The organism is Microbulbifer sp. 2205BS26-8 (assembly GCF_030731025.1).
In the GTDB taxonomy this organism is placed as follows: Bacteria; Pseudomonadota; Gammaproteobacteria; order Pseudomonadales; family Cellvibrionaceae; genus Microbulbifer; species Microbulbifer spongiae.
The window spans coordinates 1-55,408 of record NZ_JAVAMR010000026.1; the positions used below are offsets into that span (position 1 = coordinate 1).

The 55,408-nt window shown below is 56.1% G+C and carries 52 protein-coding genes, 1 tRNA gene and 7 pseudogenes; 31 read left to right on the forward strand and 29 right to left on the reverse strand.

All coding sequences use genetic code 11. From position 1 onward, the window contains the following. The 5 genes and pseudogenes from Q5Y71_RS10180 to Q5Y71_RS10200 all read left to right on the forward strand — a co-directional run. A partial coding sequence (locus tag Q5Y71_RS10180; protein ID WP_306042076.1) for an RHS repeat-associated core domain-containing protein occupies positions 1-1,153 on the forward strand: 1,153 nt, incomplete at its 5' end. A gap of 3 nt (positions 1,154-1,156) precedes the next feature. Further along, positions 1,157-1,627, forward strand: a complete 471-nt coding sequence (locus Q5Y71_RS10185; RefSeq protein ID WP_306042077.1) for a hypothetical protein — start codon at positions 1,157-1,159, stop codon at positions 1,625-1,627. Positions 1,628-1,728: 101 nt separating this feature from the next. After that, complete coding sequence (locus Q5Y71_RS10190) at positions 1,729-2,121, forward strand: hypothetical protein (RefSeq protein WP_306042078.1); 393 nt, start codon at positions 1,729-1,731, stop codon at positions 2,119-2,121. 434 nt (positions 2,122-2,555) lie between these two features. Next, positions 2,556-2,714: pseudogene (locus Q5Y71_RS10195) on the forward strand (transposase domain-containing protein); the annotation flags it as partial. An 80-nt stretch (positions 2,715-2,794) separates the two neighbouring features. Then, positions 2,795-3,208 carry a hypothetical protein gene (locus tag Q5Y71_RS10200; protein WP_306042079.1) on the forward strand — a complete coding sequence of 138 codons (414 nt, stop codon included), beginning with the start codon at positions 2,795-2,797 and terminating at the stop codon, positions 3,206-3,208. A 125-nt stretch (positions 3,209-3,333) separates the two neighbouring features. On the opposite strand, the gene Q5Y71_RS10205 is transcribed toward Q5Y71_RS10200, so the two are convergent. The 5 genes and pseudogenes from Q5Y71_RS10205 to Q5Y71_RS10225 all read right to left on the reverse strand — a co-directional run bounded on the left by Q5Y71_RS10205 (position 3,334) and on the right by Q5Y71_RS10225 (position 6,818). Then, positions 3,334-3,681, reverse strand: a complete 348-nt coding sequence (locus tag Q5Y71_RS10205) for a DUF5992 family protein (RefSeq protein WP_306042080.1) — start codon at positions 3,679-3,681, stop codon at positions 3,334-3,336. A gap of 337 nt (positions 3,682-4,018) precedes the next feature. After that, on the reverse strand, positions 4,019-4,213 hold the full coding sequence (locus Q5Y71_RS10210) for a transposase domain-containing protein (protein WP_371877024.1): 195 nt from the start codon (positions 4,211-4,213) through the stop codon (positions 4,019-4,021). Positions 4,214-4,264: 51 nt separating this feature from the next. Then, positions 4,265-4,744, reverse strand: a pseudogene (locus Q5Y71_RS10215) (transposase); the annotation flags it as partial. A gap of 628 nt (positions 4,745-5,372) precedes the next feature. Continuing rightward, positions 5,373-6,153: pseudogene (locus Q5Y71_RS10220) on the reverse strand (IS5 family transposase). A gap of 86 nt (positions 6,154-6,239) precedes the next feature. Continuing rightward, positions 6,240-6,818 (reverse strand): hypothetical protein, encoded by a 579-nt coding sequence (locus tag Q5Y71_RS10225; RefSeq protein ID WP_306042082.1) that lies wholly within the window; start codon positions 6,816-6,818, stop codon positions 6,240-6,242. 633 nt (positions 6,819-7,451) lie between these two features. On the opposite strand from Q5Y71_RS10225, the pseudogene Q5Y71_RS10230 reads away from it, so the two are divergent. From Q5Y71_RS10230 to Q5Y71_RS10240, 3 pseudogenes are all read left to right on the forward strand, one after another. Then, positions 7,452-7,759, forward strand: a pseudogene (locus Q5Y71_RS10230) (transposase); the annotation flags it as partial. Beyond that, positions 7,758-8,267, forward strand: a pseudogene (locus Q5Y71_RS10235) (group II intron maturase-specific domain-containing protein); the annotation flags it as partial. The pseudogenes Q5Y71_RS10230 and Q5Y71_RS10235, both read left to right, overlap by 2 nt. Positions 8,268-8,356: 89 nt before the next feature. Then, positions 8,357-8,633, forward strand: a pseudogene (locus Q5Y71_RS10240) (DDE-type integrase/transposase/recombinase); the annotation flags it as partial. 149 nt (positions 8,634-8,782) lie between these two features. On the opposite strand, the gene tatC reads toward Q5Y71_RS10240, so the two are convergent. The 8 genes from tatC to ubiE form a co-directional block, all read right to left on the reverse strand. Beyond that, entirely contained in the window at positions 8,783-9,538 is a 756-nt protein-coding gene (gene tatC, locus Q5Y71_RS10245) for a twin-arginine translocase subunit TatC (protein ID WP_301415467.1), read from the reverse strand. Next, entirely contained in the window at positions 9,535-10,107 is a 573-nt protein-coding gene (gene tatB, locus Q5Y71_RS10250; protein WP_306042083.1) for a Sec-independent protein translocase protein TatB, read from the reverse strand. The genes tatC and tatB overlap by 4 nt, the downstream gene beginning before the upstream one ends. Positions 10,108-10,135: 28 nt before the next feature. Beyond that, positions 10,136-10,417 carry a twin-arginine translocase TatA/TatE family subunit gene (gene tatA / locus Q5Y71_RS10255; RefSeq protein ID WP_306042084.1) on the reverse strand — a complete coding sequence of 94 codons (282 nt, stop codon included), beginning with the start codon at positions 10,415-10,417 and terminating at the stop codon, positions 10,136-10,138. A gap of 127 nt (positions 10,418-10,544) precedes the next feature. Then, on the reverse strand, positions 10,545-10,883 hold the full coding sequence (locus Q5Y71_RS10260; protein WP_301415470.1) for a phosphoribosyl-ATP diphosphatase: 339 nt from the start codon (positions 10,881-10,883) through the stop codon (positions 10,545-10,547). 8 nt (positions 10,884-10,891) lie between these two features. Further along, a complete protein-coding gene (gene hisI / locus Q5Y71_RS10265; RefSeq protein WP_306042085.1) occupies positions 10,892-11,293 on the reverse strand; it encodes a phosphoribosyl-AMP cyclohydrolase in 402 nt (133 codons plus the stop codon). 53 nt (positions 11,294-11,346) lie between these two features. After that, on the reverse strand, positions 11,347-12,957 hold the full coding sequence (gene ubiB, locus Q5Y71_RS10270) for a ubiquinone biosynthesis regulatory protein kinase UbiB (RefSeq protein WP_306042086.1): 1,611 nt from the start codon (positions 12,955-12,957) through the stop codon (positions 11,347-11,349). A 2-nt stretch (positions 12,958-12,959) separates the two neighbouring features. After that, positions 12,960-13,589 (reverse strand): SCP2 domain-containing protein, encoded by a 630-nt coding sequence (locus Q5Y71_RS10275; protein ID WP_306042087.1) that lies wholly within the window; start codon positions 13,587-13,589, stop codon positions 12,960-12,962. 49 nt (positions 13,590-13,638) lie between these two features. After that, a complete protein-coding gene (gene ubiE, locus Q5Y71_RS10280; protein ID WP_306042088.1) occupies positions 13,639-14,388 on the reverse strand; it encodes a bifunctional demethylmenaquinone methyltransferase/2-methoxy-6-polyprenyl-1,4-benzoquinol methylase UbiE in 750 nt (249 codons plus the stop codon). A 218-nt stretch (positions 14,389-14,606) separates the two neighbouring features. Here ubiE and Q5Y71_RS10285 point away from each other — a divergent pair, with 218 nt between their 5' ends. From Q5Y71_RS10285 to Q5Y71_RS10295, 3 genes are all read left to right on the forward strand, one after another. Then, positions 14,607-15,431, forward strand: coding sequence for a CHAD domain-containing protein (locus Q5Y71_RS10285; RefSeq protein ID WP_306042089.1), 825 nt, complete (start codon positions 14,607-14,609; stop codon positions 15,429-15,431). Positions 15,432-15,591: 160 nt separating this feature from the next. After that, positions 15,592-16,053, forward strand: a complete 462-nt coding sequence (locus Q5Y71_RS10290; RefSeq protein WP_306042090.1) for an NfeD family protein — start codon at positions 15,592-15,594, stop codon at positions 16,051-16,053. A 38-nt stretch (positions 16,054-16,091) separates the two neighbouring features. Further along, entirely contained in the window at positions 16,092-16,937 is an 846-nt protein-coding gene (locus Q5Y71_RS10295; RefSeq protein ID WP_299939701.1) for an SPFH domain-containing protein, read from the forward strand. 216 nt (positions 16,938-17,153) lie between these two features. Here Q5Y71_RS10295 and Q5Y71_RS10300 read toward each other — a convergent pair whose 3' ends face one another. From Q5Y71_RS10300 to Q5Y71_RS10330, 7 genes are all read right to left on the reverse strand, one after another. Continuing rightward, complete coding sequence (locus tag Q5Y71_RS10300; RefSeq protein ID WP_306042091.1) at positions 17,154-18,722, reverse strand: alkaline phosphatase; 1,569 nt, start codon at positions 18,720-18,722, stop codon at positions 17,154-17,156. Positions 18,723-18,739: 17 nt separating this feature from the next. Next, positions 18,740-20,287, reverse strand: a complete 1,548-nt coding sequence (locus Q5Y71_RS10305) for an alkaline phosphatase (RefSeq protein ID WP_306042092.1) — start codon at positions 20,285-20,287, stop codon at positions 18,740-18,742. Positions 20,288-20,473: 186 nt separating this feature from the next. Continuing rightward, a complete protein-coding gene (locus tag Q5Y71_RS10310; protein WP_306042093.1) occupies positions 20,474-20,848 on the reverse strand; it encodes a DUF971 domain-containing protein in 375 nt (124 codons plus the stop codon). Further along, entirely contained in the window at positions 20,849-22,168 is a 1,320-nt protein-coding gene (gene hslU / locus Q5Y71_RS10315) for an ATP-dependent protease ATPase subunit HslU (protein ID WP_301415480.1), read from the reverse strand. It lies immediately after the preceding gene. A gap of 55 nt (positions 22,169-22,223) precedes the next feature. Next, positions 22,224-22,763: an ATP-dependent protease subunit HslV gene (hslV, locus tag Q5Y71_RS10320; protein WP_306042094.1), complete on the reverse strand. Its 540-nt coding sequence runs from the start codon at positions 22,761-22,763 to the stop codon at positions 22,224-22,226. 156 nt (positions 22,764-22,919) lie between these two features. Continuing rightward, the gene (locus Q5Y71_RS10325) at positions 22,920-23,480 is read right to left on the reverse strand and encodes an SPOR domain-containing protein (RefSeq protein ID WP_306042095.1); all 561 of its coding nucleotides are present in this window, start codon (positions 23,478-23,480) and stop codon (positions 22,920-22,922) included. A gap of 82 nt (positions 23,481-23,562) precedes the next feature. Then, the gene (locus tag Q5Y71_RS10330; RefSeq protein WP_306042096.1) at positions 23,563-25,776 is read right to left on the reverse strand and encodes a primosomal protein N'; all 2,214 of its coding nucleotides are present in this window, start codon (positions 25,774-25,776) and stop codon (positions 23,563-23,565) included. Between the two features lie 120 nt (positions 25,777-25,896). Between Q5Y71_RS10330 and Q5Y71_RS10335 the strand changes: the two genes are divergently transcribed. The 12 genes and pseudogenes from Q5Y71_RS10335 to rsd all read left to right on the forward strand — a co-directional run bounded on the left by Q5Y71_RS10335 (position 25,897) and on the right by rsd (position 33,869). Continuing rightward, entirely contained in the window at positions 25,897-26,466 is a 570-nt protein-coding gene (locus Q5Y71_RS10335) for a hypothetical protein (RefSeq protein ID WP_306042097.1), read from the forward strand. Beyond that, positions 26,463-26,759: a transcriptional regulator gene (locus tag Q5Y71_RS10340; protein WP_301415485.1), complete on the forward strand. Its 297-nt coding sequence runs from the start codon at positions 26,463-26,465 to the stop codon at positions 26,757-26,759. The genes Q5Y71_RS10335 and Q5Y71_RS10340 overlap by 4 nt, the downstream gene beginning before the upstream one ends. 156 nt (positions 26,760-26,915) lie before the next feature. Continuing rightward, positions 26,916-27,128 (forward strand): 50S ribosomal protein L31, encoded by a 213-nt coding sequence (gene rpmE / locus Q5Y71_RS10345; RefSeq protein ID WP_301415486.1) that lies wholly within the window; start codon positions 26,916-26,918, stop codon positions 27,126-27,128. A 371-nt stretch (positions 27,129-27,499) separates the two neighbouring features. Further along, complete coding sequence (locus tag Q5Y71_RS10350; RefSeq protein ID WP_306042098.1) at positions 27,500-28,753, forward strand: malic enzyme-like NAD(P)-binding protein; 1,254 nt, start codon at positions 27,500-27,502, stop codon at positions 28,751-28,753. Positions 28,754-28,877: 124 nt separating this feature from the next. After that, on the forward strand, positions 28,878-29,327 hold the full coding sequence (locus tag Q5Y71_RS10355; protein WP_306042099.1) for a hypothetical protein: 450 nt from the start codon (positions 28,878-28,880) through the stop codon (positions 29,325-29,327). Between the two features lie 81 nt (positions 29,328-29,408). Continuing rightward, positions 29,409-30,992, forward strand: a complete 1,584-nt coding sequence (gene gshA / locus Q5Y71_RS10360; RefSeq protein ID WP_306042100.1) for a glutamate--cysteine ligase — start codon at positions 29,409-29,411, stop codon at positions 30,990-30,992. 50 nt (positions 30,993-31,042) lie between these two features. Beyond that, the gene (locus Q5Y71_RS10365; RefSeq protein ID WP_306042101.1) at positions 31,043-31,645 is read left to right on the forward strand and encodes an ACP phosphodiesterase; all 603 of its coding nucleotides are present in this window, start codon (positions 31,043-31,045) and stop codon (positions 31,643-31,645) included. After that, the gene (locus Q5Y71_RS10370) at positions 31,642-32,133 is read left to right on the forward strand and encodes a disulfide bond formation protein B (RefSeq protein ID WP_301415492.1); all 492 of its coding nucleotides are present in this window, start codon (positions 31,642-31,644) and stop codon (positions 32,131-32,133) included. The genes Q5Y71_RS10365 and Q5Y71_RS10370 overlap by 4 nt, the downstream gene beginning before the upstream one ends. A gap of 89 nt (positions 32,134-32,222) precedes the next feature. Continuing rightward, positions 32,223-32,561 (forward strand): CidA/LrgA family protein, encoded by a 339-nt coding sequence (locus tag Q5Y71_RS10375; protein WP_306042119.1) that lies wholly within the window; start codon positions 32,223-32,225, stop codon positions 32,559-32,561. An 85-nt stretch (positions 32,562-32,646) separates the two neighbouring features. Further along, a pseudogene (locus tag Q5Y71_RS17550) lies at positions 32,647-32,979 on the forward strand (LrgB family protein); the annotation flags it as partial. A 62-nt stretch (positions 32,980-33,041) separates the two neighbouring features. Next, the gene (locus Q5Y71_RS17555) at positions 33,042-33,245 is read left to right on the forward strand and encodes an LrgB family protein (protein ID WP_371877025.1); all 204 of its coding nucleotides are present in this window, start codon (positions 33,042-33,044) and stop codon (positions 33,243-33,245) included. Positions 33,246-33,410: 165 nt separating this feature from the next. Further along, positions 33,411-33,869, forward strand: coding sequence for a sigma D regulator (gene rsd / locus Q5Y71_RS10385; protein ID WP_301415495.1), 459 nt, complete (start codon positions 33,411-33,413; stop codon positions 33,867-33,869). 174 nt (positions 33,870-34,043) lie between these two features. On the opposite strand, the gene Q5Y71_RS10390 is transcribed toward rsd, so the two are convergent. Further along, a complete protein-coding gene (locus tag Q5Y71_RS10390; protein WP_306042103.1) occupies positions 34,044-34,841 on the reverse strand; it encodes an FKBP-type peptidyl-prolyl cis-trans isomerase in 798 nt (265 codons plus the stop codon). A gap of 455 nt (positions 34,842-35,296) precedes the next feature. Between Q5Y71_RS10390 and Q5Y71_RS10395 the strand changes: the two genes are divergently transcribed. Next, positions 35,297-36,199: a hypothetical protein gene (locus tag Q5Y71_RS10395; protein ID WP_306042104.1), complete on the forward strand. Its 903-nt coding sequence runs from the start codon at positions 35,297-35,299 to the stop codon at positions 36,197-36,199. 218 nt (positions 36,200-36,417) lie between these two features. Here Q5Y71_RS10395 and Q5Y71_RS10400 read toward each other — a convergent pair whose 3' ends face one another. Then, positions 36,418-36,918, reverse strand: a complete 501-nt coding sequence (locus tag Q5Y71_RS10400) for a TIGR02444 family protein (protein ID WP_306042105.1) — start codon at positions 36,916-36,918, stop codon at positions 36,418-36,420. Positions 36,919-37,019: 101 nt separating this feature from the next. Here Q5Y71_RS10400 and Q5Y71_RS10405 point away from each other — a divergent pair, with 101 nt between their 5' ends. Next, positions 37,020-38,939: an ATP-binding cassette domain-containing protein gene (locus tag Q5Y71_RS10405; protein ID WP_306042106.1), complete on the forward strand. Its 1,920-nt coding sequence runs from the start codon at positions 37,020-37,022 to the stop codon at positions 38,937-38,939. 130 nt (positions 38,940-39,069) lie between these two features. Here the strand turns inward: Q5Y71_RS10405 and Q5Y71_RS10410 are convergent, their stop codons facing one another. Next, positions 39,070-39,912: an outer membrane beta-barrel protein gene (locus Q5Y71_RS10410; RefSeq protein ID WP_306042107.1), complete on the reverse strand. Its 843-nt coding sequence runs from the start codon at positions 39,910-39,912 to the stop codon at positions 39,070-39,072. 1,239 nt (positions 39,913-41,151) lie between these two features. Beyond that, positions 41,152-41,228, reverse strand: a tRNA-Arg gene (locus tag Q5Y71_RS10415). Positions 41,229-41,508: 280 nt separating this feature from the next. Between Q5Y71_RS10415 and Q5Y71_RS10420 the strand changes: the two genes are divergently transcribed. Then, positions 41,509-41,937 carry a cytochrome c5 family protein gene (locus Q5Y71_RS10420; protein WP_306042108.1) on the forward strand — a complete coding sequence of 143 codons (429 nt, stop codon included), beginning with the start codon at positions 41,509-41,511 and terminating at the stop codon, positions 41,935-41,937. Between the two features lie 126 nt (positions 41,938-42,063). Here Q5Y71_RS10420 and rep read toward each other — a convergent pair whose 3' ends face one another. Next, positions 42,064-44,097, reverse strand: a complete 2,034-nt coding sequence (rep, locus tag Q5Y71_RS10425; RefSeq protein WP_306042109.1) for a DNA helicase Rep — start codon at positions 44,095-44,097, stop codon at positions 42,064-42,066. 153 nt (positions 44,098-44,250) lie between these two features. Between rep and Q5Y71_RS10430 the strand changes: the two genes are divergently transcribed. From Q5Y71_RS10430 to bla, 3 genes are all read left to right on the forward strand, one after another. Then, positions 44,251-44,469 carry a DUF3565 domain-containing protein gene (locus Q5Y71_RS10430; RefSeq protein WP_306042110.1) on the forward strand — a complete coding sequence of 73 codons (219 nt, stop codon included), beginning with the start codon at positions 44,251-44,253 and terminating at the stop codon, positions 44,467-44,469. A gap of 2 nt (positions 44,470-44,471) precedes the next feature. After that, on the forward strand, positions 44,472-44,924 hold the full coding sequence (locus tag Q5Y71_RS10435) for a YaiI/YqxD family protein (protein ID WP_306042111.1): 453 nt from the start codon (positions 44,472-44,474) through the stop codon (positions 44,922-44,924). Between the two features lie 777 nt (positions 44,925-45,701). Further along, the gene (gene bla / locus Q5Y71_RS10440; protein ID WP_306042112.1) at positions 45,702-46,583 is read left to right on the forward strand and encodes a subclass B3 metallo-beta-lactamase; all 882 of its coding nucleotides are present in this window, start codon (positions 45,702-45,704) and stop codon (positions 46,581-46,583) included. Positions 46,584-47,307: 724 nt separating this feature from the next. Here bla and metF read toward each other — a convergent pair. From metF to Q5Y71_RS10460, 4 genes are all read right to left on the reverse strand, one after another. Then, on the reverse strand, positions 47,308-48,144 hold the full coding sequence (gene metF / locus Q5Y71_RS10445) for a methylenetetrahydrofolate reductase [NAD(P)H] (RefSeq protein WP_306042113.1): 837 nt from the start codon (positions 48,142-48,144) through the stop codon (positions 47,308-47,310). A gap of 61 nt (positions 48,145-48,205) precedes the next feature. After that, positions 48,206-49,591, reverse strand: a complete 1,386-nt coding sequence (gene ahcY, locus Q5Y71_RS10450) for an adenosylhomocysteinase (protein ID WP_306042114.1) — start codon at positions 49,589-49,591, stop codon at positions 48,206-48,208. A 95-nt stretch (positions 49,592-49,686) separates the two neighbouring features. Then, positions 49,687-50,907, reverse strand: a complete 1,221-nt coding sequence (gene metK / locus Q5Y71_RS10455; protein WP_306042115.1) for a methionine adenosyltransferase — start codon at positions 50,905-50,907, stop codon at positions 49,687-49,689. Between the two features lie 72 nt (positions 50,908-50,979). Beyond that, on the reverse strand, positions 50,980-51,936 hold the full coding sequence (locus tag Q5Y71_RS10460; RefSeq protein WP_306042116.1) for a metalloregulator ArsR/SmtB family transcription factor: 957 nt from the start codon (positions 51,934-51,936) through the stop codon (positions 50,980-50,982). Positions 51,937-52,197: 261 nt separating this feature from the next. Between Q5Y71_RS10460 and tkt the strand changes: the two genes are divergently transcribed. Next, on the forward strand, positions 52,198-54,195 hold the full coding sequence (gene tkt, locus Q5Y71_RS10465; RefSeq protein WP_306042117.1) for a transketolase: 1,998 nt from the start codon (positions 52,198-52,200) through the stop codon (positions 54,193-54,195). Positions 54,196-54,311: 116 nt separating this feature from the next. Continuing rightward, on the forward strand, positions 54,312-55,319 hold the full coding sequence (locus Q5Y71_RS10470) for a glyceraldehyde 3-phosphate dehydrogenase NAD-binding domain-containing protein (protein ID WP_306042118.1): 1,008 nt from the start codon (positions 54,312-54,314) through the stop codon (positions 55,317-55,319). The last annotated feature ends 89 nt before the right edge of the window (positions 55,320-55,408 follow it).

Here is a 55,408-nt window from a genome sequence, read left to right on the forward strand (position 1 = left end):
GGGCCTGATCCATATGAATGGGCGGATTTATGATCCGCGTCTGGGTCGCTTTATGCAGGCGGACCCGTTCATTCAGGCCGCAGCGGATACCCAGATGTACAACCGCTATAGCTATGTGCGGAATAATCCGCTGAATGCAGCGGACCCCAGTGGGTATTTCCTCGATAAAATATTCAAAGGCCTGAATAAACTGCTCGGGGATTTTGCTCCCTTCGTTTCAATAGCACTTCTGGCGATACCGGGAGTTGGTGCTTGGGCTGCCGCTTCGTGGCAGAAAGCTTTTACATTCGGCTTTGTAACAGGAGGCATATCCAGCGGTAGTACGAGAGGTGCGATAATTGGCGGTGTGAGCGGGGCTGCTTTCCATGGGATTGGTAATAAATTCACCGCCAAATCAGGGTTCTTCGAATCTGATGGTTTAGGTCATATTGCTACTCATGCGACAACAGGTGGTGTGGTTTCTGTGCTACAGGGTGGTAAATTCGGCCACGGTTTCTTTAGTGCGGGCTTGACCAAGAGCTTGACGCCCCATATACAAGGTATAGGTGGAGATAGCTTTATTGTTGGAGGTTATAATATAGCTGAGGCGACTGCGGCAGCCATTATTGGTGGGACTGCATCAAAGCTTACCGGTGGGAAGTTTGCCAATGGTGCGACGACAGCAGCCTTGGCGAATATTTTGAATAATCAGTCAAGTAGGATCAGAGAGTCTGAGAAAGCTAAAAATGCACAAAAGACCAGCCTGTTTAACTATATGAATGTTTGGCTCGGCAGTGCAAACATGTCTTGGTTTAAGACAAATTACGCAGTAGAGCATCAGCTTTGGGAGTTATACTCTCGTGGGCTTAGCGATCAGTGGACTCCTGAAAAAGTTGTTAATGCTATCAATAATTTTGATGAATTTTATCATGATGAATTAATCTCAGCGATAGATAGAATTAATGACGGACTTTCTTCTCAACTTGGAGATATTCCGAAGGGTGCAGCACAAAGTGCGCTCCTTGGTGCAGTAGCCAATACTGCAGTAGTAAGTTCTGTGAAGTCATATGGTACGATTAAGGATGGAGCTAATTTGATGACTGCAGCAAAACAAATTGGGATGGCAATAGAGAATTCTGATGGTCCCTATGTTATGACGTATAAAGGTAATTAACTTATGAAATATTCTTTGTTTTTAATGGCAATATTAGTTTTGGCTAGGCCAGTTTTTGCAGAAGATAAAGAGTTTCGAGATTTGATAACCTCACATGAAACCAATCTCGCTTTTATGTACGACCTTCTTGAAAAAGGTATAGACCCAAATAGAGAGGCACAGCTATACACTAACTTACTGGTTGGTTGGGTTTCTTTTGCATCTGTTGCTGTTAAATACAACATTCAATCAGATATGCTAACACCTCGCAGAGTGTGCGAAATGACTCAGCTGATGGATGTGACGTATCCAAAGTTATTGAATTCCCCAAAAGGCGCATATCCGATACAAGTGGTTTCTTACGCACATAAATCCGCTATTTCTGCGATGAAGTCGATCGCTTCAGAATACCGAATCGATTGCGAGGAATACTTCAAAGTAAAAACAAATCTTAAAGGGCGATTGGGAGAGCTTAAAGAGCATGGAGATTCTTGATTGGGCTTTAATTAGAATAACGTGCACAAAAGGGGAATGAGCCGAGTATCTTAGGCTTTATCAAGGAAGAAGGCGTTAATGTTCTTCTTCGCACAGGCCAAGTGATCGGTGGTACTGGCCAAGTATTACTTGGCGGTGCAATTTGTACCGGCGGTATTACCTGTGCTGCTGGAGGCGTTCTCGCGTTAAAAGGAGCAGATAATATTCAAGTAGGTCTTCGCGGTACAGATAGTTTTTCTGAGCAGCTCTTGATCGATGTTACTGGCAGTGAGCAGGCCGGAACACTAATCAATGCAGGTCTTGATTTGGGTACTTCTGTAGGCGGCTTAGTGCGAAGTGTCCCTAAAATAAGTGCATACGGAACAGCGTACAATGCGGCATGGTATAAAGGTGTTCCGGGCTATTATGAGCCGGCCTTTAATCAGGCTACGAATACTGCCTTAACAGTTGAACTATTTTCGAGTGGGTCCACTATTTACAGTACTGTGGATTAAAGGTGGTAAGAGTGGATATTTTAATACTGGTGGCATACATATTGTTGCTTAGATTGGTTTTATTTTTATTTTTCAGGAGGTTTACTTCCGAAATCAGCACATACGGTTTGGTAATTTTTTTGTTGATAATGGCTTTTGCTGTGCCGTTACCGATTATGCTTGTCAAGAAAGAAGTTGTTGTTAATAGCGTTCCTAATATACTTTTATCTGGAGTATCTATTTTTTATTTTGCATTTGTAATTTCAAGAAAACTTAACCAGTGGAAGAGGAAATCGTAAGATAGGTGGCAAGCACGGGCGCCGCTTTCAGATTGCACCCAAAGCCAGCGATTAATAAATTGTTTCTATGCGCCACGTTCTCTCTTTTTAGCTGCTTGGCGCTGTAAAGACTGCTTGGCTTGATGCTTTAGTATCAAGCCCTCTAATACAGCTTGAGCGACTGCCAACCTATACAGTTTGATCGAGACCGCCAAGGTTAATGGACTGGAGCCATATCAATACCTCAGAAAGGTGTTTACGCAACTGCCCCAGGCAGAAACCGTGGAGCAGATTGAGGCATTGCTACCCTGGAATAGCAAGAGTGGGGTTGCTTAGGCGCTTACGAAAGTGCGAAGGAAGCAGTTCTAGATTTAGAGTATGAAATGAAGAGAAGTGTTGGTCTAGAGTAATTTAAAATGTCGATGAGTTTATTTGTTATTTTGGCCCTAGAGAGTGAGCCGGTGACAAACGATCTTAATAAAGCCTCAAAGGAGCTTGGTTACAATATTGAATACTCGGACAATATTGAACTTAAAGAGCAATCGGGTTTCTTGCCGGTTGTTTTAAATTCAGAGAAGACCGGTGTTGAAATCTACTCTTACCCAGATTCAGACCTTCCCGAAGCTCTGAATAATGTAACCGATATTTCATTTAGCAAACCGGTGGTGTACCAGTTGAGTTTTGGTGAAAATCCGATGGAAGGCGCTACGGCATTTACGACGGCTGCAATCCTTTGCGAGACATATGACTGCGTTGCTATTGAGGGTGAAGGTGGTCGGGTGTTGACTCTGGAGCAATTAAAACAGGGTGCAGAGATGTTTCAGGAATAATAAATCGGAGGGGCACCATGCGAAAAATAAATAGGGCATGCATGATAGAAACCCCGCTTTGCGGGGCTACTCGTTTTAGTCAGTAGTAAAAATCAATTGTTTGTTGTAGATCGCAAAAGAACACTTTATTTGAAAACTTCAATATAAGCAGCCCGATTACAAAAAGAAGCATCATCGTAACTAAATATAGAGACTAGCTTTCCTGTACTTAATGCCATTAAAGCCGCACTATAAGCCCGATTATGAATACCTTCATTATGTCCATCGTTACCCGACAAAGCGAGCGGAAAAGTAATTGTCTCTCCACTACATAGACCACTGCCATTAGCCGTTTTTACAGTAAAAGACTTGGCATTTGCTCCAGTATTGGCTACAGATGTTATTTCCACTTCTAGGGCAATATAACCTGATGATGCCAACGCTTTCATTGAGAATAAAGTACAAACCAATAATAATAGTTTTCTTTTCATCATATACATCATTTTCAAATAAATCTTCGGTTCATTTTAACTAAAAACAAGAGTTATTGCCAATTCTGACGTTCAACAAGCCTGATTAAGCAGCGCTTTGACCGGCTATTGTCGACTCCTCTCTATCCTTAAATTTCACTCCGGTGATGACCTGGACAAGGTAGTCGAAGCCCCGGAGCTTTTTGAGGACGTGGGCCGTCTTGTTTAAGCAATTTTACCAGATCCTAAGTGAGAATTCTATTAGGAGGTTCTCAAGATGGCCATTCAGCGAAGTTCAAAAAGGCGTGTCGCCAATTGAGAAATTTGAAAGTGTACAGAGCTCTCTGGCTGCGCTTCTAACTTACGCTGCTGCGGCAACCCCAACTCTCTCAAGTTGGATATTCCAGGGTAACAATACCTCATAATCTTCAACGGATTGGCAGTGAGGAATTTTCTCAAGCACCTTCACATAATACCTGCAGGGGTCAAGGCCATGGAGCTTGGCTGTGCGAATCAAACTGAAGTGTAGGCACAGCGCTTTAGCGCCATTGACCAAAGCGCTGCATGATCAAGCCTGTTGAACACCAGAATTGACAATAACTCTGGTTCGCCAGGTAGCGTATTCATTCTTCCACTGCCCCTTCAAGCGAGCCACCGTACTGGCTGATAAGCCCTTCGCTTCCGGACCAACCAGTATCGATAGGGCCTCTTCCATCTCGCCGGTTGAAACGCCCTTCAGGTATGACCACGGCAGCGCCGCCTCCAACGAGCGGGCCTTGCGCACATACGGCGGTACCAGGGCTGAGCGGAAGGTTACCGGCTCTCCATCCTTGCTGCGGGTCTTCGGTACCTTCACCTTTACGGGGCCAATCCCGGTCTGTATGTCGCGCTCAGGCAAGTGGCCATTGCGAACAACGGCAGCACGGTCATCGTCCAGGCGGCGATTCTTAAACCCCTCCATGAAAGTGGACAGCTCGGCCTCTATCGCCTGTTGTAGAAGCTCCCGTGCGCCCCGGCGCAGCAATTCAGTCAGCGGGTCTGCGGTTTCCTGTCGACCTGTAAACTCAACAACGGTATTCTTATTCATAGCGGCGTATTCCTGATTGGTTTCATTGTTTGGCGACAACAAATCAACCAGATACGTTGCTTTCTTTCAAACACTTAAACACCAGATTCGGTTATAACTCTTAAAAACACTTCTTTACTTAGGTGTGGCTCTTTTGGCAGGTGTAATCGCTTGGATTTGGGTTGAAATTACCAGGAGTAATGAGCTAACTGTGATAGCAACTGACCCAGTCACGCCAGCTAATCGCGGTTTCTTGGAAGCTCTCACTGACTACCGTCAGGATCACAAGAATTTTTGGAGGTTATTCATTTCCGGCGAGGGGTACACAGTGCCAGGTATTCCTAAATTAGCACTGTAGGGTGAGCTAAAGGAGTTTGCTTCAAGAAATTTTCTTATCTGTGACACGGGGATACATATTGAGAAATTTGCACTTGATATGGGCAGCCATAAGTACAATAGGTATTATGTTCAAGCGTACAATGCAAAACTACTAGAGCTGGTCACCAGTGAGCAGCCTTAACAAGTTAAAGTCTCGGATTTGGTAAATCTGTCCCCTTTTTTGAAAATAGAAAAAAGCCGCCAACACACTCCGATTGTTGCTGTCAGTGTTATGTGCACATAACGAACATGAAGAATGAGGTTTAAAAACTTAGGGCCTGTCTACACAAATCAACCTATCTGCAATCAATGAAAAGCTGATGGAAAAACGAAAAATCACATCCGACTTGTCAAAACGGCTGAATATCCTTCGAAATCCCTTTAATCGACGGAACAAGCGCTCAACTTCATTTCTTTTTTTGTACATTTCACGGTCATATTCCCACGGTGCCAGTCGACTTACCTTAGGAGGGACAACCGGAGTCATACCAAGATTCCAGTACAAGCTGTCGGGTTTCATCTCCCTCATAAGCTTTGTCCATGATGACGCTAATACTTCCCCAGCCGTTATTCTACAACGTTTTCACCAAGCTTCTACCTTCTGGCGCATCGCATCACCAGATTGACCGGGAGACAGAGAGAATGTCACCGCAGTCCTGTCATCCGCGGCCACCATGTGAATTTTAGTTGTCCATCCGCCTCTTGATTTTCCGATGGCTTGAGGACCGTTTTTTTAATGCACCTGTGCCGTCTGGATGGACCTTAACAATCGTGCTATCCAGAGACACCCGATCAACTTGAATATTGATAACGTCCGCCTCCTGTAGCACTGCAAAAACATAGTCCAAAACACCTTTTTTAGCCCAGCGATTAGCTCTCATGTAGATGCTATGCCACTTGCCAAACCGTTCCGGGAGACCTAGCCACTTGCAGCCATGCTCAACTATGTACAAAATGGCATTAATGACTCCTATATTCGGTATTTTGACGTTACCACGCTGCACAGGCAAAAGGTGTTCAATAACTTCGAATTGCGCTTTTGTAATTTCCAAAAGCGCAAACTATAACAAACTTTGTGTAGACAGTCTTAGCCTATGAGTAGAACATAGGTTACAGCGTAAAAACGCCCCCAAGATGATTAGGGAAAGGGGTTGCACAATGTTGCGCTCAAGGGGCGAGTATCTACTTCGCGTATTGTGCACCCATATAGGGGGCCATCCATAGATCCTGGAACACCCAGATTACTCGTAGCAATAAAAGCGATATCCCAATTGTCTAGGAGATCACACAACTGATTTCTATTAGCTATTGCTTCTTCGTACCTAATCGGAACGCCTCTACCTCCACAGTTTCTTTCAGGGTCGAAACGCTCAACATATGCTCCTTCAATAACACTTTGAATATTAGCAACATATGGTTTAAAAGTTTGAACTTTACATAGTGCTCTTGTTAGTTGGCGGCTGTCACTCTCAGATAATTGACAGTTGAAACCAGTACGCTCCAGTGAGGCACCGTCTGACAAAGCCACTGTGTCACCATCATTGAGTAATGCACAAAATTCATCTGCGTTATTGAGGACCTCGGTATAGCTTACTATAAAAGAATCTTCCGGACAGACTGAGCTAATCGCTTGAATCTCAGAATCAGCATGTGCGCCAACTTGACAAATAAAATAAAGACAAGCAACTTGCGCTGCCCCTAAAAATTTCTGCTTCATATTAGGCACCTATCTCTTTATAAGATCTTGGTTTATGGTTCCAACAATGAGCTATGATCCAATTTGGTGCTTGAAAGGATTGAAAATAAGCGGTGTACCTGACTGATTTATTGTCGTCAAACAAGACAAGCAACCAAGAGGACAGGTCATTATGGACGAGAGTAATAGTTGTTGAGCTGACAGGTCAAGGGAAAAATGCGACAGAGTTGCTCAAACGAGGCGCAAGAACTCTGATAGAAGGCGATACAGGCCGAGTTAACGCAATTTCTAAACACTTTTAAAAGTCGAAGGCTCGCAGATATGCGTGCTGCAATGGTGCGCAATGGCTATTAGCCTGTAGTGGCCAACTATTAGCTTTTTCATAATTTTACCTGCTCTTTCAGTGGGAGGAATTGTTATAGCCTTCTCTCTGCCCAAGTGGCTATTAGCTATAACGATCGTCTTTCTAGTTTTTATCGGAGAGCGAGGACTTAGGAGATGGGCACAAATTCTTTCACGCAACGACGAAAGCAATAATTGAGGTTGTATGCACATAACAAGTTGATACTGTACGCTACGTCTTTACGGGCCTCAACCGGTCGCTTGAATCCCCCCGTGTTTCTCGGAGGCTAACTTTCTTGAGAGAATTAGCCAATGAGCAAACGACCTGGATACTCCCCCGAAGTACGGGAAGGCGCAGTTCGCATGGTGTTGACCGGCGAGCACGAGCATCAATCACGCTGGGCAGCAATCACATCTATTGCCTCCAAGATCGGCTGCACACCCGAGACCCTACAATCATGGGTCAACAAGATGGAAGTCGACAATGGTACTAAGCCCGGCACCACCAGCAGTGACGCAGCCCGCTTTAAAGAGCTGGAGCGCGAAGTCCGCGAGCTGAAGCGCGCTAACGAGATCTTGCGCAAGGCTGCCGCTTTTTTCGCCCAGGCGGAGCTCGACCGCAAACGAAGCCGCTACGGCGACATGCGCGTGGTCACGACAATCCCCGAGGAAAAGGCGAGAAACTTTGCAGCATCGTTAACGGCTCTACTGTCAGGAAATTACAGCGAAAGCAAGATCGATATGACTGAGGCCGTCAATCGCAAGCTGAAAGGCTGGTCAGCGTTCTATCAGTTCACTGACTTCAAGGCCAAAATCTTCAGTCGCATTGACGGAATTGTTTTCTGGAAAATGGCCCACTGGCTGGGCCGCAAATACCGCTCTCGACTAAAACCGTTGATGCGTCACTGGTTCAAAAGGCCGGCACCGGGTCAAAGTAAGACTTGGGTGCTGTACGGCAAGACAAATCAGGGACACTTCTGTGGTGCCATCTTGTACCGGCTTGTCGGGCGGGGTAGCCGGCGGTTCCGCTGGCGCCTTCCTGAAGGTAACCCATACCAAAGGAATGAACTCCGGAATACATGGACTTCGCGCTTTCCTGAAGTGGCAATGGCATTTGCCAGCGGCTAAATGGAGAGCCGGATGCGCTGAAAGGTGCACGTCCGGTTCGGAGAGGAGAGGCAGGGAGATAGTTCGACTACGCCCTGCCTCTTACTCTACTTGCAACTTGGTCTGGTTTTGTTTATGTCGCATTCGTTGTCGACGTATTCTCCCGCTCTATTGTTGGCTGGCGCGTGTTAAAGAGCCTTCAAACCGACATTGTGCTTGATGCTCTGGAGCAGGCACTGTGGGCACGAGGCAAACCCCGCGGCGTTACCCATGACCTGGGTCGACTGGTTTAACCATCGCCGCATTCTTGGGCCAATTGGCGATATGCCTCCAGCTGAATACGAAAACCTGTATTATCAACAAACCGAGTCTTCCCAAGCGGCATGACTCAAATCAAATTGCCTCCGACAAACCCGGGGGGATTCAGACGTTAGTTTCGGGTTCTTTTATGGATGGGCAATGCCTTGCCCGATAGGCGATAAGAGATCGTTGCCACCAGCTGAAACAGTTCCCTGTGAATCGCCCCGCCGCCCGCATTATCCCCCTTCTGCCGGAGTTTTACCGGGGCTCGACTTTACCCAGCGCCCAAAAAGAATGCCTACTTCAAACAACAGCCACATAGGCAGGGCCAGCAGGGATTGGGAAATCACATCCGGTGGTGTCAGCAGCATACCGATCAGAAAACATCCCACAATTACATAGGGGCGTTTTTGCGCCAGCACCTTGGCGTCCACCGCACCACTCCAGATCAGCAGCACGGTTGCAATGGGAATTTCAAAGGCAAAACCGAAAGCAAAAAACAGCTTAAGCACCAGGTCAAGGTAACTGCGCATATCCGGCATGACCTTAATATCCGCAGGCGCCGCCCCCACAAAGAAATCAAATAAAATGGGGAATACCACAAAGTAGGCGAAGGCAATGCCCGCGTAAAAAAGCACTACGCTGGTCATCAGGATCGGGATGGCTATCCGTTTTTCATTCTTGTACAGGCCGGGGGCGATAAAGGCCCAGGCCTGATACAGTACAAACGGGATGGCAATAAAGAAAGCCAGGATAAATGTGGTTTTAAACGGGGTCAAAAAAGTGGAAGTCACTTCTGTGGCTATCATTCCCGCATCGCCAAGCAACCTACCCTGCAATGGATTGGCAATATAATCGTAAATCTCCGCAGCAAAAGGCACCATGCCGGCGAATAAGATCACCACCACCAACAGGATGCGCAGCAGACGGTCTCGCAACTCAATCAGGTGGTCAATAAACGGCTGATGACTGTCCGGTGGCTGATCGCTCATGGCTGGCTGTCTTTTTCCTGTTGCGATTCTTTTTCTGTATCCCGGGTGATATTGTTGGGGTGGTCCGGATTCATGTCCGGATCACCGAAATCGTGCCAGTGTTCCGGGTATTCCGGGTCCTGAAGTTCCTCTGCCGTTTCATCCTGCTCGGGCAGGTAGTCCTCTTTTTCCGCTCGCGGGTGGGTGGGAGTGGGCTCGGCTGGAACAGTGTTTTCGGCAGCTTCCGTCTGCGCCGGTTCCCCTTTGGGGAGCGGCGTCCCGGAGGCGGTTTCGCGGGCCTGCTGATTCAGGGAATCGGTGATTTCCTGGCTGGTTTGTGTGAAGGTCTGCTCCATTTCCCGGCGGCTCTCTTCGATTTCCCGCAGGATGCGCTCGTTGTGCAGTTCACGGCGGATATCATCGGCACCCACTTCCTTTTCCAGTTCCTCGCGGGCGCTGTGCAGGGTGCGCTTCAGTGCGGACCACCAGCGCGCAGTGGTGCGGATGGCGTCGGGCAGGCGCTCCGGTCCCACCACAAGCAGGGCCACAACGGCGACCACCAGTAGTTCAAAAAAGCCGATATCAAACACGAAGCACCACTCCCGTAATGGTTGCGGTTTACTTGTCCTGGGACTGCTTGTCTTTTTCCCTGGTCACACTGCCCTGGTCGGGCTTTGTCTCCGCATCCTGCTGCAGGCGCCCGGGATCTTTGTCCTTCTCGAGATCTTTATCCTTCTCGGCATCCTTGCTTTTGTCATCGTCCTTGATCGCCTTGCGGAAACCCTTGATGGCACCACCCAGATCCCCTCCGAGATTTTTCAGGCGCTTGGTTCCAAACAGCAGCAGGACAATCACCAGAATAATCAACAACTGCCAGATGCTAATTCCACCGAATCCCATAATTGTCTCCATATCATTTGCTTCAACAGCCAGGTCACGCTCTGCGTGTCCCGGTTGCCAGGGGTTTAGCCGTAATGCCTCAGAAGCCCTTTATAACCCAGTATCACAGGGGGCTCCCAATCCGTATTCAGTCCTCATTGGACCGCGCTGCTTTTTCCTCCAGGCCGGAAAGACCGAAACGACGGCCCAGTTCACGCAGCACATCCTGTGAATTTGCACCCAGATGAGACAGCATCACCAGGGAGTGAAACCAGAGATCCGCTGTTTCGGCAATCATATCCCGATTGTCACCGCTGGTCTGCGCATCCTTGGCCGCGAGAATGGCCTCTGTGGCTTCCTCTCCGACCTTTTCCAGAATCTTGTTCAGTCCCTTTTCATGCAGGCTGGCCACATAGGACTGTTGCGCGTCTCCTTCGCCTTTGCGATCTTCCAATACGGTGTCCAGTTGCCGCAGCAGGTCTCTCATGACGGGACTCATTTGTAGATGGCTTCGGGGTCCTGGATCACCGGCAAGTTTACCTGCCACTCCCCATCGCTAAAACGCTGGTAAAAGCAGCTGCTGCGCCCGGTGTGACAGGCAATGCCGCCTTGCTGTTCCACCAGCAGCAATACCGTGTCACCGTCACAGTCAAGGCGCATCTCGTGCACCCTCTGCTGGAAACCGGAGGACTCGCCCTTGCGCCACAGGCTTTTGCGCGAGCGCGACCAGTAAACCGCATAACCCTCGCTGGCGGTGAGTGCCAGGGATTCGCGATTCATCCACGCCAGCATCAACACCTGCCCAGTGTTAAAGTCCTGGGCAATGGCGGGCACTAGGCCGTCGCTGTTCCAGCAGACCTGGTCGAGAAAACCGCTCGTCGCTTTTGCCTGAGTCAATGTCTCCTCCTTCGGAGTTGCAAGTGTAGGCCGCTCCGCCGGCCTGGCCAGAGCTAGGGCCAGAGTAACAGCACCAGGGCAGCGAAACCCAGGGCCCAGCCCGAGGGCGGCAGCTGCTCCAGCCACTGCGGTTTACTCAGGGCCACGGCACCGGCGGCGAGGAGCACGCCGCCCACGCGGCGCAGGTAGCGCCAGCGCCCCCGGCGCTGACCGCCCGCCAGCTTCTCGCCAATCGTTTCCAACTGGGGCGCCAGTTCCCGCGACTGCTCCAGGGCGGAGTACACCAGCTGCGGCATCTGCGGGAATTTCTCCAGCCACTCGGGACCGTAGCGCTTTATTTCACCCAGGAGCGTTTTCGGGTGAATACGGTCGCGCATCCAGCGCTCCAAAAATGGATGCGCAGTCTTCCACAGATCCAGCTGTGGATAAAGCTGCCGTCCCAGACCTTCGATATTCAGCAGGGTCTTCTGCAACAATACCAGTTGCGGCTGCACCGCCATATCGAAACGGCGCGCAGTCTGGAACAGGCTGATGAGCACCCGCGCAAAGGAGATCTCCCCCAGGGGTTTTTCGAAGATGGGCTCGCACACGGCACGGATTGATGCCTCGAAGGTGTTCACCGGTGTGTCGGCCCGAACCCACCCACTCTGCACATGCAGCTCCGCCACCATGCGGTAATCGCGGCGGAACATGGCGAGCAGGTTGCGCGCCAGATAATACTGATCCTCCCGCGACAGACTGCCCACAATAGCGGTATCGATGGCGATATATTGCGGGCGTTGCGGGTGCTCGCGGGACACAAAGATATTGCCCGGGTGCATATCCGCGTGGAAGAAATTGTATTCAAACACCTGCTTGAAAAAAATTTCCACTCCCCGCTCGGCGAGCAGTTGCATATTGGTATTCTGGGCACGCAACTGCGCCAGGTCGGTAACGGGGATACCCTCAATACGCTCCAGCACTAATACGTTGGTGCGGGTGTATTCCCAGTACACCTCGGGCACATACAGCAGTGGAGACGCGCTGAAGTTTCGCCGCAGCTGGGTACCGTTGGCAGCTTCGCGCACCAGATCCAGCTCGCCCTCGATGGTATGCCGATAGTCCTCTACCACCTCCACCGGACGCAGGCGGTGTCCATCCGGCACAAAGCGCTCAATAGCATGGGCGATCACCCCCAGCAGGCGCAGGTCCTCCTGAATTACTTCATGAATGCCGGGCCGCAATACTTTCACCACCACTGATTCACCGGAGTTGAGCACGGCGGCATGTACCTGTGCCACCGAGGCCGCGGCAAGCGGCGTGCGCTCAAAACTGGCGAAAACCGCATCGACACTCGCCCCCAGGGCTTCCTCGATCAGCGCGGTGCACTGATCGCTGGGAAAGGGGGGCACCTTGTCCTGCAGGTCGTCGAGCTGTACCACGATATCCGCCGGCAGCAGGTCGGGACGGGTAGAGAGCAACTGGCCAAACTTGACGAAAATAGGACCCAGGGCTTCAAGGGCGCAACGCAGACTCTCGCCGCGCGCCGCCTTTGGCTGCGGCAACAGGGTGAGTGGCGCCAGCAACCCGCGCAGCCACAATGGGCGGTGCTCAACCGGCAGCAGCCGGTCAAGGCGGTAGCGCAGAAAAACCCGCGCAATAGTGAGGCTGCGAAGAAGGGGCAAAACTACTCTGCCTCCCTGCGGGCAAATCGCGCCTGCAGCAGACGCACACGCGCCTCGAGACGTTCTGTGGCCAGAGACAATTCGGCGAGGTCTTCCACAAAGGCCTCAAACTGCGCCTGCGGTGGTGTCAGCCGCCACTCCTCGCTGATAGTCTCCGCCGCAGCAGCCGGTGCACGGTTGAGATTGGCACTCAGCCAACTGCTGGCACCGCGCAACACAGTGCCGATCGTGTGTGCGGGAATATCGCCAACCAGTTGCGCCAGCGGGGCCTCCCAGTCGATATCCAGGTCGCGCATGATCCCCTGCAATTCCGCCAACAGGGTACTCGAACCACTGATGGACACGCCCAGTGCCGCAGGGGTGACATCCCGGTCTTTGAGCAGGCGCAGAAAGGCCACCGCCGAGCCGCGTACCCGGGTGGTGGCACGCTCCTCTTCTCGCTGGCGCAAACACACCCGGTCGCCCTCAATGCAAAGACAGCCCACTATCTGGGGGGCCGTCAGGTCGAACGCCAGGATTTTGCCATCCAGCCCCTGCAGTCGCGCTCGCGTGGCCGGATCGTATTGCAGGGCGGTGTTGATGGCAGTTTCCAGCGCAAGATCAAATCCTGCGCGAAAAGTTGGGTCGCTCATGACGGTTCGGCCTCGTGCCTGGAAAAACACGGGTATCTTTCGGCGCAGTTCAGGGCTTGATCCCCCGGTGCAGTGCCACGATACCACCGGTCATATTATGGAATTCACATTCGACAAAACCCGCCTCCACCATCATCTGCTTGAGGGTTTCCTGGTTTGGGTGTCGGCGAATACTTTCCGCCAGGTAGCGGTAGCTGTCCGCATCGTTGGCCACCAGTTTGCCCATCAACGGCAGCAGGCGGAAGGAGTACTGGTCATAGATCTTTTCCAGCAGCCGGGACTGCGGCTTGGAAAACTCCAGCACCAGCAGGCGGCCACCGGCCTTCAGCACCCGCAACATGTCGCACAGGGCCAGATCCTTGTCAGTGACATTGCGCAAACCGAAAGCGATGGTGATGCAGTCGAAAGTATTGTCGGGAAAGGGCAGGTACTGGGCATCCGCCTGCACCGGCACCACATTGCCGGCGATGCCGCGGTCGATCAGGCGATCGCGGCCCACCTCCAGCATTGATGCGTTGATATCCGCCAGTACCACCTGACCGCTGGCCCCCACGATACGCGAGAAGCGCGCGGTGAGATCGCCGGTGCCTCCGGCGATATCCAGGATCTGTTGTCCCGGCCGCGCGCCGGACAACTCGATGGTAAACCGCTTCCAGAGTCGGTGGATGCCACCGGACATCAAATCGTTCATCACATCGTAACGCGACGCCACCGAGTGGAACACTTCCGCCACACGACCGGCCTTTTCCTCCACCGGGACCTTTTGATAGCCGAAGTGGGTGGTCTTGCGATCCTTCATGTCCTGCCTGCCGAGTCAACCTTGGAGGAGCTATTGTACATTGGCCGGGCCCGCCGGGCACGGCCGCCGGCTAAACTGTAAACCCGGCTATTCGGGCTGCCGAACGGATTGCACCTCGGCGCAACGTCAGGCTGCCGGCACAGTGACAGCGGTCACTCTGCAAGACTGGCAAACCGACCCTCAACCCGATTGGTGCCCTGTGGGCAACAGCGGAACCCATGGTCTACCGACTCAACAGCAAACAGACACTTGCAGCAGCCCTCGCAGCCACAGCACAGGCAGAAGTTGCGGGCGCCATCTTGGCTCTGAACACACTGCCCGAGCACGAGGCGGTGCACGAGGTGCGCAAGCACTGCAAGAAGATGCGCGCGCTGCTGCGCCTGATACGTGCAGATCACAAGGCGCTGTACCGGCGTGAGAATGCCCACTACCGCACACTGGCCAACCAGTTGTCCGCCAATCGCGATTTGGTGTCGATCCGCGATGCCTTTGCCGCGATTGCCAAGCCTGTCGATTTCCCCCGGACACATGCTTTTATCACCGGGCGCAGCGGCCGGCTCGGCGACCGGGCAGCACTGGGGCAGGTCGGTGAGTTACTGCTGCAGGGCGCCGGGCGGATCCCGTCCTGGCCACTGGCACAATTGCGCTGGAAGCACAGCCAACGCGGGTTTCTTAACACCTATCGGCACGCCTGCAGCCTGAAAACAGCGGCGATTTCACGCAAATCCGCCGAGACCCTGCACGAATACCGCAAGCGCACAAAAGACCACTGGTACCACTGCCGACTGCTGCAAGAGCGCTATCCACCGCTGGCTGATCGCTGCACTCCGCTCGAAGCCCTTGCCCAGGCCCTGGGCGATTGGCGCGACCTGTACCTGCTGTGCACCCTGCTAAAGGCTGAAGAGGAGGCTCTATCGGGCGAGTTAATCCCGTTGCTGGAGGCCGCCAGTCAGCGAAGAGCCGCACTCTTCCACCAGATCAAGCGCCTGAGTGCGGATCTATTCCCAACAGGAAAATTCGTGCTGTTCGGCGCGCGCACATAGACAGTGTTCGGGCGGGGTGATTTGCCCGGCTGACCACCGACCCTCTGGATGCAGCGTTGTATGCCAACAACCCCGGCGGGAAAGCCACAGGTAATTTATCGACCATTGAGGACTTTTGGCATAACATTCAACAGAAATACATAACACGGTGAAACTGGCCATGCTGGACTGGTTGAATACCCATATTGCTTACTGGCACTGGCTGGTGCTGGGCCTGCTGCTGGTGACGGCGGAAATCTTTGTTTCCGGATTCGTTCTGTTCTGGTTTGGACTGGCCGCACTTCTGGTGGGCGCATTGCTCCTGGTCGCCGATCTGTCGATCGCCCTGCAACTGCTGCTGTGGATCAGTGCCTCCATAACCGCACTGTTGCTGTGGCTGAGGTTTATCAAACCCAAATGGCGCGATCGTACCTGCGCCGGTATGGCGGCTGAGGCTCTGAACGGGCAAGTGGGGATGGTGATTGAATCCAACACGGGCAGAAGCCGCGGCAAACTGAAATTCCCGGCACCCATTCTCGGTGAGGAGGAGTGGCTGTTTCTCTGCACTACAGATATGGCGGTGGGCGAGCGGGTTCAGGTCACGGACATTTCCGGTAACACGCTGATTGTTACAGCACTTTAATTCAAAAAATTACGCATTTATTCGGGGAGGAGAAACCGGTGGAAGGTTTGTATGTTGTTGTGGCGCTGGTGGTACTGGTGGTCATTACCATCGCTAAAGGGGTACGTATTGTGCCGCAGGGTTTCAAGCACATCGTCCAGAGACTGGGCAAATACCACAAGACACTGAAGCCGGGCATGAACGTGGTTATCCCCTACATTGACCAGATTCCCTACAAGGTCACTACCAAGGATATCGTGCTCGATATTCCGTCACAGGAAGTCATCACCCAGGACAATGCCACCATCATTGCCAATGCGGTTGCCTACATCAACATCATCGCACCGGAAAAAGCGGTTTACGGTGTGGAGGACTATACCATTGCGATTCAGAACCTGGTGCAGACGGCGCTGCGCTCTATTGTTGGTGAAATGTCTTTGGATGCGGCACTTTCGTCACGTGAGCTGATTAAAGCAAAACTCAAGGAAGGGATTTCCGACGATATCGCCGATTGGGGCATCAACCTGAAAACCGTGGAGATCCAGGACATCAACCCCTCGCCAACCATGCAAAAGGCCATGGAGGAACAGGCTGCGGCGGAGCGCCAACGCCGCGCGACCGTGACCCGGGCCGAGGGGGAGAAACAAGCGGCAATTCTGGAGGCGGACGGCCGCCTGGAAGCTTCCAGGCGCGATGCCAAGGCCCAGGTTGTGCTGGCTGATGCGAGCCGCGAGGCCATCGAACGGGTGACCCAGGCCATCGGCAACCAGGAAATGCCGGTGATGTATCTACTCGGTGAGCGCTATATCAGTGCGCTGTCCGAACTCTCCCAGTCCGACAACGCCAAGAATGTGATTTTGCCGGCAGACCTGCCGCAGGCAGTAAAGGGATTGTTAAATCGCTAACCCGGCCAACACCGGTGCCGGGGGTTGTCCCGCAGCGCCGGGTTGATCAACGTCGCCCGCGCCCTGCCAATCAGCCCGGCAATATTCCGTGAATCCGACGGTATTAGAGCCGCCGCTCGGCCAGCGCGGGCCCTGCATGGGCACCACGACACGCAGTCGCAACCGAGTATTGCCAGGCGAATCAAACAGGTCCCGGAAGACCTGTTTGCCGGGCTGTTAATACTCCAGCAAGCCTCCAGCGCGGGCCATGACGTGGAACAGGTAATTCTGCTCATTGGTGCCGCTCACCAGGTGCGCGCCGGGGCCGCGCGCCCAGACTCCCACGTCTTCGCCCGCATGGGATTCACTGCCCGTGGGCACCAGGGCATCCTGGCGGTAATCCACGGCGGTGGTGTCGGTACTGGTGAGATCCCTGCGACCCCCGTGACCATCGGCACTGTGGCCCGGGCCATTGGCATACGTCAGCGTGGTATAGGGCAGGCCATCCGCTGCCAGGGCGTAGGCGGTTTCCGCTTCACCACTACTGTCGTTCCCCACAACTTTGCCGAGAATCGGATTGCCGCGGGTCGGGTAACCCGCAATGGTCATCACGTGACTGTGATCTGCAGTCACAATAATCAGGGTGTCCTCTGCACTGGTGTTATCCATTGCGTACTGGATCGCCTCGGCGAACGCCACGGCATCTGTAAGGGCGGTATAGGCATTGCCGGCGTGATGACCGTGGTCAATGCGACCGGACTCCACCATCAGAAAATAGCCATTGGTATTTTTCTGTAACAACTTCAGGCCTGTGGCTGTCATCTCGGCAAGGGAGGGTTCACCGGCAGCGTCATTACCGCGATCGGCCTCATAGCGCATATGCGAGGGGTGAAACAGGCCCAGCAGCTTGTCCGTGGAGGCAATATCCACGGCCTCGAAACCCGCACTGTCCTCTACATAGATGGCATTGGTTACCCCATCGCCATAGCGCGCCTGCCATTCCCGGATCAGGTTGCGACCATCTGCACGGCGCCCTTTTTCGCCCTCCAGATCGATCACTTCAGCAGGCAGAAAATTGCGACGCCCGCCCCCCATGGCCACATCGATACCATCGCCGGCCTTCAGTGCAACAAATTGCGCCGCAATATCGCGACAGCCATCCGGAGCAGTGGCTTCCCAATCCCGCTCAGGTACCTTGGCATAAGTGGCCGCCGGTGTGGCATGGGTAATACGCGCGGTGCTGATAATGCCGGTGCTCTTATTCAGCGCCTCGGCCAGTTCAATGACGGTAGTCAGCGGGCGATCCAGGCTCGCGCTACAATCCCCGCGCGCCACATCCTCTGCCACACTCAATACGCCGGCCTTGGTCTTCACACCGGTGACCAATGCCGTCATAGTCCCGGCGGAATCGGGAGTCTGCTGGTTCGTATTGTAGGTTTTCACCAGGCCTGAGAAGGGCATCCTCTCAAAGCTGAGCTGGTACTCCTCGCCACTGAGACCCCGCTGTTGCCCGGCGAGAATTCGTGCAGCGGTGACCGTGGAAATGCCCATACCGTCGCCAACAAACAAAATGATATTTTTCGCAGCACCGGGGGTATTGTTGATGGCCTGTGCCCGGGCTGCTTCCACAGCCTGCTGGCCCTCCTTAAACCAGTGGCTGTCGCGCTGGACCTGTGGCAGGCCCAGTACCGACACTTGTGCTTCAGGCAGTTCTGCAGGGCCCTGGCTGCTGGCATCGTCATCACTGCAACCTGCGCAAAGCAGGGCCACTGAAAAAGCCAAAACGGTCTTTTTGATTACTGTCATGGTGAATTACCCCCAATCTACTCTTCTGTTACCGGCAGGGCCGCCGCGCCAACCATCAGGTGAAAAACCGCATTCTGATCGAGGCTTCCCTGTACCAATTCGGCACCGGCGCCGATCGCGTGCAGACTGATATCCTCACCGGCATGGCTCTCCGCGGCAAGCGGCACCAGCGCCTCCTGATGGAAGCCAGGCGCCTGGGTGTCCACTCCGGCCAGATCCTTGCGCCCGCTATCGGCCGCTATACCATAACGGTCATCTGCATCGGTGTTGTCACCCAGGTCCGCAAAGCCAAGGCCATTGGCGTAACTCAAGGTGGTATAGGGCCTGCCGTCCGCCGCTGTTTCCTCTTCGGGTTCCGCCGCACCACTGCCATCATTGCCGATGACTTTTCCGAGAATCGGGTTGCCTCTGGTGGGGTAGCCGGCGATGGTCATGACGTGGCTGTGGTCCGCGGTCACCAGAATCAGGGTTTCCTCCAGATCCACTTTCTCCAGGGCCGTTGTTACCGCATTGGAAAAGGCAATAGTGTCGTGCAGTGCATTGTAGGCATTACCGGCATGGTGGGCGTGATCAATACGGCCGGACTCCACCATCAGGAAGTAACCCTCCGCATTTTTCTGCAGCAACTCGATTGCGGCATCGGTCATTTCGGCAATGCTGGGCTCATCGATGTCCCTGGCGATACGGTCCGCATCGTAATGCATATGGCTGGAGCTGAAGAGACCTAACAGCTTCTCCGTGGAGAGGGAGTTCACATCGGCCAGTGCTGCCCCGGTCTGAACATATTCGGCGCGCTGGTCATCTGCATAGCGCTCCAGCCACTCACTGGTGAGGTCGCGGCCATCCTCCCGCCGACCGCCAGCGGCGGTGGTTGTGAAACTGCGTCGCCCGCCACCGAGCATGACATCTATGCCATCTCCGTATGCCAGCTCAACCATTTGCGTGGCGATATCCACACAGTTCCCCTCAGCGCTGTACTCCCAGTTGCGCTCCGGACTGCGCGCATAGGTAGCGGCCGGGGTGGCATGGGTGAGGCGGGCAGTAGAAACGATACCAGTAGATTTGCCGCGGCTCTCCATCAATTCGAGAAAGGTGTTCAATGCCCTGCCCTCAGTGCCCGGGCAGTCGGCACGCTGTGCAGTACCCTCGATATTGATGACCCCGGCACGGGTTTTCACACCGGTCATCATCGCGGTCATGGTACCGGCGGAATCGGGCGTCTGCTGGTTGGTGTTGTAGGTCTTGATCAGTGCACTGTAGGGAAACTGCTCAAACGATAAATAGTTCTCTTCCCCGGGCTCACCGCGCAGCTGCCCCTCACGGATGCGTGCCGCAGTCTGGGTGGATATCCCCATACCGTCGCCAACAAACAGGATGACATTTTTCGCTGTGCTTCCCTCGCGGGGGAGACTTGCACGCGCTGCCAGGCGATCGGCACTATCGGTGAACCAGACACTACCTGTCTGGTAGTCTGGTAAATCCGCCGCTGAAGCAGCGCAAGCGAAGAGCATAATAAGGGGAACCATACAAGAGGCGCTGGGTGCGCAGGTCAAGGTCTTTACCACGGTGGGTCTCTCCGAAGCTCGTGAATTTGGCGAGCATTAGAGACCGGAAATATGACAATAGAATTACCTGCCGGCCAATTTCTCAAGCGCCTTGCCCGTGGCGGTTGGGGTAGACAAAATAGTTACCGCCATAAGAAAAAAAGGGGTAAAAATACGCTTTGCACCCTGCCCAGGCCACAGTGGCGTTTAGCCGATAAACTTCACCACTCCTTCCTCCGGGTCGCGACGCTTGCCCTCCGCGCGCAGGCGTTTTAGATAGCGGTCCCAGTTATTGGTAAAATTTTGCGCCAATTCACGCAGGTATTCCCAGGTATAGATGCCGCTGTCATGGCCGTCATCGAACTCGATTTTCAGCGCATAGCGCCCGGCGGCCGCAATCCGCTCGATGCCTACATGGAGTTTTCCACTGACCAGCGCCGGCTCACCGGCACCGTGGCCCCGCACTTCCGCACTGGGGGAAAAGACGCGCAGGTATTCCGCCGGCAGGGTGAACTCGGCATCGCCGAATACCAGCTGCAGGCTTTTGTCGGCACGATTTAAACGGACTTTTTGCGGCTTCATTTACAGGATAAAACGCGAGAGATCCTCATTCTGGCTGAGTTCGCCCAGGTGGCTGTCCACATAGGCGGCATCCACGGTCAGGCTCTGGCTGCCATCATCACCGGCATTGAAGGAAATCTCCTCCAGCAGGCGCTCCAGCACCGTATGCAGGCGGCGCGCACCGATATTTTCCGTGCGCTCGTTGACCTCGTAGGCCACCTCGGCGATACGGCGGATACCATCCTCGCTAAACTGCAGCGCCAGCCCTTCGGTGGCGAGGAGGGCCCTCTGCTGCTCGGTGAGCGAGGCGGACGGCTCGGTGAGGATGCGCTCGAAATCCGCAGAGGAAAGCGAACCCAGCTCAACGCGAATTGGCAGGCGTCCCTGCAACTCGGGAATCAGGTCCGAGGGTTTGGACAGATGGAAGGCACCGGAGGCGATAAACAGGATATGGTCTGTCTTGATCATGCCGTATTTGGTGTTGACGGTGCTGCCCTCGATCAGCGGCAGCAGGTCGCGCTGCACGCCCTCGCGGGACACATCGGCACCACCACTCTCCTGGCGCTTGGCCACCTTGTCGATCTCGTCGATAAAGACAATCCCGTTTTGTTCCGCGGCGCGGATCGCACGGCCTTTCACATCCTCATCATTGACCAGTTTTGCGGCCTCCTCGTCGGTCAGCTGCTTGAGCGCCTGCCTGACCGGCAGCTTACGCTTGCGTGTCTTGCCCTGGGACATATTCGAGAACATCCCCTGCAGCTGGCTGGTCATCTCCTCCATACCCGGAGGGGCCATGATCTCCACCCCTATGGGCGCTACGGCCATATCGATCTCAACTTCCTTGTCATCCAACTCACCCTCGCGCAACTTCTTGCGAAACAGCTGGCGTGTGCTGCTGTCCTTTTCGCCGGGCTCTGTGCTGCGCGCCGGCGGCAGCAGAGCGTCGAGAATACGCTCCTCCGCCGCATCCATCGCGCGCTGTTGGACCCCGACCATGGCCAGCTCGCGTTCCTGTTTCACCGCCATTTCCACCAGGTCGCGCACGATGGATTCCACATCGCGGCCCACATAACCCACTTCGGTGAATTTGGTTGCCTCCACCTTGATAAAGGGGGCATTGGCCAGCTTTGCCAGACGGCGGGCGATCTCGGTTTTTCCCACCCCGGTAGGGCCGATCATAAGGATATTTTTGGGAGTGATTTCGACACGCAGTTCCTCGTTCACTTGCATACGGCGCCAGCGGTTGCGCAGCGCAATGGCGACAGCGCGCTTGGCATCCTGCTGACCGACGATATGGCGATCGAGTTCATGGACGATTTCACGGGGAGTCATCTGGGACATACGGATTCCTGCAAAACATTCGGGCGGGCCTGGCGCGCTGCAACAGGCGTGGCATCTAAAAGGTCAATTCTTCGATGGTGTGGTTCTGATTGGTGTAAACGCAGATATCACCGGCAATTTTCAGGCCCTGTTCAACGATCGCACGCGCGTCCATTTCGGTATTGTCGAGCAGCGCCCGCGCAGCGGACTGGGCAAAGGGGCCACCGGAACCGATGGCGATCAGATCGTCCTCCGGCTGAATGACGTCACCGTTGCCTGTCACAATCAAGCTGGCACTGGTATCAGCCACCGCCAGCAGGGCTTCGAGGCGACGCAGGGCGCGGTCGGTACGCCAGTCTTTGGCCAGCTCCACGGCAGCGCGGGTCAACTGGCCACCGTGGGCCTCCAGCTTGGCCTCGAAGCGCTCAAACAGGGTGAAGGCGTCCGCTGTACCGCCGGCAAAGCCGGCGATGACCTTGTCTTTGTACAGGCGGCGTACCTTGCGGGCATTGCCCTTCATGATGGTGTTTCCCAGGGATACCTGGCCGTCGCCGCCGATCACTACTGTGTTGTTGCGGCGGCAGGATAAAATGGTGGTTCCGCGATACTGTTCCAATGGAGACCTCTCGGGTTACGCGTGGGCTTCAGCAGCGGGCGCTAGGTGCCAGCGGTGCCGAACATTGCCTTAAAGCTAGGTAAATGAGGACGCAGCAGGTTGATTTCAACAACCACCAGTCAATTGCGATACCGGGAGCCCCCATCCAGAACGGCTTTAATGGGCGGGGCGCTTCAACACCAACGGCATCAGGCTGTGCTCTGCCAGCACCTGGCGCGCCTTGGCCATGCGCGAGCGATTGCTGAAAGGCCCTACCAGCACCCGGTGCCAGGTGCCGCGGCTGTCGCTGGCGGACTCCACCTTGACATCCAGGTTGGCCAAGGTCAGCCGCGCGCGCAGGCGCTCGGCCTCCGCCGCCTCGCGAAAGGAGGCTGCCTGCAGAATATAAACCTGTTGGGGAGACGCACCGGCCTCGCGCTGTGCCGAACCTTGCTCCCCCTGGTGGCGCGCGGACCTGGCCACCTTCGGCGGTGGCACCGAGACCTCGTTTTCCTTTAACAGGGTGTAGAAATCAAAGCGCGGCTGGGAGGGCGCCTCCGCCGCCGGCTTGGCCGCCTGTGGCTGGTTGTCGCCAACACCCTTCCCGGCCCCGGCAATACCGTATTGGAAGAGCAGAAAAACCGCGAAGCCGCCGACAATATTACCCAGGGCAAACCATCCCCAGGCGGGTTTACCCGCAGAATGTTGATTGCGACGGTTGGTTTTGCGACGGCTCATCGAAAATCTCTTTTCCAGTTGGTCTGCCCGAACAGTGCATTGTACCGTCATTTTCGACAAGAGCCCTGTACCCCGGCAATATTCAGGACAAATCCTGCGCATCCATATCCACCGCCCAGCGCAGGCGACGATTGGTGTTCCTCTCGGCCCAGGTCGATACCTGTGCCAGCAGGGGTTGCAATTGCGCGCGCTGCTGTGCAATCACCTGCACATAAAAGCGGAAGCGCCCCGACTTGCGCTCCAGCAGGGCCGGCACCGGCCCCAAATAAAGCAGTTGGGAAGAGGGCGGCGCCAAGGATTGCATAAACCGGCGCGCATCCTGCAAAAATGCCTCTGCCCAGGAGGGCTCCTCGCACTCCGCGCGCACCAGCGCCATGGCCCTTGCGGGGGGCAACTGTGCTGTGGTGCGATCCCTCAGCAACTGGCGTGCAAAATCACTATAACCTTTCTCCAACAGCCTCTGCAGCAGCGGGTGCTCTGGATAACGGCTCTGCACCAGCACGCGCCCGCGCAGACTGCCGCGCCCAGCGCGACCCGCCACCTGCGCCAGCAACTGCCCGGTGCGCTCCGGAGCGCGGAAATCGGCGCTGAACAGACCACTGTCGGCATCCTGAATCACCACCAGGGTTACCCTCGGCAGGTGGTGCCCCTTCGCCAGCATCTGCGTCCCCAGCAGCAGACAGGGCAGGCCGTCCCGTGCCGGCGCCAGCAGCCTGTCTAGCGCCTGTTTACTGGCCGTGGTGTCCCGGTCGATGCGAATGACCGGGTAACTGGCAAAGCGCTGCAGTAACAGCTCCTCGCTGCGCTCGGTGCCGCCGCCGAGGGCGGAGATCGAGCGGCTGTGGCACTGGGGGCAGCTGTCTACCAGCGGGCGACGGTAATCGCAGTGGTGGCAGCGCAGCCGGCGCTGGCGACGGTGCAGGGTCAACTTGCTGGAACAGTGCGCACAATCGGCAATCCAGCCGCAGTCGTCGCAGGTCAGTGCCGGCGCGAAACCGCGTCGGTTGAGAAATACCAGGGCCTGCTCACCCCGCGCCAGCGCATCGTCAATATGGCGCAGCGCCTGGGGCGCAAACCCCGCTTCCAGGGACGCGTGCAGGGTCGGCACCACATGGAGTTGCGGCGGGTGCGCATCGCCGGCACGCTGGCATAGGCGCAGGTGTCGGTAGCGGCCGGTGAGGGCATTGTGCAGGGTTTCCAGTGCGGGCGTGGCGGAACCCAGCAGTACCGGTACATCGGTATCGCGCGCCAACACCACCGCCAGGTCTCGGGCGGAATAGCGCACGCCATCCTGCTGTTTAAAGGAGGCGTCGTGTTCCTCATCGACAATCACCAGCCCAAGCCTCGGCAGCGGGGTCATGATGACCGATCGGGTTCCGATAACGATATCTGCCTGGCCTGCGGCAGCGGCGAGCCAGGATTGGGCGCGCTCGCCCTCGGCCAAACCGGAGTGCAGGGCGGCGATGCTGTGAGTGGGAAACCGGGCCGCGATACGCCTCAGGGTCTGCGGGGTGAGCCCTATTTCCGGCACCAACAGCAACGCCTGGCGTCCCGCAGCCAATACCCGCTCTATCAGGCGCAGGTAAATTTCCGTCTTGCCACTGCCGGTAACCCCCTCCAGCAAAGTGGCGGAGAAACCGCTGCAATCCATCGCATCCAGTACCTGCTGCTGCTCGCTGTTCAGCTTCGGAACCGGGGAGGGCTCCGCCCCGGGCAATGGTGGCGGCACTGTGGGACCGGCAACCCATTCCACCAGTCCGCGCGCCTGCAGCGCACGGCCAGTGGCCGTTGAAAAACCTTGAGTCTTCAGGTGTGCACGACTCTGTCTGCCACTGCACAGCAGCCTCTGCAGCAGAGCTTGCTGCCGGGGCGCGCGCGTCAATGCCGTCTCCGGCAGGCCTTTGCCCTCTGTGGTGAGCTGCAGCCACTGTTCGGCCCAGTGGTGGGCGGGCCTGCCCTTGCGCAGGGCGGCGGGCATGGCGGCTGCAAACACCTCTCCCACAGGTGCCTGGTAGTAATCGGCAATCCAGGAGAGGAATCTGCGGCTGTGCTCATCAAACAACGCTGTACTGTCGATTTGCTCCAGCGCGGGCTTCAGTTCCGCCAGTGGCGACTCCTCCGCGATAGCCACCAGTACCGCCACCAGTTTGCGCCCGGCAAAGGGCACCCACAGGCGCTGGCCCGGAGCCAGCGCCTCTGGTGAGAGACCCTCGGGGGGCAGATAATCAAACAGGCGCCGTAGCGGCACGGGTACCGCCAATTGTAAGATCACTCTCTGCTGAACCGCCTCTTGCACCCTGCCCCCGATGGCTTTCCAAAAACCCTTAGTGTACCTGGCACGGTGAAATACAGGACGGTAAATTTTACTTGCGGACTCTAACTTTTAGAGTTTGTTAAAACAACCAGAGTGATCTTCATGACTGACCTGGACAATATCAGGGACAACCTGGATTATGTCAGCAGCGCCGTGCGCAGCGGCCCATCGCGGGGCGGTATACCCGCACTCTATTTTCTTTGGGGCCTATTGATTTTTATCGGCTTTACCCTGGCCGACTTCGCGCCGCAATTGACTGGCTTCTACTTCCTGATCGTGGGTCCCGCCGGCGGTCTGTTTAGCTGGTGGTTGGGTGCGCACACGGGGCGGCGGGAGGGCGTGAATGATGCCGCCCTGGGGCAAAGATACGGTCTGCACTGGCTGGTAAGCGGCACGGCCTTCCTGCTGGCTTTTATCTCCCTGATCAGTGCGCGGGAAGCGGCTGGACCCGAGCTGTTTCTGCTGGTTGCCGGACTGTCCTATAGCCTGGCTGGTGTGCACCTGGAGCGGCCATTGCTCTACAGCGGCCTTCTGATGCTGGCCTGCTACGGGGGCATGGTACTGATATCCCCCCCTTATGCCTGGACGCTGACGGGCCTGGTTGTGGGCATCTCGCTGCTATGGGCCGGCTTCGCTCAGCGCGCGGAACACCACCGCGAGAGGCCACAATGAAAGCCCTGGGGGACTTAAACCCTGCTCTGGAACACCGGATACGCCTCGCCATCTGCGTGCTGTTGGCAAAGCACGGAGAAATCAGCTTTTCCCGCTTTAAGCAGCAACTGGCGGCCACAGATGGCAACCTCGGCGCCCAGTTGCGGCGGCTGGAGGAGCAGGGCTTTATCGATCTGCGCAAGGATCTATTAGAGCGCAAACCCGTCACCTGGTACCGCCTCACCACGGAAGGTAGAAAGGCGCTGGAACAACACCTGGAGGCCCTGCAACAATTGATTTCGGCAATGGACTAGACCCTGCGCAGGGAGAGGGCGGTAGGACTTGAACGCCGGCGCTAATCTGATAGTATGCGCCGACTTTTTAAACGGCCTGGAGCCACTCGGGTTCCTGTTCCAACGGCGATGCCGTGCCCGGCAATGATCGGGTGGCGGTATCGAAATGAGGCAATCATGAAAGCAGATATCCACCCTAATTACACCGACATCACTGCCACCTGCTCCTGCGGCAATGTGATCAAAACCCGCTCCACTCTGGGCAAAGACCTGCAGATCGATGTGTGCTCCCAGTGCCACCCTTTCTACACTGGCAAGCAGAAACAAGCGACCACTGGTGGCCGCGTGGACCGCTTCAAGCAGCGTTTTGGCAGCCGTATCGGCAAATAGTGCGCACGGCGGATCAAGGCGCTCACCGACGAAAGCGGCGAGCGCAGTAAAAAAAGCACCGAGGAGCGCCTTCGGTGCTTTTTTTATGTCCAGGTGTTTCCCGCCTGTACCGCTGCGCAACCAGGCAAAAACGATTCGGGACGCTTAAGATTGTGGGTAGTGATGATAAGCCTGTCCCTGAAAAGGGCGTATTTGGCGGCCCAACATTCCGCTTTTGGCCAACCGACAGGGGCCAGAGAGTAGGAATTAGCGGTCTATCATGGCTTCGGCGCTTGTAGCCACAAGCGCCGCCGGTTATTCTCTGGGTCCCCGCAGTAACCGGGATAACACCGTGGTGTTGCTCCCACAGTTTTCGAGAGAACAGTTCTCAAATGACGGATTCATTGCGCCAGGCAGCACTGGACTATCACGCGCTGCCCAGTCCCGGCAAACTATCAGTTGAACTGACCACCGCCGCCGAAACCCAGGAAGACCTGTCTTTGGCCTACAGCCCCGGCGTGGCCGAACCGGTGCGCGAAATTGCCAAAAACCCCGAGGCAGCCTACCTCTATACCGGCAAGAACAATCTGGTGGCTGTGATTACCAATGGCAGTGCCATTCTCGGTCTCGGCAACCTGGGGCCGCTCGCTTCCAAACCGGTCATGGAGGGGAAGTCGCTGCTGTTTAAGCGCTTTGCCGGGATCAACTCGGTGGATATTGAGGTGGATGCCAGCAGCCCGGAACAGTTTGTCCAGACCGTTGCCGCCATTGCCAATACCTTCGGCGGTATCAACCTGGAGGATATCAAGGCCCCGGAATGTTTCTATATCGAGGAGGCGTTGATCGAGCGCTGTCCGGTGCCGGTTTTCCATGACGATCAACACGGCACCGCCATAGTGACGGTGGCGGCGATGCTCAATGCACTGGAGATCCAGGATAAAAAAATCCATGCGGTGCGCATGGTCTGTCTCGGTGCCGGCGCTGCTGCAACCGCTTGCTGCAAACTGCTGCTGGCCGCCGGGGCCCGCAAAGAGCAGATCACCATGCTCGACAGCCGCGGGGTGATCCACTCCGGTCGCACCGACATCAATGCCTACAAGGGTGAGTGGGCAAGGGATACGGAAATGCGCACGCTCGACGATGCCATCACCGGCGCCGACGTATTTCTCGGGGTATCCGGCCCAGACCTGCTCTCCGCCGAGCAGTTGCAGCGCATGGCGCCCAAGCCAGTGGTTTTCGCCTGCTCCAACCCGAACCCCGAAATCAAACCGGAACTGGCCCACAGTGTGCGCAGCGACCTAGTCCTGGCCACCGGGCGCTCCGACTATCCCAACCAGGTGAACAACGTACTCTGCTTTCCTTTTATTTTTCGCGGAGCACTGGATGTGCGCGCGGCGCGCATCAATGAACAGATGAAATTGGCGGCAATCGACGCCATTCGCAAGATCGCCCATCTGCCGGTACCGGACTCAGTACGCGAAGGCTTCGGCGGCGTCGAGCTTACCTTTGGCCCCGGCTATATTCTGCCCAAGCCTACTGACCCACGCCTGCTGCCGGAAGTGGCCGCCGCTGTGGCCCGCGCCGCCGTGGACAGCGGTTGCGCATGTCTGCCCTTTCCCGAGCACTACCCACTGGAACCCCTTTAGGCATTGCCGCACAAAAATCCTCCTCTCAACCCGTTCCAGCAGGGGTTTGCCGCGCCTGTGCCAAGGGACTTCTTGAGCCACACCGCGCCCGTCGCTAAACTGCCTTCCTGTCACAGCATCAAAGTTGCCTAACATAATGATTCACGTGTATGTGCTGTCCAACCAGCACCAACAGTTTCTGAGTAAAACTGGCGAATGGCTGGACGGCCGTGAGCCGAGCAGGCTGTTCCGCAGTGAACACAAGGATGTCGCCATCAACCAGATGTTCGAGGCTAATACCCGTGATGTCAGCCTGCGCATTGAGTTATTGCAGTGCGATCTGAACAATAAGGGCCAGCCCCTGATTCCAGCAGAGGCTCTGGCAGCTATCTCAGGCACCAGTCCTCAGGGCGAGCCGGAAATTCCCCCGGCGGCGCCGAAAGAGGTACCCCCGCAGCGCAATCCGGAACTGAACCCACAACCAGAACCCGAGGTCGCACCGGAGCAGGCACCCGAAGTCGCACCAGAGCCTGCCCCGGAGGAGACACCCGCACAACCCGACGAACGTAGATCCAAATCGGAGTCGACCGCCTGAACGGCCGCGCTTTCAGCTCCGGCACAAGCCACCCGACACAGCGATGAAAGTGTGCGTCCCGGAAGTACCAAGGAGATTCGAGTGCCAATTCCCCACCTAGCCGCCCTGGCGCAGGCTCAGCCTGTGCAACTGCTCAGGGGCATACGTCGCGGCCTGGAAAAAGAGAGCCTGCGGGTTGCCCGCGACGGCACCCTGGCACAGACACCGCACGCGCAGACACTGGGCTCGGCACTCACCCACGAGAGCATCACCACGGATTTTTCCGAAGCCCTGCTGGAGTTCATCACGCCGCCGGTAGCCACCCCGGAAGAGGCCCTGCACATTCTCGATCGCATTCACCGGTATACCTACAGTCAGATCGGCGACGAGCGCCTGTGGGTCAACAGCATGCCCTGTGCCATCGGCGCGGATAAGGATATTCCGGTGGCGCGCTACGGCGACTCCCACAGCGGCACCATGAAAACCATCTACCGCCTCGGCCTGGGGCTGCGCTATGGCCGTGCCATGCAAACCATCGCCGGCATCCACTACAATTTCTCCCTGCCAGACGGCTTCTGGCTGTGGCTGCACGAGTTTGAGAACAGCAGCGAATCCCTGCGCAGCTTCAAGACCCGCCGCTATTTCGACCTGATTCGTAATTTCCGCCGCAACTACTGGCTGTTGATCTATCTATTTGGCGCGGCGCCGGCGGTATGCTCTTCGTTTGTGGAGGGCCGCCAACACAAACTGGCCCCGTTCAACGGGGACAGCCACACCCTCTATGCCCCTCACGCCACCTCACTGCGCATGGGCGACCTGGGATACAATAGTGATGTACAACAATCCCTGATTGTTTGCTACAACGATCTGCGCAGCTATCTATCCACTCTGTGCTCGGCCATCAGCCGCCCCTACGATCCCTACCGGGCGCTGGGTATAAAGGATGCAGACGGCCACTACCAACAGCTATCTGCCGGCATACTACAGATCGAAAATGAATTCTACTCGCCCATTCGCCCCAAAAACCCGACCAAGCGCGGCGAGACGGCGCTGTCTGCTCTGAACAATCGCGGTGTCGAGTATGTCGAGGTGCGCTGCCTCGACCTGAATCCTTTTGCGCCTCTCGGGATCGATGCACAGCAAATGCGTTTTCTAGACAGCTTCCTGTTGCACTGTCTGCTCACAGACAGTCCCAAAGCCAGCGACGCCGACTACCGGGCAACCCAGGAAAATCAACAGTGTATCGTCTATCGCGGCAACGAGGCGAAGTTGCCGTTAAACCACAATGGTACAGTGCGCGCACTCGGCGATTGGGGGCTCCAGCTGCTCGATGAAATAGACACGGTTGCCGAGCTGCTCGACAGCGCCTGGGGCGGCAATCAGTACCGCAGTGCCGTGGATATACAGCGCGCCAAGGTTCGCGGCGAGACACCCACGCCATCACAACAGATACTGGCGGAATTGGAGGCGCAACAACTGAATTTCTTTCAGTGGGCCATGGAAAAAGCCGAACAGCACCGCCGCTATTTCCTCGACCGTCCGCTCAATAGCAACGCTGTGCGCGAATTCTCCCGCCTCGCGGAGAAATCTTTGCTCAGGCAGAAGCAGGTTGAAGCGGACGACAAAGGTTCTTTTGAAGACTTTCTCAGCCACTACTACGCACAATACCTCTGTTGCCAGGACTAGCGGCGACTGGCACCGGGTGAGGCGCCAATGACACCCCTGCGGATAACCCCATGAACTACCTGGCACACCTGCTGCTCTCCGGACCCGAGGCGCGCTGGCGCCTTGGCGGCCTGCTGGGCGACTTTGTGAAGGGCCCACTGCACGGTGAGCGGCCAGCGGCCATTGAAGCGGGGATACGGCTGCACCGCCGTATTGATGCCGCCACCGCGGCCCACGAGGCCTATCGCGTTGCACTGCAGGTGCCGGACCCCAGGTGGCGCCGCTATGCCGGTATTGCCCTGGATATCTGGTTCGACCACCTGCTGGCACAGAACTGGCGCCAGTGGCACCCGCTGGATCTGGAGGACTTCTGCACCGGCTGCTGGAGAGACTTTCGCAGCGATAGACGGTATATTCCTCCCCGTGCAATGGCATTTATTGACCGCGCAGAGCAATTGAAACTACTGCAGAATTACCGCCAGGAGCGGGTCGCTGGCCTCACCCTCGAACGTATCGGGCAACGCCTGCGCCGCCCGGTCGCCCTGCAGGAAATGCTGCCCGAGCTGAACGCCGGGCGGGAGCAATTGGAACACAACTTCAACGCACTAATGACCGACTTGAATCTCAAAGCCGCCCGGTTTCGGCAGCACTATTCAGGATCTGACAAGCCATGACATTACCCAACCCGCGCATTACTTTTCTGTTGGTTTTTCTATTCGTTATTTTTCTGCTCGGCTGCGCTTTTTACCTGGAGTACGCGCGCGGTCTGGAGCCCTGCAAACTGTGTATCACTCAACGGGTGATGCTGCTCGGTGTTGGGCTCGTCTCTCTGATCGCCTTCCTACACAATCCCGACACCATCGGCAGGCGCGTTTACGGGCTGCTGGTCTCCATCTGGGCTGTGGGCGGGCTCTACTTCGCCGGACGCCAGCTGTGGCTGCAGTCTCTGCCGGAAGACCAGGTGCCCGCATGCGGTCCCGGTATCAGCTATATGCTCGACGCTTTCCCTGCGACCGATGTGTTCAGGGCGCTGCTCACCGGTGATGGTAACTGCGCCGAGGTGCAGTGGACCATGATGGGCCTGAGTATTCCGGGCTGGTCCGCACTGGGCTTTGCCGGGCTGATCCTGTTTGGCGGCTGGCAGGCATTCCGCAAACCCTGACAACAACCGGTGGCAACCGCGCCGCCCCTGGCGAGATGGCCTCACTTACTCCGTGCAACATAACCTAGTGGCTGGGCGGCGGCGCCATCCTGTTCGGGTGTGAGCGCCTCAGCGACTTCCTCAGCGACACGCTTTCCCTGCCCGTGCCCGGTGCTGTTGTTGGATTGCTGCTCCTGCTGTGTGGTTTGATGCTCTATGGCCGGGTCCCCCGCGGACTGGCTAGAATCAGCACACAGCTACTCTACCTGTTACCACTGTTATTACTGCCCGCCGCGGTGGGCGTTTTTTTTCTGCGCGACCTGACGATCTCCGACTGGTTCGCCCTGTGCACCGCCATTGTGTTTGGCACCCTGATCAGCCTGACCCTGAGCGCGCTGTTGCTGCGAAAGTTGTTGCACCAATCCACCGGAGCGGACAGGCGTGACTGAGCTGTTACACAGCCCCCTGTTTGCCCTGGCCCTGAGCCTGGGGGCATTTTTGCTCGGCGTGACCCTTTACCGATACGTTGCCACGGTGCTTTTGCACCCCATTGTCACCGCCAGTTTGGTCGTGGTGGCAGTGCTCGTCATTCTGGATATCCCCTACCGCAGTTATCAAAATGCCAGTGGGCTGCTCTATGCCCTGCTCGGTCCTGCAGTAGTGGCCCTGGCGGTACCGCTCAAGCAAAACCTGGCTGTCATTCGCCGCGCCGGCTGGCCACTACTGGTGACGATCGCTATCGGTGCCATTCTCGCCCCCGCCATCGCCATCGCCATCGCACTCCTGCTGGGCGCGGGCGAAACGGCCCTGTTGGCGCTCAGTGGAAAATCCATCACCACGCCCATTGCATTGGCGCTCGCAGAAAAAATGCACGCGGCGCTGAGTCTCACAGCGGGCATCGTGGTTTTTACCGGTATTGTCGGCGCCCTGTGGCGGGTCCGCCTTTGCTGCTCCGCCTGGGTATCTGCGACGAACGCATCCTGGGGGTTGCCCTGGGCATCAACGCCCACGCTGTCGGCACTGCCCGCGCGCTGGAAATCAGTGCCCTGTGCAGTGCCTGCGCCGCCCTCGCCATGGGGCTCTGCGGCGCCCTGACTGCCATACTATTGCCACTGATTATCGGTATTCATTAATCCTCTGCTGTGTGCAGGCAGTGACCCATACACGCGCCCGTGTTCTGGCGTGGATTGTGCTCTTTGCCTTGCTGCCGGCGGAGCAATCCCTTATCTTGGCGAGGCCTTCGGAACCGGCAATAAAGCTGGTCGCGGGGGCGAGAGTGACAAAAGGAAATCCTGGAAATGCTGGAAAACTGTAAATCGGCACGCGAACGCTGGGGTGGTGTCAGCGAAATTATTGACCGATGGCTGCAATCACGGCAAACGCTATTGGTGAGCTTTTACCACCTTTTGGAAAAAAAGCAATTCAGTGAGAGCGACCTGGACACCGAAGGCAAGGTGCGCCAGTTGTGCCAACTGCTGGTGGATTATGTTTCAGCCGGTCACTTTGAAGTCTATGAACAACTGATGCGCGAAGGACAGGCATTCGATGACAAACAGGGACTGCAGAAAGCGCATGAACTCTATCGGGATATAGATACCACAACGGATATCGCTGTCGACTTCAATGACAAGTATCTGGAAACCGATGACCTGTCCAGCTTGGCTCCGGATCTCTCGCGACTGGGTGAGGCCCTGGAAACCCGCTTCAGTTCGGAAGACCGGATGATTGCCCTGCTGCACACCGCACACAAAAACTAGCCCGCTCCAGGCCGGAGCAGTGCTCCCACGGCATCAGCCCGTTTTCGGTATGTACCCCGCTTCAGGACAGCCACAATGAGCCGCGGCTGATCCCGGGGAATATCGATTGATCCACTGCCAACGAACAGGGGCGCCCTGTGAGCGCCCCTGTTAAGCAAAGTTCCGAAAGTCAAATCACTCAGACTGCGGCTCACTCTTTTTGTCTTCTTCTGTTTTCTCCGGCGCCTCAGCACTGCTGACATTGGCTTTGTGCAGTTCCACCTCAAAAATCAACGTCGCATTGGGGCCGATCTTGCCACCGGCCCCCCCCGGGCCATAGGCGAGTTCAGAGGGAATATACAGCTCCCATTTCGAACCCTCTTTCATCAACTGCAGGGCTTCGGTCCACCCTTTGATCACACCGCTGACCGGAAACTGGACCGGCTCACCACGGGCATAGGAGCTGTCGAATTCCTCACCATTGATCAGGGTGCCCTTGTAATCCACTTCAACGGTGCTGTCGGCGCCGGGGGTGTTGCCAGAGCCTTCGGTAATCACCTTGTACTGAAGGCCGGAATCGGTGGTGATTACACCGTCCTTCTTGGCATTCTCTGCAAGGAAAGCCTCGCCTTCTTTCAGGTTTTTCTCGGCAGTTTCTTTAAATTCTTGCTCCTGCTGAGCCAGCATCTCCTGCTGTTTCTTCTGCATTTTTTCCTGGAAGGCGGCGATGGTCTGCTGCTTCTCCTCATCGGATAGGCGCGGTTCGCGGTCGCTGGCGACATCCTCAAGTGCCATCAACACCACCTGAGGGTCCAGCTTCACATCCTGGGCCTGGAGGCGTTTGGCCATATCTTCGGCGATGATATAGCTGACCTTCCTCTCCTGGGTGTCCAGGGCAATTTCTTTTTCCTGTTCCTGTTTGGATCCCTGCTTGTCACAGCCGGTCAGCACCAGGCCAAGGGCAATTGCTGCAGCCAAAGGGTATTTATTCATGGGTGTTGTCTCTTTGTCCGTATTGCGTTTATGGATTTGCGCTTGACCTTGGTCCAACGCCATCGGCGGTCTCCCGAGCGGCCCTGTACCAGCCCGAAGCCGCCAGGCGCACCTTATCCACCGGTGCGAACAAGTCTAACCCAAGGCGACTCCCAGTGCATACCGCAGACGCGCACACTGTGCAGGACACCACATCCCCCCGTAGGGTTCCGATTGGCACTGCTTAAAATGCACGACCTGCGCTTTTTTCACTGCGTTCGGCATACATTTTTTTTAAAAACAGCGCTATTATCAGTCACTCACCGGTTGTTGTTCCGGACTGTGTGAGATTCTTTCCGGTTTCGGAGCGATGCACAGTGCGCACGCCTCTACTTGAACGGTGTCGTTCGTGTTTAGGCAAGGCAAGTGCACTGCCCGGATGTGCCAATCGATAATAAACGTCAGGACATTTACTCATGGCTGCAAAACGAAAAGCTGTCAATCCGGTCGCAGAACTGGAAGCGCAAATATCCAAACTCACTGTCAAGCTGGATAAAGCCCGCAACAAAAAGGTTACCGATGCCGAAAAGGCGGTATTGAAAGCCGGAAAGGCTTTGACCACGGCAAAAGACAAACTGGCTGGGGCCAAGGCCAAACTCACAGGCGCCCGCACCGCGGCCAAAGCTAGCAAGACCGCCGCTACCAAAAAGCGCGTCGATAGCGCCAAGGCCAATGTCGAGAAGTGCAGCGAAACACTGCAACTCGCCAGAGCCTCTTTCGCCGATGCGAAAGCACTGCAAGCCCTGGCGAAAGCCGAGCGCAAGGCGGCTGAGACCATGCGCAAGGCCGCAGCCACAGCGGCGAGGCAACTTGGCAAGGCCCGGCCCAAGGCCAGCCAGTCCAAGTCCAAGCCCACAGTGGTGAAGAGGACCATGGCAAAAACCACCGTCAAAGCGACTACAGCGGCCAGTGCAAAGCCCACAAAAAAAGCCGTCGTCAAAAAGCCCGTTGAGAAAACCACCAAAGCACGTAAGGCTGAGGCAAAGAGTGGGACTCCCAAAGCGAAAAAGCCGCTGACCAAGACTGAAAAGCCAGCAACACCAGCGGTGAAAAAGGTTGCCAAACCTACCGCCGGCAAAGCGGCTGCCCCTAAGCCCAAGGCACCGGCAAAACCCGCGAAAACAGAAAAATCATCGAGTGAAAAGCCCAAGAAGGCAGAACCCGGTCAAACAGCCGTATCGCAAAAGGCCAAACCCGATGTGAAAACTACCACCACCAAGCAGGAACTGCCGTTGGAAACCACTCCCCCAACGCCAGGCATTACGCCAGCCACCCCTGCCAACAGCCTGTTTTCCGCGGAAGGGCGCAGCGGTGAGTAATTGATCCGCATAGGCCAGCCCGACCACGCCGGCCGATCGCACTTCGCCCTGGGAGGACGCAAACGCCAAACACCTTTTGCGCTTGCGGCCCTCCCCAGGGCGCTGGCCGACGCTGGACTATCCCGGCACTTTGTATTTTTCCTGCAATCCGTATTTCAGCCGCCTGACTGTCCAAGGCACATCCCACGCACGGCTACGGCAGCCGGGGAGCAGAAGGATTACCCGGTACCCAGGCCTTCCGAACTCGCCAGATAGCTTTCTAACAGACTCGCCCAACGGGCCTGTTCTTTTTCTAACAGACCGTATTGCTGAGCGGCCAGCTCCAGGGCCGGGCGATCACCCGACCAATCCCCAGCGCAGTTTGTCCACAGCATTGCCAGTTGCAGACGATCCAGTTTGAGTTCGTAACGCTTGCACATCTCGTAGACCCCCAAAACACGGGGGCACAGATACCCCAGCAGGCGGCGCAAATGGCGCAGGCTGTGGATCATTGATCGCCTCGGTAGCAAACTGCGATCGACCACCCGCCAGAGTTCATCACTCAACTGGCGCCCACAGACAGCGGCATAGCTCGCCCACAACATCATACATACGTCAGCACCCCGCCTGTCCTGACAGTGCAGTAGGAAAGTTTTCACATCGTTGTGGCGATAAAACACCAGGCTGAACTGCCACAGGGGGTTTTCCTGCAGGAGAGATGGAGGTGCGGTTTGTGTCACGTTAGAATCCCCACTTTTTGTGCACCGGCGCCATCGGCGATAATGCCCACCGCCGCCGCATAGCCTAGCATCCCTCGGGCTGTTTCCATGAGGTTTTTACAGTGATCAATTTGCAAGGTGTCTCCCTGCAGCGGGGGGCACGGGAACTGTTGCACAGCGCGGACTGCCGCATTTTCCCCGGCCACAAGGTGGGGATTATCGGCGCGAATGGCTGTGGCAAGTCCACCCTGTTCCAGCTATTGCTCGGCCAGTTGGAGAGCGATGCCGGCCAGGTGGATTTGCCGAACACCTGGCGTATCGCCCATATGGCCCAAGAGGTCGAGGCCAGCGACCAGCCCGCCCTCGACTATGTCCTCGATGGCGACAGAGCACTGCGCCAGTTACAAAAACAGCTGGCGGCAGCGGAGAGCTGCAGTGATACCAATGGTCACGAGTTGGCAGAACTGCACGAGCGTATGGCGAGTATTGATGGCTACAGCGGACCGGCGCGGGCAGCGCAATTGCTCAGTGGCCTGGGATTCTCCCACACCGAGCAACAACGGCCGGTGCACAGTTTTTCCGGTGGCTGGCGCATTCGCCTCAATCTCGCGCGCGCTCTGATGTGCCCGGCAGATCTGATGCTGCTGGACGAACCCACCAACCACCTTGACCTCGATGCCACCCTGTGGCTGGAGCAGTGGCTGCAGCGCTTCCCCGGTACACTGCTGATGATTTCCCACGACCGGGATTTCCTCGACGCAGTTGTCGACGGCATTGTCAGTTTCGAGCGACAAAAACTGGTGTTCTACAGCGGCAACTACAGCGCTTTTGAGCGCGCACGCGCCGAGCGTCTGGCGCAGCAACAGCTACAGTACGAAAAGCAGCGGGCCGAGCGCGTACATATGGAAGATTTCGTGCGGCGCTTCCGCGCCAAGGCCAGTAAAGCCAAACAGGCCCAGAGCCGTTTAAAGGCGCTGGACCGCATGGCCCGGATCGCCCCGGCCCATGTGGACTCTCCCTTCCAGTTCACCCTGCCGTGCGCAGAAAAAACCTCCAACCCCCTGGTCGACCTGCGTGAGGCAGACATCGGCTATACCGGTAAGGTCGTGGTCCATAAAGTGCAGCTGGGTATCCAGCCGGGCCGTCGTATCGGTTTGCTCGGCCCCAACGGCGCGGGCAAATCCTCACTGATCAAGACCCTTGCCGGGCAACTTCCCCCCCTGAGTGGCGAGCGCCAGTGCGGGGAGCACCTGGCGATTGGCTATTTTGCCCAACACCAGCTGGAAGCCCTCGACACTGCCGCCTCCCCGCTACTACACCTGCAGAGGCTGAGTACCGATGCCAGCGAACAGTCCCTGCGCGATTTTCTCGGAGGCTATGGTTTTGTTGGCGACCGGGTATTTGAGACCGTGGCCGGCTTTTCCGGAGGAGAAAAGGCACGCCTGGCCCTGGCGATCCTGGCCTGGCAAAAACCCAATCTGCTACTGCTGGACGAACCCACCAACCACCTGGACCTGGAAATGCGCCACGCCCTGACCCTGGCGCTGGCGGAGTTTTCCGGCGCTGTGGTGCTGGTTTCTCATGACCGCCACCTGCTCGCCAATACCGCCGATGAATTTATTTTGGTGGCAGATGGACGCGCCGAACCCTATAGCGGCGACCTGGAAGACTATAAGCAGTGGCTATTGGGCTACAATCGCGAGAAAAAACGCCGCGGAGAAACAACACCGGACACTGCCGGGGACAACACCTGCCCGGTCGGGGACAAAAAAACCCAGCGGCGCGCCGCCGCCGCACTGCGCGAGCAGTGGAAACCCCTGGCAAAAAAACTGAAAACCCTCGAGCACCAGCTGTCTTCAGCAGAGAAACAACTGTCCCAAACCCGGGAAAAACTCGCAGACGAAAGCCTTTACAGCGGCGGGCAGCATGAAGAGATCGCCCGACTCAACCAGGTGCAAACCGAACAGAGCGAGAGGCTCGCAGCGCTGGAATTGGAGTGGCTGGAAACTTCCGAACAGCTGGAGGCATTACGCGGTGAATAGCCTCCCCAAAAACGCTGTCGATGCGCGCCCGAATACGAGTCGGATCGGGTCAGAACCCATCCAGCCAGCCAACGCCGGAAATGTTGTTCCCTGACCAGCGGGCCGATGTACCCGCCCCGGAAAACCCAGCTCATCGGATACATCCATACTCATCCACGGCGATACCGATCGGGGTATTTGGACACTGGTCCAGATAGGTGGGCACCCCATCAAAATCCGAATCCAAAGGGCATCCATCGAGATGCACATCGATACCAACCGGCGTTTGCGGGCACTGATCGGTTGCATCGATAACCCCGTCGGCATCCTCGTCATACCAAAAATCCGGGTATTCAACCCACTGGTAACCCACTGCAATACTGGCAAATCCATCCACCCCGCCCTCTTCTATACCCTGAAAAAGACGCACATCCGCACGCGCCTGCCAGCGCGGTCCCAGGCTGTATTTGATTCCGAGACCGAGATTAAACATCGTCTGGCGGTCATCCCAATTGCAATCGTCTCCCGGATATTCAAGTTCGTAGCGACAAACATCCGGATATTCATCCTCCCTGTCTGCATAGTAGCGATCCGGTGCATCATCGAACTCTATACGGATCTCACCGATACCAAAGGCAACATAGGGTTGCCAGCAAAAGTTACCGCAGAATTGTCCCGCGAACTGGTAGAGCAAATCCAGGTGATAATTGTACACTTCCACCTTCTCGGGAATTTCCTTGACATTCACCGTAAAGTAATCAACAACGCCTTCCATAGCCCAGTAATTGGTCATATTGAACCCGAGACCAACGCCGACACCAGTGGTATCCCGCAGGGTGTAATCCCGAAATGGTGTGCCGTTGAGACGATCGTCGTGGAACCAGTATTTGCCGCCTTTCGCATAGAGATTGAGCGTTCCCACAAAGTCCGCATCCACTTGTGCACTCAACACAGCAAATAAAAAAACAATACAGCGCAGCTTGGAAGCTACCATGTGATAATTTTCCATCCGTGGCACCAAATTCTATTAGGAATTCATCGCTGTCAAAATCACCTGGCAATGCACTGAAACCGCAAACAGCAAATTGCCGTCACTCAATGCAGCGTGATTTTCACTCCCTGCCTGATTCGAACGCCTGTTTATCACACCGAACACCAAACTGCCGGGTAAGCACACCCTCAAAGAGGTAACTGCCACTGACTGTAGGTCCCTGCGACTCAAAATGCTATCTCTTTTGCACCTGGTTTGCTCAGGGAGAATTCAACGAAGCGGAAATCTCAGCCTCATTATCAGTTTGATAAAATTGCGATCAGTATTAGCAGCATAGACTGGAAAAAGCGCATAACGCTCATAAACAGAGCCAGCGCAAATAATCCCGACGCCAAGTATCGACACCCGATCAAAAGCAATTCCGCTGAAGCCATATAGCGGATTTAACAACGGCGCTTACTCTGCAACGCTCTTGTTTTTTCCGGAAAAAAACGCTGCCAAACTATGACACCCGCTTTTTTATGGCGTTAAAAAAACAAGCGAAAAGCAATATTCAAGCGACAACGTGCTACCATACGCCTTGTCAGTTCGAAGGCAGACTGCAACGGATGCGATGTTCAGATATACACAAAAAACTGCTCTTCTGAAAAAAACTGAATACCGTGGGGCACAGCAAGTCCACCGGAATACCAGTAGATCTCTGTGCATTTCCACAGTTATTGATTCCTGGATAGCTGATGACAATCTGCCACACAGCCAATCCATTGTTTCTTGACTTAACAGCTGGTTTTCCAGGCAATAGAACAGTGGAGAAGCCCCACTCGCGGGGGATGTGACCTATCTCCTCGCGCAGTTGCGATACCAGAAGCTGACAGGCCCCGAGCTGTTGACCCATTATTTTCCTTTCTTACCAAAGGATAAAAAGGAACCCAGCCTCCCGAATCGCTGATTTTTTCTTTGTTTTCAACCCAAGCCAGTGCGCCAAATCCACATAGCGGGTAATGTGCAACAACCCGCTCAACTAAAAGCCGGTTGTCATAGACGGACGACAAACGAGACGGGTTCGACCGGTGGTGATTCAAGGCGCGTTGAAAGCACGTTCTGGTATTGAGAAGCGGTATAAGGCTATCGGCCATGCACTGGATAGCCACACCGGGATTTCAGTGAGACCTCAAAAAAGCTGTCTTATGATTTTTTGCAGCACACTATCGCGGTTCTGATCCGATTTGACCAAAAGCAAGATGGCCCGCTCGGAGGGATTCGAACCCCCGACTTCCACCTCCGGAGGGTGGCGCTCTATCCAGCTGAGCTACGAGCGGGTAGTGTGGGGCCTGGACCATCAACCCCTGTGGCCTGTTGGAAAGGGCCGATACTCCGTGATCCGCTCCCGGCCGCAGAAGAACAACGCTGTCTTCTGCCAGGGCAAGAGTGACTGCCGGTACGGAGTGGGCGGAGTATACAGAAGCAGTGCGGGGTGTGAAAGGCATTGTGTCGGCTCAACCGGCCTTTGGCAAGGACTGGTGGTGTGCTTATAATGCGCGGCGTTGAAGTACGCAGTGGTATGGGGTGAATTCTGTTCGGTCCTTTGAAGGGGGTAGTATGAAGAGTATTTTGGGTTTTGTGGCGGCACTGACCGTCAGTGCGGCTGCGGCTGCGGCTGCGGCAGTGGCCCAGTCTGTTGACCAGGAGATTGCCGAGCGTATTGCTCCGGCGGGCAAAACCTGTATGAAAGGTGAGGCATGTGCGGCAGCGGTAGCAGCGGCACCGGAGAGTGCCAGTGCCGCTGGACGCAGTGGCGAGCAGATCTACAATGCGAGCTGTTTCACCTGTCACGCAGCCGGCGTAGCGGGTGCACCCAAGCTCGGCGATGTGGCCGCCTGGGCGCCGCGGATCGCCAAGGGCATGGATACGCTCTACAGCAACGCCATCAACGGTATCAATGCCATGCCGCCTAAAGGCCTGTGTATGGATTGCAGCGATGACGAAATCAAAGCGACCGTCGACTATATGGTGGAAAAAAGCAAGTAGCCGTTTGCGCTACCCGGAGGCCGCTCAAGGAGCGGCCTTTTTTGTTCGCCGGTCATGGCCTATGCCCCACGAGAGTAGCAGGCGCTGCTGGCGCAACAAGGATAAAGGTATCGCGCTGCGCGCACCTCAATCAAACATACGCAACAACGACCCCAGGGTCTCCTCTCCCTTTGCCTGGTTCTGCTGCGGCGTGGTTTTGCCGAATCCCTCCCGAATTACATCCTCCTCGGGCAATTCATCCAAAAAGCGGCTGGGCGTGGTGTCCTGAATTTCGCCGAACTGCTTGCGCTTGCCGGCCAGGGTCATCGTCAGCGTGCGCTGCGCGCGGGTGATGCCGACATAGGTGAGACGGCGCTCCTCTTCAATATTGTCATCTTCGATACTGTTGCGATGCGGCAGCAGGTTTTCCTCCATGCCGATCATAAAGACATGGGGGAATTCCAGGCCCTTGGCGGCGTGCAACGTCATCAGACTGACCTTATCGGTGGCCTCCTCTTCCTCCTGTCGCTCCAGCATATCCCGCAGGATCAGCTTGGAGATAGCCTGTTCCAGGCGGATATCCTGCTCCAGTGCATCATCGGTGCCCGCCATGATCTTGTTGAGGGACTCCAGCAACCAGTACACATTCTCCATGCGCTTCTCGGCCACTTTCTCACTGCTGGCGTTTTGCGCCAGCCAGCCGGCGTAGTCGATATCCTCCAGCATTTCGCGCAGGGCCTCGCTGGCAGTGGTTTCGCGGCAGTTGCGCTGTACGCCCTCGAGCCACAGGGCAAAGCGGTTGAGACGTTCGTAGCCCTGTTCGTTGATCTGGGCCTTGAAGCCCAGTTCGCAACAGGCCTTGAACAGGGAGACCTCGCGACTTTTGGCATAGTGGCCCAGGGTTTCCAGGCTGCTGGTGCCGATCTGGCGGCGCGGGGTGTTGATAATCCGCAGGAAGGCGTTGTCATCGTCGGGATTCACCAGCAAGCGGAGGTAGGCCATCACGTCCTTGATCTCGGCGCGGGCGAAAAACGACGTGCCCCCGGACATCTGGTAAGAGATTTGGTGTTCCTGCAGCTTCAGCTCCACCAGGCGCGCCTGGTGGTTACCGCGGTAGAGCACCGCGAAGTCCCTGAATTTGCAGCCGCGACGGCTTTTTTGCAGGTAGATCTCGTTGGCGATGCGCTCGGCCTCGTCATTTTCGTTGCTCACCCTGATCACGCGGATCTCTTCCCCCAGGCCACGATCGGACCACAGCGCCTTGTCAAACACATGGGGATTATGGGCGATCAACTGGTTGGCCACTTTGAGAATACGACTGGTGGAGCGGTAGTTTTGCTCCAGCTTGATCAGGCGCAGGCCGGGAAAGTCGGTCTTGAGGGCTGTCATATTCTCCGGTCGCGCGCCGCGCCAGGCGTAGATGGACTGATCGTCGTCCCCCACCACCGTGAGACTGCCGCGGTCCCCCAGCAGCAGTTTCACCAGCAGGTACTGGGCATTGTTGGTGTCCTGGTATTCGTCCACCAGCAGGTAGCGGATCTTCCTGCGCCAGCGCTGCAGCAGCTCCAGGTCACTGTCGAACAGCTGCACCGGCAGCAGGATCAAGTCGTCGAAGTCCACCGCATTATACGCCTTGAGAGCCTCGCAGTAGCGATCGTAGGCGATGGCGATGGCCTGCTCACCGGGGCTCTGCGCCTGCTCCAGGGCCCGGCGCGGTGTGCGCATAGCATTCTTCCAGTTGGAGATCTGGTTTTGCACCCGATCGAGCAGGTCCGTATCCAGATCGCCATCGCGCAACATCAGTTCCTTGATCAACGCGCGGGCGTCCTCGGCATCGAAGATGGAGAAGCCCGGCTTCAGGCCGGCAGCGCGGTATTCCTTGCGCAGGATATTCAGGCCCAGGTTGTGGAAGGTGGATACGATAAGGCCATGACTCGCCCTGGAGCGCTTGCCGCCCGGCCCCGCCAGCAGTTTGCCCACCCGCTCCTTCATCTCCCGCGCGGCCTTGTTGGTAAAGGTGAGGGCGGCGATATTGCGCGCGGCGTAGCCACACTGCTCGATCAGGTAAACGATCTTGCGGGTGATGACACTGGTCTTGCCGGAGCCGGCACCGGCCAGTACCAGGCAGGGGCTATCGACATATTTCACCGCTTCCAACTGGCGGGGATTGAGCTGGGTCATAGATGGGGCTACATGGTTGCGCGACGGAAAAGCGGGGGATTCTATCAGCCTTGGCTAGAATTCTCCCGGCGTCCGTACCAAGGTTCGCCTGGGCGTGTACTTTGGCGGTGGGATTGGCTATAACTGCACCCTCTTCACTGCTGTTGTCATCCCATGCAACAACCCATTGCCGGTTATCATCTGGATAAAGAGGGTCACTGGGTGGCCGAGCTTGCCTGTGGCCACTGCCAGCATGTGCGCCACAATCCGCCCTGGACCAACCGGCCCTGGGTGATCACTGAGGTAGGGCGCGCGTCCAGGTTGAGTGTTCAACTCAACTGCAGGAAATGCGATGCGGGTCTGCCGCCCGATAGACTTGAAAAGGCGTTATAACCATGGCAAGAATCTGGGTCGATGCCGATGCCTGCCCGGTGGTCATCCGGGAAATCCTGTTCCGCGCTGCAGGGCGCACGGCAACAGAAACGACCCTGGTGGCAAACCAGGCCGTCAGGGTGCCGCCGTCCCGTTATATCCGCTCCCTGCAAGTGAGCGCCGGCTTCGATGTGGCCGACAATGAAATTGTGCAGCGCTGTGCAGCCGGGGACCTGGTGATTACCAGCGATATCCCCCTGGCGGCGGAGGTCATTGATAAGGGCGCCGAGGCCCTGAACGCCCGCGGTGAACGCTACACCAAGGCCAATATCCGCGCGCGCCTGAATATGCGCGATTTTATGGATACTCTGCGTTCCAGCGGCGTGCAGACCGGTGGCCCGCCGGCACTCAGCCAGGCGGATCGCAAAGCCTTCGCCGATCAGCTGGACCGGTGGCTGGCAAAGTGCCGCAACTGAGCCTGGGGGTCGGCGTTGCACAGTATCGGGCTGGAGCCATTGCGGGCAACACAACTCCAAACACTGATGTCCTGGCTGCCGGATCGGCAGCAGTGCCAGCAGTGGAGCGGCCCGCATTTCCGCTTTCCTTTCAATAGAGCATCTTTTCTTGAGGACTGCCGCTGGCCGGAGTTGTCAAGCTACGTTCTCCAGAACTTAAAAATACCAATGCTTGAAGTAATATACACCAAACTTTGTTTTGGGGATTGATTACAATGGCCAGTACACAGGCCAGGGGCTACATGCATAACGGTAACCTGAATCCTGTAGATCAAGCCAGTGCTGCCTGATACAGGCAACTCCCATCCCGGAATTAATAATGCGTCAAGGTGATTGAAATTCCGGCTCTTATTTGGTCAGTTTCTTTGTACAAGCGCACCTATAAATTAAAGAGCTGGCCTGTCTTGCCTCGCGGTAACGCCGACAGCAATTGAGACAGCGCGTTCTTGGCGAAATAACTGCGCGGATGAAACTCCCTTTTTTGCGTATTCCAGAACTATTCGTTGTGATAGGGCAAAGGAGTGAGGCACATTAACGGGGTTCCCCTCCCAGGGATGTACAGAAAGTCCTCCCTGTCACAGCACATATTGGAGCAGGACAAGGTGTATACTTTTTTCACACATTGCCGCAGCGATAGAGCCTAGCGTACACCTGGAATACCAGGTTGTGGGCAGAGCACATCCCGTCGATAATCACTGCATTCCAGGCACCGGGTAAAAGATAAAACGAGTCAATTCAATGCATTTCAGCACAATCACTGCCACAGCCCTGTCTGTGGTACTGGCCGGGATAACTTCCGCAACAGAGCTGGACCCACTGCCACAATTGGAGGCCTACAAGGTGCCAAAGTCCTGGCGGCAGCCGGTGGCACCCCTGCGAATTGCAGCAAATACCTGGCAAATCGGTACACAGGGTATTACCGCTCTGCTACTCACTGGCAGTGAAGGGGCGATTTTGATCGATGGGGGTATGGCGCAAACTGCGGATCACGTGCTCGCAAACCTGGGAGTATTGGGGTTGCAGCCCACCGACCTGAAACTGATACTGCACAGCCACGCCCATGCCGATCACGTCGGTTCCTTGGCGGCTGTGCAGCGCGCGACTGGCGCCCGAATCGCAACTAATGCTGAATCCGCGCTCTTGATGGCCCGCGGTGGAGCTGATGATATCCACTTTGGGGACGGGATACTGTACTCTCCCATCCAGGCCGATCGCATACTGCATCAGGGCGAGGAAGTCGCTTTGGGCAATCTGCATCTGCGTGTACATTTTATTCCGGGCCATACCCCAGGCAGCATGGCCTGGACCTGGCAGGACACGATCAATGGTAAAACAACACAACTCGCCTATGTGGACAGCTTGAGTGCACCGGGATATCAATTGATCAACAATAGCCGCTATCCCGATATTGTGCGGGACTATCAAACCAGTTTCGAGCGTGTGCGCAACCTGCCCTGCGAGCTACTGATCACGCCCCATGCAACGGCCAGTGGCTGGGTATTTGGGAAGACCGCCACTCAGAAAACACCGCTTAGCTGCAAGCACTATGCGGATAAGGCAGAGAGGCAATTTCAAATCCAGCTAGAGGCAGAGCGTCAGGGGTCGGCAGGAGGGCAATAACCTCTTTCCAAATATCCTGGTCAAACGACATTGCGCGGAAAAACACCACTGCGTCGTCTCCCCTCGAGCAAAAATCTCGATAAAAAATATTAAAGCAGTCCATTGATATTTACACGTCAGTAGATCGGTCCCCGTTTTCCACTTCAATCATTTGCATACGGAGATTTGCCGCGCTTGTTGCACGATGGTGATTAGGGCGGCCACTCAGCGCAACCAGGACAACAAAAGTTTTCCGTTGACCTAACTTTTGCCTCCTCGTATAGTTAATCACTAAGCTAAGTATTATCAATGCGACAGTCGTGAAATTGATGTTCATCCTCCTGCGATCAGGTCAGAGCCAATTGTGAAGGTTACGGGAGAAATACAGTTGTGGCATTGAGGAAAGCGAGTACATGATGGCTGTCTGAGTTCTAAATAATGCACGCAAATCTGGGCAACTGATATCGTCGATCCCACTGATCGATCTTCACGCCAGCACATCCGTTGTGCCTTATGGAGGCAGGTTTTTGCATACCTACAGGAATGAAAGTTGAATCGTCCTGGCTAACCGATATGCCAGATACATATTGTGATGCGCTGGAAGTGGCATACCCCGACTCCAGAAAACCCTCGCTTATCCTTGATAGGACCAGCCGGAATTTGGAATTGTTTAAAAGAAAATGGTGCACCCGACAGGATTCGAACCTGTGGCCTTCACCTGCGGAGGGTACGCCTCTGCAGCAGTCTAGGTTTCGGGGGACAGTGCCTGCAAAATGCTGGCCGTCGGGTCCACCTGGTTCATGGTATAAAAATGTAACCCCGGCGCGCCGCCCTCCAACAGGGTTTCACATAAATCCGTCACCACCTCGAGCCCCAGTTTGCGGATATCCTCCAGGTTGTGGTAGCTCTCCATGCGCTTTTTCAACCACCTTGGAATTTCCGCGCCACAGTTGCGGGAAAACCGCATCAGGCTATCAAAATTGCTTATTGGCATAATACCGGGATAAATCGGTGCATCGATGCCGGCTTTTTCACACTGATCAATAAAGTAGAAATAGGAATCGGGGTTATAGAAATACTGGGTAAGCGCACTGTCAGCACCCGCTTCAAACTTGGCTTTCAAATAGCGGATATCGTCACCATAGCTATTGGATTCCGGATGTATTTCCGGATAGGCAGCCACCTCCAGATGAAAGTGGTCTCCACTGTGTCGGCGGATAAAAGCCACCAGTTCATTGGCGTACACCAACTGTGCAACAGCACCCATACCGGAGGGCATATCACCACGCAGGGCCACTATGCGGGTGACACCGGTTTCCCGGTACAGATTCAACAATCCGAGAATCGTTTCTTCATTATCTCCACCAAACGACAAGTGGGGTGCGATGGAGATACCATCGCGGCACATATCGGTGACAATACCGGCAGTGGTCTCGCGCGTGGTGCCGCCGGCACCATAGGTCACGGAAAAAAACTCGGGATCAAATGCCTGCAGTATTTCACGGGTCCGGTACAGTTTGGCACGGCCATCGGCCGTTTTTGGGGGAAAAAATTCAAAGCTGATCCGAATGGGGTCTTTCATTGTCTATTCCAGTCCCTGTGGCATCCAGGTACCGGTAAAGCCGGCACCTTTTACCAGAGTATCAGTATTTATAACTTTCGGGCTTGTAGGGGCCATCCACAGAGACCCCAATATAGTTGGCCTGCTGTTCGGTCATGCGGGTAATGACACCGCCAAAGCCCTCCACCATATAGCGTGCCACCTCTTCATCGAGACGCTTCGGCAGTACTCTGACATACAGGGCCGGCACTTTCTGGTCTGCGGGCAGATCGGCAAACTTCTCTTGAAACAGATGAATCTGCGCGAGAACCTGGTTGGCAAATGAACCATCCATGATGCGACTGGGGTGGCCGGTGGCATTGCCGAGATTGACCAGGCGGCCCTCGGAAAGCAGCAGCAGGTGATCATTGTTTTCCCTGTTGCGCACCACTTTGTGTACCTGCGGCTTCACTTCCTGCCACTGCCAATGCTCGCGCATAAAAGCGGTATCAATTTCGTTGTCGAAGTGGCCGATGTTCGACACCACAGCGCCACTCTTGAGGGCCGCCAGCATGTGCGCATCACAGACATTGGCATTACCGGTGGTGGTAACAATCAGGTCCGTATTGGCAAGCAGCTGTGTATTGATGCCCTCAGCCGTACCGGTATTGATACCGTCGATGTAGGGGGAAACCAGTTCGAAGCCGTCCATACAGGCCTGCATGGCGCAGATAGGGTCCACTTCGGAAACCTTTACAATCATTCCCTCCTGGCGCAGGGAGGCAGCGGAGCCTTTGCCCACGTCTCCATAGCCAATCACCAGCGCCTTTTTCCCAGCCAGCAAGTGGTCGGTAGCGCGCTTGATGGCATCGTTCAGGCTGTGGCGACATCCATACTTGTTGTCGTTTTTGCTCTTGGTGACGGAATCATTGACATTGATTGCGGGCACTTTCAGTGTGCCCTCGCGCAACATATCCTGCAGGCGGTGCACGCCGGTGGTAGTCTCTTCACTGACCCCATGGCACTGATCGAGAATATGCGGATAGTTGCGGTGCAGCAGCTCCGTGAGGTCACCGCCATCATCGAGAATCATATTCGGCTGCCAGCCGGCAACATCCGCACCCACGGTACGCTCCAGGCACCACGCGTATTCGTCCTCGGTCTCGCCTTTCCAGGCAAATACCGGTATACCGCGCGCGGCAATTGCGGCCGCAGCGTGGTCCTGGGTGGAAAAAATATTGCAGGAAGACCAGCGCACTTCGGCACCCAGCGCAACAAGCGTTTCGATCAGCACCGCGGTCTGGATGGTCATATGGATACAACCCATGATGCGCGCTCCGACCAGTGGCTGCTCTGCGTGGTATTTTTCCCGCAGGGTCATCAGTGCCGGCATTTCACCCTCGGCAATCTCAATTTCACGGCGGCCCCATTCGGCCAGGGAAATATCCGCGATCTTAAAATCCTTAAATTCAGTGCTCATCTGATTCATGCTTTTTCAGGTCCAGTAACAGGGTTTTTCACAAGGGCGCTTACCGCCCGCATTTCAGTGTTTCTTGCTGCAGAGCCAGAGATTAGTCGATGCAGCTAAAGCCCGGCCTGGGCACGCAGGGCGTCTGCCTTGTCCGTTTTCTCCCATGGGAAGGCGGTAAAGGTTTCACTGTGCTGCTGCCCATCGCCGTCCATCCAGTTGTAGGTATGTGTAGCGGGGTCGCGACCGAAATGGCCGTAAGCCGCCGTTAGCTGGTACATGGGGTGCAACAGATCCAGGAACTTGGAAATGGCGAAAGGGCGCAGGTCGAAATTCTCGCGCACCAGTTCCACCAGTTTGTCCTCCGGGACCATGCCGGTGCCAAAGGTGTTGATGGCAACGGAGGTGGGTTCAGCGACACCGATGGCGTAGGACACCTGGATTTCACAACGCTTGGCCAGGCCCGCCGCGACAATATTCTTGGCTACATAGCGACCCGCATAAGCCGCGGAGCGGTCCACCTTGGAAGGGTCCTTGCCGGAGAAGGCACCGCCACCGTGGCGCGCTGAACCACCATAGGTATCCACGATAATCTTGCGCCCGGTGAGACCACAGTCACCCATTGGGCCACCGATCACAAAATTGCCTGTGGGGTTGATATGGTACTTGGTGTCGGCGTGCAGCCATTCCAGTGGCAGGGTGTGATGCACAATCAGCTCCATAACTGCTTCGCACAAATCCGTCTGGCTCACATCCGGATTGTGCTGGGTGGAGAGCACCACCGCATCAATGGCACAGGGGCGGCCCTGCTCGTTATAGCGGAAAGTCAGCTGACTCTTGGCATCCGGGCGCAACCACGGCAGCAGGCCGGACCTGCGCACTTCTGCCTGACGCTCCACTAAGCGGTGCGAATAATAAATCGGTGCCGGCATAAAAGTGGGGGTTTCATTGGTGGCGTAGCCAAACATCAGCCCCTGATCACCCGCGCCCTGATCTTCAGGCTTGGCGCGATCGACACCCTGAGCGATATCTACAGACTGCTTGCCGATCACATTGATCACGCCACAGGTTTCGCCATCATAGCCCACATCGGAAGAGGTATAACCAATATCGGTGATCACCTTGCGCACCAGTTCTTCCAGGTCGACCCAGGCAGAGGTGGAGATCTCCCCGGCAATCACTGCAATACCCGTTTTTACCAGAGTTTCACAGGCCACACGGGCCTGTTTGTCACGGGCCAGCAGAGCATCCAGTACCGCATCGGAAATCTGGTCGGCAATCTTATCCGGATGTCCTTCGGAAACGGATTCCGAAGTAAACAGTGTGTATTCACTCATGTGGGAGTCTCCATTGATTCCATCGTGGGCGGTTGTATAAATTCTGTTTCTGTCAACGCCTGCCCAATACCTTCAGGGCTTGATAAATTCGCGTATCTGGATCTGAAAACCATTGCGCAGGGCACTGTAGACACTGCGCCCGTCCTTCAGATCGGCGCTCTGCGCCCAGTCGCTCAACTGTTGCGGGGCAAATCCCAGCCACAGGTCCCCACAGGCCTCTCTGGCCCAGTCTTGCGCGTGTTCCTGCAACTCGGCCACCAGCAGGCGCCCACCGCTTTTCAGGGCGCTGTGCAGGTCGTAAAAAATCCGGGCGGGGTCCGGTGTGTGGTGCAGTACCATATTCACCACAATGGTGTCGGCACTGTCCGGGCGCGCTGCGGCTGCACGGGTGTCGCTGCAGACAAACTCGATATTGTTCAGGCCGTGCTCGGCGGCAAAAATCCGCGCGCGCGCCAGCATGGCGGACGACAGATCCAGCGCTGTCACTGTGTTAAAGCGCTGCGACAGCTCCTGCAAAAACTCCCCCTCTCCGGGGCCCACCTCTATCGCATGCCCCCCGGGGTGCAGCAGCTGGGCAACCTGCGGACCATATACCCCATAGCCAGCGATCAATTCCTGCTGCTCGCGGAAACGGTTGCCGTAGTCGGCAAAGAAATGTTGCGAGGCCTTGGCCCGTTCCTCGGAAATACGCGCTACCGACTGAACCCGCCCAGCGGACAGGGGCAGTTGGTCCAGATCGGTAAACAGCTGCATCAGCAGCGCAGAACTGCCGGTGCGCCGATAAAAGAGGTTATTGCCCTCGCGCCGCTTACTGACCAGACCGGCCTGGGCGAGTACCTTCAGGTGATGGCTCAGGGTCGGTTGGCGCAGATCGAAGATACGGCACAACTCCAGCACACTGTAGGAATCCCGGCTGAGCAGGCGCAATATCTCGAGCCGCAGAGGGTCACCGGCCGCTTTCAGGGTCGCCGCCAAGCGGGAAATTCCCGTGCCAGGGCCGGGTTCCGAGAGGGAATGGGATTCAGGCATGGAAGCGAGTCTAGCAAGTGCACGGATCTATATCAAAATTTTTTGATATAGATTGATAAAATTATTTTGATGCAGATGAGTCAAGGCTTCTCCGATCACCATTTGAACCGTTGTTGCTGCGCTTTTTATTGGCAAATTCTCTGCCAAGGCTTTGCGCAGAGCGGGCCTTTACGGGAGAATACGCCCCCGTTTTAGTGACCCCACGGAAATCTGCCCACAGAGCAGCGCCGCGGTCCCTCCCAGAACCAGAGAGTCCTCCTTATGTCTTCTATCCCCTCTCGCACACACAAGGCCAATGCCATCCGGGCCCTGTCCATGGATGCAGTTCAAAAAGCCAATAGCGGTCACCCCGGTGCACCTATGGGTATGGCAGATATCGCCGAAGTGCTCTGGAATGACTACCTGAAACACAATCCGGCCAATCCAGAATGGGCCGACCGCGACCGCTTTGTGCTGTCCAACGGTCACGGCTCGATGCTGTTGTATTCCCTGCTGCACCTGTCCGGTTACGACCTGCCACTTGAAGAACTGAAGAATTTCCGCCAGCTACACGCCAAGACCCCGGGGCATCCGGAACACGGTTATGCGCCCGGAATTGAAACCACCACCGGCCCGCTTGGCCAGGGCATAACCAATGCGGTCGGCATGGCGCTGGCAGAAAAAGTGCTGGCAGCCCAATTTAACCGCCCCGGCTACGAATTGATCGATCACCGCACCTATGCATTTATTGGCGACGGCTGCCTGATGGAAGGGATCTCTCATGAGGCCTGTTCTCTCGCCGGCACCCTGGGTCTGGGCAAGCTGATCGTCTTTTACGACGATAACGGTATCTCCATTGACGGTGAAGTCGAGGGCTGGTTTACCGACGATACACCCAAGCGCTTCGAATCCTACGGTTGGCATGTGATCCCCGATATCGACGGCCACGATGCCACAGCCATCAAGGCTGCGATCGAAAAGGCGCGCACCCATACCGACAAGCCCTCCATTATCTGCTGCAAGACCGTCATAGGCTTCGGCTCACCCAATAAGCAGGGCCGCGAGGAGTGCCACGGTGCACCGCTGGGCGAGGATGAGATTGCGCTGGTGCGCGAAACTCTGGACTGGCCCCACGCTCCCTTCGAGATTCCCGAAGCGATCTACGCAGGCTGGGATGCCAGGGCCAAAGGAGAAGCCCAGGAAGACGAGTGGAACGATATCCTCGCAGACTATCGCGAAGTATTCCCGGAGCTGGCCGCCGAGTTTGAGCGCCGCATGGGAGGTGAGCTGCCGGCAGACTTCCCGGTGAAAGCCGACGCCTACATCAAACAGTGCCAAGAGCAGGCTCAGAGCATCGCCTCTCGCAAGGCGAGCCAGAATACCCTGAACGCCTACGGCCCGCTGCTGCCGGAATTACTCGGCGGCTCCGCGGATCTTGCCGGTTCCAACCTCACCCTCTGGTCCGGCTCCAGGGCGATCAGTGCAGAGGATGCCTCCGGTAACTACGTATACTATGGCGTACGCGAGTTCGGGATGAGTGCCATAATGAACGGCATTGCCCTGCACGGTGGCTTTGTCCCCTACGGTGCCACCTTCCTGATGTTTATGGAGTATGCACGCAATGCGGTGCGCATGGCCGCACTGATGAAACAACGTGCAATCTTCGTCTACACCCATGATTCCATTGGCCTCGGCGAAGATGGCCCCACCCACCAGCCGGTAGAACAGCTGAGTGCACTGCGTTCAACCCCCAACCTGCATACCTGGCGCCCCTGTGACGCCACCGAATCCGCTGTGAGCTGGAAAATGGCCATTGCGCGGAAAAAGGGCCCCAGTACACTGATCTTCAGCCGCCAGGGCCTGGCGCCGCAAAGCCGCAGTGCTGCGCAACTGGCACAGATAGAAAAAGGTGGCTATGTCCTGTCTGATTGCGATGGCACTCCGGCTGCGATCATTATCGCCACCGGCTCGGAGGTGGCGCTGGCCATGGCGGCACAGGAAAAACTGGCGGGCAGAAAAGTGCGTGTGGTTTCCATGCCCTGTGCCGAGGTTTTTATGGAACAGGACGAATCCTATCGCGAGTCCGTACTGCCCTCTGCGGTGCGCGCACGCCTGGCGGTGGAAGCCAGCCACATAGATTACTGGTACAAGTTCGTCGGTTTCGATGGTGCCATTATCGGCATGCAGAGGTTTGGTGAATCCGCCCCCGGCGCCGAGCTGATGCGTTATTTCGGATTCACTGTGGACAATGTTGTGGAAGCCGTAAAGAAACTGCTGTAGTTATCCCGGCTATTGGCGCTGTCTCCCGATATCGGCCCGAATGGCAAACCTGCTGCCACTCCAGTTGGCGACGGTTGCTCCAGCGCCCCCTATAACTTCAACCTGGCAACACTGTTATGACGATTCGACTCGCCACCAATGGCTATGGCCGCATCGGCCGCTCCGTTCTGCGTGCCCTCTACGAATCCGGTGCCCGGGCCACCTTGCAGATTGTTGCCATCAATGAGCTTGCCGACTGTGCCACTATTGCGCACCTGACCAAATACGATTCAGTACACGGGCGCTTCAACGGCGAAGTGTCTGCGGAAAAAGATATGCTAGTGGTCAATGGCGATCGCATCGCTGTCACGCACAGCGAACGGCTGGAAGACCTGCAGTGGCACAGAAACAATGTGGATATTGTACTGGAGTGTACTGGCAGCTTTAAGGAGCGCAAGCACGCAGAGTTACACCTGGCTGCCGGTGCCAAGCGGGTTTTATTTTCCCAACCCGCCAGCCGCGATGTGGATGCCACCATTGTCTATGGCGTCAATGACCAGATCCTCAGCGGTAAAGAAAGGATTATTTCTGCTGCCTCCTGTACCACCAACTGCAGTGTGCCGGTTATTGCGGCTCTGGATACAGCATTCTGTATCGAAGCCGGGGTGATTACAACCATCCACTCCGCCATGAACGATCAACCGGTGAGTGATGCCTACCACCATACCGACCTGAGAAAAACCCGCTCCGCCGTTGCTTCGATTATCCCCATCGACACCGCACTGGCCCGCGGTATCGAGCGTATTCTCCCCCATTTGGCCGGGAAATTCGAAGCCCAGGCCATGCGTGTGCCCACCGTCAATGTCTCCGCCATTGATCTGTCTGTACAATTGCAAAAAACCGTCAGCCAATCTTCAGTGAATGCCCTGCTTGAATCGGCAGCCGCAAAAAACTTTAAAGGCGTACTGGGTTTTACCGAAGAACCCCTGGCTTCCTGTGATTTTAATCACGACCCGCGCTCCGGCATTATTGATGCTAGTCAGACGCGGGTGGCCGGAGGTAAGTTGGTGAAGATTTTAATCTGGTTTGACAACGAATGGGGCTTTGCAAATCGCATGCTGGATGTGGCCAGGCAGATCACTTGAACGGCTTACCTTGCCCATTTGGTTAAAAATAACCCGCCATCCACATAGCCCGAATTTTTTGCCCTGTAAAACCGGGACGGACCAGAGAG

Excerpts from the sequence above, each read along its gene's own strand:
- Q5Y71_RS10185 (WP_306042077.1), top strand. The coding sequence starts at position 1,157 with ATGAAATATTCTTTGTTTTTAATGGCAATATTAGTTTTGGCTAGGCCA.
- hslU (WP_301415480.1), bottom strand. The coding sequence starts at position 22,168 with ATGTCCCAGATGACTCCCCGTGAAATCGTCCATGAACTCGATCGCCAT.
- bla (WP_306042112.1), top strand. The coding sequence starts at position 45,702 with ATGCATTTCAGCACAATCACTGCCACAGCCCTGTCTGTGGTACTGGCC.
- ahcY (WP_306042114.1), bottom strand. The coding sequence starts at position 49,591 with ATGAATCAGATGAGCACTGAATTTAAGGATTTTAAGATCGCGGATATT.
- Q5Y71_RS10310 (WP_306042093.1), bottom strand. The coding sequence starts at position 20,848 with ATGAAGCCGCAAAAAGTCCGTTTAAATCGTGCCGACAAAAGCCTGCAG.
- rpmE (WP_301415486.1), top strand. The coding sequence starts at position 26,916 with ATGAAAGCAGATATCCACCCTAATTACACCGACATCACTGCCACCTGC.
- Q5Y71_RS10285 (WP_306042089.1), top strand. The coding sequence starts at position 14,607 with ATGGTCTACCGACTCAACAGCAAACAGACACTTGCAGCAGCCCTCGCA.
- Q5Y71_RS10340 (WP_301415485.1), top strand. The coding sequence starts at position 26,463 with ATGAAAGCCCTGGGGGACTTAAACCCTGCTCTGGAACACCGGATACGC.
- Q5Y71_RS10395 (WP_306042104.1), top strand. The coding sequence starts at position 35,297 with ATGGCTGCAAAACGAAAAGCTGTCAATCCGGTCGCAGAACTGGAAGCG.
- Q5Y71_RS10420 (WP_306042108.1), top strand. The coding sequence starts at position 41,509 with ATGAAGAGTATTTTGGGTTTTGTGGCGGCACTGACCGTCAGTGCGGCT.
- Q5Y71_RS10410 (WP_306042107.1), bottom strand. The coding sequence starts at position 39,912 with ATGGTAGCTTCCAAGCTGCGCTGTATTGTTTTTTTATTTGCTGTGTTG.
- ubiE (WP_306042088.1), bottom strand. The coding sequence starts at position 14,388 with ATGAAGGATCGCAAGACCACCCACTTCGGCTATCAAAAGGTCCCGGTG.
- Q5Y71_RS10200 (WP_306042079.1), top strand. The coding sequence starts at position 2,795 with ATGTCGATGAGTTTATTTGTTATTTTGGCCCTAGAGAGTGAGCCGGTG.
- Q5Y71_RS10435 (WP_306042111.1), top strand. The coding sequence starts at position 44,472 with ATGGCAAGAATCTGGGTCGATGCCGATGCCTGCCCGGTGGTCATCCGG.
- Q5Y71_RS10460 (WP_306042116.1), bottom strand. The coding sequence starts at position 51,936 with ATGCCTGAATCCCATTCCCTCTCGGAACCCGGCCCTGGCACGGGAATT.
- rep (WP_306042109.1), bottom strand. The coding sequence starts at position 44,097 with ATGACCCAGCTCAATCCCCGCCAGTTGGAAGCGGTGAAATATGTCGAT.
- metF (WP_306042113.1), bottom strand. The coding sequence starts at position 48,144 with ATGAAAGACCCCATTCGGATCAGCTTTGAATTTTTTCCCCCAAAAACG.
- Q5Y71_RS10470 (WP_306042118.1), top strand. The coding sequence starts at position 54,312 with ATGACGATTCGACTCGCCACCAATGGCTATGGCCGCATCGGCCGCTCC.
- Q5Y71_RS10430 (WP_306042110.1), top strand. The coding sequence starts at position 44,251 with ATGCAACAACCCATTGCCGGTTATCATCTGGATAAAGAGGGTCACTGG.
- Q5Y71_RS10290 (WP_306042090.1), top strand. The coding sequence starts at position 15,592 with ATGCTGGACTGGTTGAATACCCATATTGCTTACTGGCACTGGCTGGTG.
- tkt (WP_306042117.1), top strand. The coding sequence starts at position 52,198 with ATGTCTTCTATCCCCTCTCGCACACACAAGGCCAATGCCATCCGGGCC.
- Q5Y71_RS10390 (WP_306042103.1), bottom strand. The coding sequence starts at position 34,841 with ATGAATAAATACCCTTTGGCTGCAGCAATTGCCCTTGGCCTGGTGCTG.
- rsd (WP_301415495.1), top strand. The coding sequence starts at position 33,411 with ATGCTGGAAAACTGTAAATCGGCACGCGAACGCTGGGGTGGTGTCAGC.
- Q5Y71_RS10365 (WP_306042101.1), top strand. The coding sequence starts at position 31,043 with ATGAACTACCTGGCACACCTGCTGCTCTCCGGACCCGAGGCGCGCTGG.
- Q5Y71_RS10260 (WP_301415470.1), bottom strand. The coding sequence starts at position 10,883 with ATGAGAGACCTGCTGCGGCAACTGGACACCGTATTGGAAGATCGCAAA.
- Q5Y71_RS10325 (WP_306042095.1), bottom strand. The coding sequence starts at position 23,480 with ATGAGCCGTCGCAAAACCAACCGTCGCAATCAACATTCTGCGGGTAAA.
- tatA (WP_306042084.1), bottom strand. The coding sequence starts at position 10,417 with ATGGGATTCGGTGGAATTAGCATCTGGCAGTTGTTGATTATTCTGGTG.
- Q5Y71_RS10350 (WP_306042098.1), top strand. The coding sequence starts at position 27,500 with ATGACGGATTCATTGCGCCAGGCAGCACTGGACTATCACGCGCTGCCC.
- Q5Y71_RS10275 (WP_306042087.1), bottom strand. The coding sequence starts at position 13,589 with ATGAGCGACCCAACTTTTCGCGCAGGATTTGATCTTGCGCTGGAAACT.
- Q5Y71_RS10300 (WP_306042091.1), bottom strand. The coding sequence starts at position 18,722 with ATGACAGTAATCAAAAAGACCGTTTTGGCTTTTTCAGTGGCCCTGCTT.
- Q5Y71_RS10225 (WP_306042082.1), bottom strand. The coding sequence starts at position 6,818 with ATGAAGCAGAAATTTTTAGGGGCAGCGCAAGTTGCTTGTCTTTATTTT.
- Q5Y71_RS10370 (WP_301415492.1), top strand. The coding sequence starts at position 31,642 with ATGACATTACCCAACCCGCGCATTACTTTTCTGTTGGTTTTTCTATTC.
- metK (WP_306042115.1), bottom strand. The coding sequence starts at position 50,907 with ATGAGTGAATACACACTGTTTACTTCGGAATCCGTTTCCGAAGGACAT.
- Q5Y71_RS10205 (WP_306042080.1), bottom strand. The coding sequence starts at position 3,681 with ATGATGAAAAGAAAACTATTATTATTGGTTTGTACTTTATTCTCAATG.
- tatC (WP_301415467.1), bottom strand. The coding sequence starts at position 9,538 with ATGAGCGATCAGCCACCGGACAGTCATCAGCCGTTTATTGACCACCTG.
- Q5Y71_RS10335 (WP_306042097.1), top strand. The coding sequence starts at position 25,897 with ATGACTGACCTGGACAATATCAGGGACAACCTGGATTATGTCAGCAGC.